The sequence below is a fragment of the Paraburkholderia sp. RL17-381-BIF-C genome (assembly GCF_046026435.1).
Taxonomy (GTDB): domain Bacteria; phylum Pseudomonadota; class Gammaproteobacteria; order Burkholderiales; family Burkholderiaceae; genus Paraburkholderia.
Genome location: NZ_JARESX010000027.1, coordinates 1 through 57,671 on the forward strand (window position 1 = coordinate 1; position 57,671 = coordinate 57,671).

General features: G+C 61.3%; 47 protein-coding genes and 1 pseudogene (1 of these 48 running past the window's edge). 29 read left to right on the top strand and 19 right to left on the bottom strand.

What is annotated here, in order from left to right:
• Both P0D70_RS18060 and P0D70_RS18065 read left to right on the top strand, forming a co-directional pair.
• Nucleotides 1-370: pseudogene (locus P0D70_RS18060) on the top strand (SMP-30/gluconolaconase/LRE-like region family protein); the annotation flags it as partial.
• 447 nt (nucleotides 371-817) lie between these two features.
• Entirely contained in the window at nucleotides 818-1,873 is a 1,056-nt protein-coding gene (locus P0D70_RS18065) for an AI-2E family transporter (RefSeq protein ID WP_408185487.1), read from the top strand.
• 10 nt (nucleotides 1,874-1,883) lie between these two features.
• On the opposite strand, the gene P0D70_RS18070 is transcribed toward P0D70_RS18065, so the two are convergent.
• The gene (locus tag P0D70_RS18070; RefSeq protein WP_408185488.1) at nucleotides 1,884-2,657 is read right to left on the bottom strand and encodes a TetR/AcrR family transcriptional regulator; all 774 of its coding nucleotides are present in this window, start codon (nucleotides 2,655-2,657) and stop codon (nucleotides 1,884-1,886) included.
• Nucleotides 2,658-3,016: 359 nt separating this feature from the next.
• Between P0D70_RS18070 and P0D70_RS18075 the strand changes: the two genes are divergently transcribed.
• Genes P0D70_RS18075 through P0D70_RS18100 form a run of 6 tightly spaced genes read left to right on the top strand, consistent with a single transcriptional unit; the run spans nucleotide 3,017 to nucleotide 12,498 of the window.
• Entirely contained in the window at nucleotides 3,017-4,153 is a 1,137-nt protein-coding gene (locus P0D70_RS18075; RefSeq protein WP_408185489.1) for an efflux RND transporter periplasmic adaptor subunit, read from the top strand.
• A complete protein-coding gene (locus P0D70_RS18080; RefSeq protein WP_408185490.1) occupies nucleotides 4,150-7,320 on the top strand; it encodes an efflux RND transporter permease subunit in 3,171 nt (1,056 codons plus the stop codon). The genes P0D70_RS18075 and P0D70_RS18080 overlap by 4 nt, the downstream gene beginning before the upstream one ends.
• Nucleotides 7,321-7,322: 2 nt before the next feature.
• Nucleotides 7,323-8,786 carry an efflux transporter outer membrane subunit gene (locus P0D70_RS18085; protein ID WP_408185491.1) on the top strand — a complete coding sequence of 488 codons (1,464 nt, stop codon included), beginning with the start codon at nucleotides 7,323-7,325 and terminating at the stop codon, nucleotides 8,784-8,786.
• Between the two features lie 11 nt (nucleotides 8,787-8,797).
• Nucleotides 8,798-10,177 (top strand): paraquat-inducible protein A, encoded by a 1,380-nt coding sequence (locus P0D70_RS18090; RefSeq protein WP_408185492.1) that lies wholly within the window; start codon nucleotides 8,798-8,800, stop codon nucleotides 10,175-10,177.
• A gap of 24 nt (nucleotides 10,178-10,201) precedes the next feature.
• Entirely contained in the window at nucleotides 10,202-11,797 is a 1,596-nt protein-coding gene (locus P0D70_RS18095) for a PqiB family protein (protein ID WP_408185493.1), read from the top strand.
• Nucleotides 11,794-12,498 carry a PqiC family protein gene (locus P0D70_RS18100; protein WP_408185494.1) on the top strand — a complete coding sequence of 235 codons (705 nt, stop codon included), beginning with the start codon at nucleotides 11,794-11,796 and terminating at the stop codon, nucleotides 12,496-12,498. The genes P0D70_RS18095 and P0D70_RS18100 overlap by 4 nt, the downstream gene beginning before the upstream one ends.
• A 21-nt stretch (nucleotides 12,499-12,519) precedes the next feature.
• Here the strand turns inward: P0D70_RS18100 and P0D70_RS18105 are convergent, their stop codons facing one another.
• The gene (locus tag P0D70_RS18105; RefSeq protein WP_091806870.1) at nucleotides 12,520-13,290 is read right to left on the bottom strand and encodes a TetR/AcrR family transcriptional regulator; all 771 of its coding nucleotides are present in this window, start codon (nucleotides 13,288-13,290) and stop codon (nucleotides 12,520-12,522) included.
• Nucleotides 13,291-13,640: 350 nt separating this feature from the next.
• Here P0D70_RS18105 and P0D70_RS18110 point away from each other — a divergent pair, with 350 nt between their 5' ends.
• The 6 genes from P0D70_RS18110 (at nucleotide 13,641) to P0D70_RS18135 (ending at nucleotide 22,578) form a co-directional block, all read left to right on the top strand.
• Nucleotides 13,641-14,711 (top strand): VOC family protein, encoded by a 1,071-nt coding sequence (locus P0D70_RS18110; RefSeq protein ID WP_408185553.1) that lies wholly within the window; start codon nucleotides 13,641-13,643, stop codon nucleotides 14,709-14,711.
• Nucleotides 14,712-14,745: 34 nt separating this feature from the next.
• A complete protein-coding gene (locus P0D70_RS18115; protein WP_408185495.1) occupies nucleotides 14,746-15,702 on the top strand; it encodes a fumarylacetoacetate hydrolase family protein in 957 nt (318 codons plus the stop codon).
• On the top strand, nucleotides 15,699-17,657 hold the full coding sequence (locus tag P0D70_RS18120) for an acyl-CoA synthetase (RefSeq protein WP_408185496.1): 1,959 nt from the start codon (nucleotides 15,699-15,701) through the stop codon (nucleotides 17,655-17,657). The genes P0D70_RS18115 and P0D70_RS18120 overlap by 4 nt, the downstream gene beginning before the upstream one ends.
• A gap of 200 nt (nucleotides 17,658-17,857) precedes the next feature.
• The gene (locus tag P0D70_RS18125) at nucleotides 17,858-18,598 is read left to right on the top strand and encodes an OmpW/AlkL family protein (RefSeq protein ID WP_408185497.1); all 741 of its coding nucleotides are present in this window, start codon (nucleotides 17,858-17,860) and stop codon (nucleotides 18,596-18,598) included.
• A gap of 127 nt (nucleotides 18,599-18,725) precedes the next feature.
• Nucleotides 18,726-21,704 (top strand): molybdopterin-dependent oxidoreductase, encoded by a 2,979-nt coding sequence (locus P0D70_RS18130; RefSeq protein WP_091806878.1) that lies wholly within the window; start codon nucleotides 18,726-18,728, stop codon nucleotides 21,702-21,704.
• Nucleotides 21,705-21,714: 10 nt separating this feature from the next.
• Complete coding sequence (locus tag P0D70_RS18135; RefSeq protein WP_408185554.1) at nucleotides 21,715-22,578, top strand: 4Fe-4S dicluster domain-containing protein; 864 nt, start codon at nucleotides 21,715-21,717, stop codon at nucleotides 22,576-22,578.
• A gap of 146 nt (nucleotides 22,579-22,724) precedes the next feature.
• On the opposite strand, the gene P0D70_RS18140 is transcribed toward P0D70_RS18135, so the two are convergent.
• Together P0D70_RS18140 and P0D70_RS18145 are read right to left on the bottom strand one after the other, a co-directional pair.
• Nucleotides 22,725-23,129, bottom strand: a complete 405-nt coding sequence (locus P0D70_RS18140) for an Hsp20/alpha crystallin family protein (RefSeq protein ID WP_408185498.1) — start codon at nucleotides 23,127-23,129, stop codon at nucleotides 22,725-22,727.
• 12 nt (nucleotides 23,130-23,141) lie between these two features.
• Nucleotides 23,142-23,582, bottom strand: coding sequence for an Hsp20/alpha crystallin family protein (locus P0D70_RS18145; RefSeq protein WP_408185499.1), 441 nt, complete (start codon nucleotides 23,580-23,582; stop codon nucleotides 23,142-23,144).
• 260 nt (nucleotides 23,583-23,842) lie between these two features.
• On the opposite strand from P0D70_RS18145, the gene P0D70_RS18150 reads away from it, so the two are divergent.
• Nucleotides 23,843-24,226, top strand: a complete 384-nt coding sequence (locus P0D70_RS18150; protein ID WP_091809126.1) for a hypothetical protein — start codon at nucleotides 23,843-23,845, stop codon at nucleotides 24,224-24,226.
• A 159-nt stretch (nucleotides 24,227-24,385) separates the two neighbouring features.
• Here the strand turns inward: P0D70_RS18150 and P0D70_RS18155 are convergent, their stop codons facing one another.
• The gene (locus P0D70_RS18155; RefSeq protein ID WP_091806886.1) at nucleotides 24,386-24,742 is read right to left on the bottom strand and encodes a response regulator; all 357 of its coding nucleotides are present in this window, start codon (nucleotides 24,740-24,742) and stop codon (nucleotides 24,386-24,388) included.
• 567 nt (nucleotides 24,743-25,309) lie between these two features.
• Between P0D70_RS18155 and P0D70_RS18160 the strand changes: the two genes are divergently transcribed.
• The 3 genes from P0D70_RS18160 (at nucleotide 25,310) to P0D70_RS18170 (ending at nucleotide 27,877) form a co-directional block, all read left to right on the top strand.
• Nucleotides 25,310-25,681, top strand: a complete 372-nt coding sequence (locus P0D70_RS18160; protein ID WP_408185500.1) for a phosphonate transporter — start codon at nucleotides 25,310-25,312, stop codon at nucleotides 25,679-25,681.
• Between the two features lie 5 nt (nucleotides 25,682-25,686).
• Nucleotides 25,687-27,018 carry a sensor domain-containing diguanylate cyclase gene (locus P0D70_RS18165; RefSeq protein ID WP_408185555.1) on the top strand — a complete coding sequence of 444 codons (1,332 nt, stop codon included), beginning with the start codon at nucleotides 25,687-25,689 and terminating at the stop codon, nucleotides 27,016-27,018.
• Nucleotides 27,019-27,097: 79 nt separating this feature from the next.
• Entirely contained in the window at nucleotides 27,098-27,877 is a 780-nt protein-coding gene (locus P0D70_RS18170) for an EAL domain-containing protein (RefSeq protein ID WP_408185501.1), read from the top strand.
• An 86-nt stretch (nucleotides 27,878-27,963) separates the two neighbouring features.
• On the opposite strand, the gene P0D70_RS18175 is transcribed toward P0D70_RS18170, so the two are convergent.
• Nucleotides 27,964-28,959 carry an NAD(P)/FAD-dependent oxidoreductase gene (locus tag P0D70_RS18175; RefSeq protein WP_408185502.1) on the bottom strand — a complete coding sequence of 332 codons (996 nt, stop codon included), beginning with the start codon at nucleotides 28,957-28,959 and terminating at the stop codon, nucleotides 27,964-27,966.
• 223 nt (nucleotides 28,960-29,182) lie between these two features.
• Between P0D70_RS18175 and P0D70_RS18180 the strand changes: the two genes are divergently transcribed.
• The 3 genes from P0D70_RS18180 to P0D70_RS18190 all read left to right on the top strand — a co-directional run bounded on the left by P0D70_RS18180 (nucleotide 29,183) and on the right by P0D70_RS18190 (nucleotide 31,836).
• Nucleotides 29,183-30,190, top strand: coding sequence for a MerR family transcriptional regulator (locus P0D70_RS18180; RefSeq protein WP_408185503.1), 1,008 nt, complete (start codon nucleotides 29,183-29,185; stop codon nucleotides 30,188-30,190).
• A gap of 93 nt (nucleotides 30,191-30,283) precedes the next feature.
• Nucleotides 30,284-31,009 (top strand): GTP cyclohydrolase I, encoded by a 726-nt coding sequence (folE, locus tag P0D70_RS18185; RefSeq protein ID WP_408185504.1) that lies wholly within the window; start codon nucleotides 30,284-30,286, stop codon nucleotides 31,007-31,009.
• Nucleotides 31,010-31,086: 77 nt separating this feature from the next.
• Nucleotides 31,087-31,836 (top strand): SDR family NAD(P)-dependent oxidoreductase, encoded by a 750-nt coding sequence (locus tag P0D70_RS18190; protein WP_408185505.1) that lies wholly within the window; start codon nucleotides 31,087-31,089, stop codon nucleotides 31,834-31,836.
• Between the two features lie 117 nt (nucleotides 31,837-31,953).
• On the opposite strand, the gene P0D70_RS18195 is transcribed toward P0D70_RS18190, so the two are convergent.
• On the bottom strand, nucleotides 31,954-33,369 hold the full coding sequence (locus P0D70_RS18195; RefSeq protein ID WP_408185506.1) for a cation:dicarboxylate symporter family transporter: 1,416 nt from the start codon (nucleotides 33,367-33,369) through the stop codon (nucleotides 31,954-31,956).
• A 26-nt stretch (nucleotides 33,370-33,395) separates the two neighbouring features.
• Nucleotides 33,396-34,766 (bottom strand): 3-carboxy-cis,cis-muconate cycloisomerase, encoded by a 1,371-nt coding sequence (gene pcaB / locus P0D70_RS18200; RefSeq protein WP_091806894.1) that lies wholly within the window; start codon nucleotides 34,764-34,766, stop codon nucleotides 33,396-33,398.
• Nucleotides 34,767-34,929: 163 nt separating this feature from the next.
• Between pcaB and P0D70_RS18205 the strand changes: the two genes are divergently transcribed.
• Complete coding sequence (locus tag P0D70_RS18205; protein WP_091806895.1) at nucleotides 34,930-35,661, top strand: GntR family transcriptional regulator; 732 nt, start codon at nucleotides 34,930-34,932, stop codon at nucleotides 35,659-35,661.
• Nucleotides 35,662-36,028: 367 nt separating this feature from the next.
• On the opposite strand, the gene P0D70_RS18210 is transcribed toward P0D70_RS18205, so the two are convergent.
• Nucleotides 36,029-36,946 (bottom strand): LysR family transcriptional regulator, encoded by a 918-nt coding sequence (locus P0D70_RS18210; RefSeq protein ID WP_091808500.1) that lies wholly within the window; start codon nucleotides 36,944-36,946, stop codon nucleotides 36,029-36,031.
• A gap of 85 nt (nucleotides 36,947-37,031) precedes the next feature.
• Between P0D70_RS18210 and P0D70_RS18215 the strand changes: the two genes are divergently transcribed.
• Nucleotides 37,032-38,093, top strand: coding sequence for a zinc-dependent alcohol dehydrogenase family protein (locus P0D70_RS18215; RefSeq protein ID WP_408185507.1), 1,062 nt, complete (start codon nucleotides 37,032-37,034; stop codon nucleotides 38,091-38,093).
• Nucleotides 38,094-38,331: 238 nt separating this feature from the next.
• Here P0D70_RS18215 and P0D70_RS18220 read toward each other — a convergent pair whose 3' ends face one another.
• From P0D70_RS18220 to P0D70_RS18235, 4 genes are all read right to left on the bottom strand, one after another.
• Complete coding sequence (locus tag P0D70_RS18220) at nucleotides 38,332-39,804, bottom strand: DEAD/DEAH box helicase (protein WP_408185556.1); 1,473 nt, start codon at nucleotides 39,802-39,804, stop codon at nucleotides 38,332-38,334.
• Between the two features lie 367 nt (nucleotides 39,805-40,171).
• Nucleotides 40,172-41,500 carry an NAD(P)/FAD-dependent oxidoreductase gene (locus P0D70_RS18225; RefSeq protein ID WP_408185508.1) on the bottom strand — a complete coding sequence of 443 codons (1,329 nt, stop codon included), beginning with the start codon at nucleotides 41,498-41,500 and terminating at the stop codon, nucleotides 40,172-40,174.
• A gap of 230 nt (nucleotides 41,501-41,730) precedes the next feature.
• Nucleotides 41,731-42,549, bottom strand: a complete 819-nt coding sequence (locus P0D70_RS18230) for a class I SAM-dependent methyltransferase (protein WP_408185509.1) — start codon at nucleotides 42,547-42,549, stop codon at nucleotides 41,731-41,733.
• Nucleotides 42,550-42,789: 240 nt separating this feature from the next.
• Nucleotides 42,790-44,091, bottom strand: coding sequence for an aspartate aminotransferase family protein (locus P0D70_RS18235; protein WP_408185510.1), 1,302 nt, complete (start codon nucleotides 44,089-44,091; stop codon nucleotides 42,790-42,792).
• A gap of 75 nt (nucleotides 44,092-44,166) precedes the next feature.
• On the opposite strand from P0D70_RS18235, the gene P0D70_RS18240 reads away from it, so the two are divergent.
• Entirely contained in the window at nucleotides 44,167-45,051 is an 885-nt protein-coding gene (locus tag P0D70_RS18240) for a LysR family transcriptional regulator (RefSeq protein WP_408185511.1), read from the top strand.
• Between the two features lie 117 nt (nucleotides 45,052-45,168).
• On the opposite strand, the gene P0D70_RS18245 is transcribed toward P0D70_RS18240, so the two are convergent.
• Entirely contained in the window at nucleotides 45,169-46,056 is an 888-nt protein-coding gene (locus P0D70_RS18245) for a LysR family transcriptional regulator (RefSeq protein ID WP_408185512.1), read from the bottom strand.
• A gap of 89 nt (nucleotides 46,057-46,145) precedes the next feature.
• Here P0D70_RS18245 and P0D70_RS18250 point away from each other — a divergent pair, with 89 nt between their 5' ends.
• Both P0D70_RS18250 and ilvD read left to right on the top strand, forming a co-directional pair.
• On the top strand, nucleotides 46,146-46,844 hold the full coding sequence (locus P0D70_RS18250) for an NADPH-dependent F420 reductase (RefSeq protein WP_408185513.1): 699 nt from the start codon (nucleotides 46,146-46,148) through the stop codon (nucleotides 46,842-46,844).
• A 346-nt stretch (nucleotides 46,845-47,190) separates the two neighbouring features.
• Nucleotides 47,191-49,053: a dihydroxy-acid dehydratase gene (gene ilvD / locus P0D70_RS18255; protein WP_408185514.1), complete on the top strand. Its 1,863-nt coding sequence runs from the start codon at nucleotides 47,191-47,193 to the stop codon at nucleotides 49,051-49,053.
• A 214-nt stretch (nucleotides 49,054-49,267) separates the two neighbouring features.
• Here ilvD and P0D70_RS18260 read toward each other — a convergent pair whose 3' ends face one another.
• On the bottom strand, nucleotides 49,268-49,915 hold the full coding sequence (locus tag P0D70_RS18260) for a TetR/AcrR family transcriptional regulator (protein ID WP_408185515.1): 648 nt from the start codon (nucleotides 49,913-49,915) through the stop codon (nucleotides 49,268-49,270).
• Nucleotides 49,916-50,004: 89 nt separating this feature from the next.
• Here P0D70_RS18260 and P0D70_RS18265 point away from each other — a divergent pair, with 89 nt between their 5' ends.
• The gene (locus P0D70_RS18265; protein WP_408185516.1) at nucleotides 50,005-50,886 is read left to right on the top strand and encodes an aldo/keto reductase family oxidoreductase; all 882 of its coding nucleotides are present in this window, start codon (nucleotides 50,005-50,007) and stop codon (nucleotides 50,884-50,886) included.
• A gap of 248 nt (nucleotides 50,887-51,134) precedes the next feature.
• Nucleotides 51,135-51,923, top strand: coding sequence for an alpha/beta fold hydrolase (locus tag P0D70_RS18270; RefSeq protein WP_408185517.1), 789 nt, complete (start codon nucleotides 51,135-51,137; stop codon nucleotides 51,921-51,923).
• Between the two features lie 65 nt (nucleotides 51,924-51,988).
• Here P0D70_RS18270 and P0D70_RS18275 read toward each other — a convergent pair whose 3' ends face one another.
• The 4 genes from P0D70_RS18275 to P0D70_RS18290 form a co-directional block, all read right to left on the bottom strand.
• Entirely contained in the window at nucleotides 51,989-52,957 is a 969-nt protein-coding gene (locus tag P0D70_RS18275; RefSeq protein WP_408185518.1) for a LysR family transcriptional regulator, read from the bottom strand.
• Between the two features lie 124 nt (nucleotides 52,958-53,081).
• Complete coding sequence (locus tag P0D70_RS18280) at nucleotides 53,082-53,885, bottom strand: sulfite exporter TauE/SafE family protein (protein WP_408185519.1); 804 nt, start codon at nucleotides 53,883-53,885, stop codon at nucleotides 53,082-53,084.
• 33 nt (nucleotides 53,886-53,918) lie between these two features.
• The gene (locus P0D70_RS18285; RefSeq protein WP_408185520.1) at nucleotides 53,919-55,238 is read right to left on the bottom strand and encodes an NAD(P)/FAD-dependent oxidoreductase; all 1,320 of its coding nucleotides are present in this window, start codon (nucleotides 55,236-55,238) and stop codon (nucleotides 53,919-53,921) included.
• A gap of 39 nt (nucleotides 55,239-55,277) precedes the next feature.
• Nucleotides 55,278-56,159, bottom strand: coding sequence for an MBL fold metallo-hydrolase (locus P0D70_RS18290; protein WP_408185521.1), 882 nt, complete (start codon nucleotides 56,157-56,159; stop codon nucleotides 55,278-55,280).
• 271 nt (nucleotides 56,160-56,430) lie between these two features.
• Between P0D70_RS18290 and P0D70_RS18295 the strand changes: the two genes are divergently transcribed.
• On the top strand, nucleotides 56,431-57,671 hold the 5' portion of the coding sequence (locus P0D70_RS18295) for a sigma-54 interaction domain-containing protein (protein WP_408185522.1). The gene runs 166 nt beyond the window's last position; the window shows 1,241 of its 1,407 coding nt (coding positions 1-1,241); it begins with the start codon at nucleotides 56,431-56,433; its stop codon lies beyond the right edge, outside the window.

Below are 57,671 nucleotides of genomic sequence, written 5' to 3' on the forward strand. Positions count from 1 at the left end.
CAACAGGACCACGCCGAACCCGGTGATCAACATTACTGGCGCAAATCCAAAATCAATTGTGGCCGCCGGCAATTATCTGTTTGTCGGCTACGTACATACCGTGCCTAACGTGGATGCGTTTAACCTCACGACCGGACAGCTCGACGTCACGCTCGTCAATAGTAATCCAAACATGGTCGACGTCGGCAACGACGCGGACTCGATGTATGGACTTCGTGCGTATCGGCGGTCGACGGGCGAATATGAAGTCACGAAGGACAACTACAACGACTCAAGCATCGTGGTGTATCGCTGGGTGCCGCCTGCTTCGACCGGGCCTGCGGCAAGCGCGGTGAGAACGGCGGTGGTGTCCCCATTCAGCGTCAACTGACGATGCACCCGAGTCGCCGCAATAGGGGCGATGGCTCAGCGCCAGGCGACGCCCGAGGTGATGATCCGGGGCGTGCTGACGGGCAATCCCGTCTAGCGGTTTCGGTTGCCCGCATTGGGGTCTGGATTGTTACACCATAGGAAATCCTGCAAAGAATTTAACTTGCGTCCCATGAACGGGTTGGGCGCCGCTGGCGGTCGGCGTGAAGCATCTATGGCGCCAAGATCATAATTGATAAAAATGTCAAATAAAGCGTGCCAAAACATCCGGAGTGCGCCACACGGGAGAAGCCGCCCAGCGACCTTCAGTGTAATTCGTTACAAATGTCAGTTGTGATCAATCACGCAATAGTGATAATATCGTCACCAATGGAGTGAGCCTGTCCGCCCGTTTCAGGCGACATCCCGATACTGGCACACCCGATTTATTCACCAACACGTTGCCCTTATGACTCTGCATCAACGCCACGCCTTGCTATGGGGCGCGGTCGCCTTGATGGCTGGCGTCCTGCTTTGGATCTTGCGTCCGGTCCTCACGCCGTTCCTGCTTGGCGGGCTCATCGCATATGTCCTTCAACCGGGAGTGGAATGGCTGGTGCGCCATCGCACGCCACGCGGACTCGCCGCGCTCGTGATGATGCTCCTGTTTGGTTTGATGGCCACGTTGCTCGTTCTGCTCGTGTTTGCCGTGATCCATAAAGAGGGGCCCGAACTGATCGTGCGGATTCCTTCTCTGGCAGCCACACTCAACGCGTGGTTACAACCCAAACTGGCCCTGCTGGGCCTGAGCTATTCATTGGATTTGAGCCATGTCCACGAGATGTTAAGGACGCACCTCAAGGCGAGCGAACAAACCATCGCAGTGGCTGCGTGGCAGTCACTGCGCACGAGCGGCAACATGATGATTACTGTCGTGGGCAACATCGTGTTGGTGCCGCTCGTTCTGTTCTATCTGCTTTATGACAGGCACGAGGCATTTGCTCGCCTTGAAAGCTTCGTGCCGCGACCGTGGCTGGGCAAAATGCGCAGGTTCCTGACAGACATGGACCAGATGCTGTCGCAATACCTGCGCGGCCAACTGCTCGTAATGGGGGCGCTCGCTACGTTTTATCCAATCGCTTTGACGGTCGCAGGCTTCGAGATCGCGCTGCCCATTGGTCTCTTTACCGGGCTCGCCGTGTTCATTCCGTACATCGGATTCGCGACCGGACTGGCGCTCGCGCTTCTTGCCGCGCTGCTGCAATTCGGCAGTTGGTATGGCGTTGCCGCGGTGGCGGTCGTGTACGGCATTGGCCAGATTCTCGAAAGTTTCATTCTTACGCCACGCCTCGTCGGCGAACGCATTGGCCTGCATCCGCTCGCGGTGATTTTCGCCTTGCTCGCATTCGACCAGCTTTTCGGTTTCTTTGGGGTTCTGCTCGCGCTTCCAGCCAGCGCAATTCTGGCCGTAGGCCTGCGCGAACTCCGCGGCCGTTATCTGGCGAGCGCGTTTTACGGGGGATAGCAGGGCTTGATCAGCGGACGCGCGATTTTGCTCTGCCACGCTTGGTATCCGGCCTGCCCGTGGGTAACGGCAGGCGCGCAACTCTTTCCGCCTCCGCGCGCTTGAGTCCAAGCACCTGCAACACGACCGCCGCTACCCGTTCCGCGAAGTTCTGCTCGCCGAATCCAGACGCTTTTTGCCGCCGGGCCGCCGGCGTAACCAATGCGGCAAAGTGCAACTCGGCGGCGATCGCCGCGAAGATGATGCCCGTGACCGACACAACGCACACCAAATGGTCAGGGACGACAAAGCGCTCCGCGGAAATGCCTCTTTGGCTATCGCGCAGCAATCGTTGGCCGAGGCCCCAGCCCAGCGCATGCACAGACAATCCCTCGCGGATCAGCAGCCGCCCCCATACCGGCTCACGGCGTGCGCGCATCAATGTGTGCCGCACTGAGACGGCGACTATTTCGGCCGGGTCGGACAGGTCGCAGGCCAGTTGGTCCAGTGTATCGGCGAATTCCTCGAACACCCATTCGACGAGTGCAGTGAAGATCCCTTCCTTCGACCCGAAGTGGTTGTAGAACGAGCCGAAACCGACGTCGGCGGCCTCGGTAATGTCGTTGATAGCCACCGAATCCATTCCTCTTTCCGCCATCAGCCTCAGTGCGGCGTCGAGCAAGCGGGTGCGGGTTTCGCGCTTGCGGCGGGTACTGCGCGGTTGGCGCCCTTCGACCGCTTGAGCCGGGCCGCTCAAGGTCTGCACGCGCTGCGGGTTTCCACAGGGGTTCGCGATATCAGGCATCTCGACTCCAGATCTTGGTATCGTCATATTTTAGAATTATACGTCATTATTGACAATATAATCAGTTATGGGTCTAATGTCACCTTAGCCAGAGAATCGGCAGCCGCGCAGACGAAATGAGAAGCGACGGTATCCACCCGCGTGCGATGACGAAGTATGAAGAGTTGCAAGCGGCTCGTATCAGAATGGGCGGATAGGAATGCCAAGTTAATGGCGTATGGAATCGTCCTTGACACATAGAGCAAAAGCATGTCGCCGGACGCGCCGTGTCTCCCTATGCCTCGCCTATTTTTCATTGCTGGACTATCACCTGCCTTGTGAACATCGTGAAACTATCCGGTCTTAACGCGCGGAATTTCGTGCGTCCCATCCTGTCTTCCATCGCCAGGCCACCGTTCAGAGGGCGTCTGCTCGTTGCGGCTTGTGGTGCAATTCTGCTCTCGGCTTGCCACCGCGGTGAAGTGGCGCCGCCGGTGCCCAAACCGGTTGTCGCGCTCGCGGTTCATCCCGACGCAAGCATTCCGACTGCCTCATTGCCCGCTCAAGTAGAGGCGCGCTACTCCACGCCACTGTCGTTCAGAGTTGGGGGCAAGGTTATCGAACGAAAGGTTCATCTCGGCGATACCGTCACGGCGGGGCAAATCGTTGCGCTGCTCGACCCCACCGATCTGCGCAATAACCTCGTCAATGCCCGCGCGCAACTGGACGCCGCCGAACATCGTCTCGTGTACGCCAGGCAACAGCGCGATCGCGATCAGGCTCAGATCCAGGCGCACCTGATTGCACCGGCGCAGATGGAACAGACCGAAGACGCGTACGCTACCGCGCTTGCGCAGCGCGATTCGGCCCTCGCGCAAATGGCGCTCGCCTCCGACCACCTGCGCTACGCCACGCTCACCGCGGATCACGACGGCGTCATTAAGTCGGAGGATGCGGACACCGGCCAGAACGTCCAGGCGGATCAGGCGGTTTATCACATCGACTGGACGGGCAGCGTGGACATCGTCTGCGACGCACCGGAGCGGGCGCTTGGCGCGATAGCCGTCGGCAGCAAGGCGCGCGTGAGCCTGTCCGCGCTGCCCGGCAAAAGCTTCGAGGCGACCGTGCGCGAGGTATCGCCCGCCGCCGACCCGCAAAGCCGCACGTGGCGCGTGAAACTCACGCTAGCCGCGCCGAGCGCGGAAGTCCGCGTCGGCATGACGGCCAATGTCACATTCGATGCCGCCAGCGGCGTGCCGGAGGCGGCGCCGTTCGCACTGCCTGTGACGGCGCTTTTCCACAAAGGCGAGAACCCCGCTGTATGGGTGGTGCGCGCGGGCAGCGACACTCTCGAACTGCGCGTCGTCAGCCTCGTGCGCTACGACGCGCGGACCGTCTCCGTCAGTGGCGGACTTCACGAAGGCGACCGCGTCGTGATGCAAGGCGTTCATGCGGTGAGCGCGAACCAGCACGTGCAGGTCGTGGCTCCGCTCCATCCGGAGGATTTTTCGTCATGAACGCCCGCGACCGTGAAACCGCGCGCGACAGCGCGCCCGTCATCCCGCCTGACGCCGAGGCACGCAGCGAAGGCGGTTTCAATCTGTCCGCGTGGGCGTTGCGCCATCAGCAGCTCGTGATATTTCTGATCGGGCTTGCGACGCTGTTCGGCGTGATCGGCTATACGAAGCTTGCCCAGTCGGAAGACCCGCCGTTCACGTTCCGTACCATGGTGGTCAAGACCTACTGGCCGGGCGCAACTGCCCGCGAGGTGCAGGAACAGATCACGGACCGGATCGGCCGGCAGTTGCAGGCCGCGCCGTACGTCGACAACATCAAGAGCTACTCGCGGCCCGGCGAGTCGATGATTTTCTTCGCAATGAAGGATTCGGCGCCGGTCAAGGAGGTGCCCGAGACCTGGTACCAGGTGCGCAAGAAAGTGGGCGACATTGCCGCGACACTGCCGAAGGGAACGGTTGGACCGTTCTTCAACGATGAGTTCGGCGACGTCTACACGAACATTTATGCGCTCGAAGGCGACGGCTATACGCCCGCGCAACTGCACGGCTACGCGGATCAGTTGCGCGCGGTCCTTCTGCGTGTGCCCGGTGTCGCCAAGGTCGACTACTTTGGCGATCCTGACCAGCACATCTTCGTCGAAATATCGAATGCGCAACTGACTCGGCTCTCAATCACGCCGCAGCAGCTCGCGCAGGCCATCGACGCACAGAACACGGTGACGCCGGTCGGCACCATCACGACGGCGGACGACCGGGTGTTCGTGCGCCCGAGCGGTGCGTTAAAGGACGTGCAGGCGCTTGCAGACACGCTCCTCACCGTGAACAAACGCGAGTTCCGGCTGGGCGACATCGCAAAGATCACGCGTGGCTACGACGATCCGCGCGTCACCGAGATGCGTGTCGGTGGGCAGGCGGTGCTCGGCATTGGCGTGACGATGCAAAAGGGCGGCGACGTGGTCAGCCTCGGCAAAGCGCTTGACGCGACAACCGCCGAACTGCAAGCCGCCATGCCGGCGGGACTCAAGCTGGCTCCCGTCTCGAGCATGCCTCACGCGGTTAAGCATTCAGTGGACGAGTTCGTCAGATCGGTCGCCGAAGCGGTAGCAATCGTGCTGGTCGTGAGCCTGGTTTCGCTCGGCCTGCGCACCGGCATGGTCGTCGTGATCTCGATTCCGATCGTGCTCGCCGTGACGGCGCTGTGCATGCATGTGTTCAACATCGGGCTGGACCAGGTATCCCTTGGCACACTCGTGCTCGCGCTGGGGCTGCTCGTCGACGACGCGATCATTGCCGTCGAAACGATGGCCGTGAAGCTGGAGCAGGGGTGGACTCGCACGCGCGCGGCGGCCTTTGCGTACACGAGTACGGCATTTCCCATGCTGACCGGCACGCTCGTGACGGTATCGGGCTTCCTGCCGATCGCACTCGCGAAATCGAGCACGGGAGAATACACGCGGTCGATTTTCGAAGTGTCCGCCATTGCGCTGATCGTGTCCTGGTTCGCGGCTGTCGTGCTGGTCCCATTGCTGGGCTTTCACATGCTGCCCGAGCGCAAGGGCCAAGGCGACGGCCAGCATCACGAGCACGACGTTTACAACACCGGCTTCTACCAGCGCCTTTCAGGCTGGGTATCGTGGTGCATCGACCGTCGTTGGGCCGTGCTTGGCGTTACCGGGGTGCTTTTTGTGATCGCGATGGCAGCGTTCACGCGCGTGCCGCAACAGTTCTTTCCGAACTCGGAACGCCCCGAGCTGCTCGTCGACCTGCGGCTGCCGGAAGGCGCTTCGTTCGAGGCGACGCTGCGTGAAACGAAGCGCCTCGAATCGGCGCTCAACGGCAAGCGCGAGATCGACCACTTCGTCGACTTCGTGGGCACCGGCGCGCCGCGCTTTTATTTGCCGCTCGATCAGCAGCTCCAGCAGCCCAACTTCGCGCAATTCGTGGTCACCGCGAAGAGCGTCGAAGATCGCGACGAGTTGATGCGCTGGCTCGATGCAAAACTCGAGAAGGATTTCTCCGGCGTGCGTGCGCGTGTGGCGCGGCTCGAGAATGGTCCGCCGGTGGGTTTCCCGATCAAGTTCCGGGTGAGCGGCAGCGATATCGCGACCGTGCGCTCCATTGCCGAAACGGTAGCCGACAAGGCCCGTGCCGATTTCCGCACGCGCAACGTCCAGTTCGATTGGGACGAGCCGGCAGAACGGTCGATCTCGTTCGAAGTCGATCAGATCCGGGCGCGCCAGCTCGGTGTGACGTCGGAGGACGTATCGAACTTCCTGGCCATGACGCTCTCGGGCTACACGGTCACGCAATTTCGCGAGCGGGACAAGCTGATCAACGTCGATCTGCGTGCGCCCAAGGGCGAGCGCGTCGATCCCTCGAAGCTCACCAGCCTCGCGGTGCCGACTCCGAACGGTCCGGTTCCGCTGGGTTCCCTCGGACACATCAAGGACACGCTCGAATACGGTGTGATCTGGCAGCGCGACCGGCAGCCGACGATCACGGTGCAGGCCGACATTCGGGGCGACGCGCAGGGTATCGACGTGACCCGCGATATCGAGCACGCACTTGCCGGCGAGCAAGCCAGATTGCCGGTGGGTTATCGCATCGAAGTGGGCGGTGCGGTTGAAGAAAGCGTGAAAGGCCAGACCTCGATCAACGCCGAGATGCCGCTCATGATCATCGCCGTTCTGACCTTGTTGATGATCCAGCTAAAAAGCTTCTCGCGGACCTTTATCGTCGTGTTGACCGCACCGCTCGGGCTGATCGGCGTCGTGGCTGCGCTGCTGCTGTTCGGCAAGCCCTTCGGCTTTGTCGCGTTGCTCGGCGTGATCGCCATGTTCGGCATCATCATGCGCAACTCCGTGATCCTGGTCGATCAGATCGATCAGGACATCGCGGCGGGGCATGGGCGCTTCGACGCGATTGTCGGTGCGACCGTGCGGCGCTTCCGCCCGATCATGCTGACGGCCGCCGCCGCCGTGCTCGCCTTGATTCCGCTGCTGCGCTCGGCGTTTTTCGGGCCCATGGCGACCGCGTTGATGGGCGGGATCACGATCGCCACCTTACTGACGGTGTTCTTCCTGCCGGCTCTCTACGCGACGTGCTTCAGGGTCCAGCGCGACGAGCGCGGGATGCAGCCGGTCGTCGTCGAGCACACGGAGATTTGAAGATGAAGTTTGCCCATAAGACATCCGTTGTCGCCGTCGCCATGGCGCTCGCGCTAACGGCCTGCTCGTTCGGCCCCGGCGGCGAACCGCCAGTGATGCCTTCGCCCACGCATTACGGCGCGCAAGCGCAGCCGTCCGGGACGGTCGTGGCAAATGGCGTCGCCCAGCAGTTCGATATCGGTTCGACGGCGGTGCCGCAATGGTGGCGGCTGTACCGGTCGGACGCGCTCGATGCGCTGGTCGAGGAAGGTCTGCGCAACAGCCCGACGCTTGCGGCGACGCAGCGCACGCTTTCGGCCGCACAAGAGGAATTGCGCGCGCAGGTCGGTTCGTCCACGCTGCCTTCGATCGACGCCGCCGCGCAGATCGAGCGGGCGCGTTCACCGGTCGTGCCCGGCATTGGTCCAACCGAGGTCCGGTACAACTTTTTCGCCGGGCAGATTCAGGCGCACTACACCTTCGACCTTTTCGGTGCGACGCGCTACGCCAACGCAGCGGCTGCCGCCCGTGTGAACGTGCAGGGCTATCAACTCGAAGCGGCCCGGCGTGCGCTCGCCGCGAACATCGTCGGCACGGCGATCGATGTGGCGGCGCTCGATCGTCAGATCGCTCTCACCGAGCGGCTCGTTGCCGTGGCGAGCGAAACGGCGAATGAGGACCAGCAACGCTACACGCTCGGATCGCTCTCGCACGTGCAGGCGCTGAACTCGAAGGACGACGCGGAGTCGATTGCGGCCAGTCTGCCGCCCTTGCGGCAGCAGCGCGCCACAGCCGTCCACGCGCTGGCGGTGCTGATGGGGCGTACGCCGGACGACGCACCGGCCGTTCCCGACCTCGACAGCCTGTCTTTGCCCGACCACGTGCCGGTCGCCGTGCCATCGGATCTTTTGCGTTCGCGCCCTGACATTCTGGCGGCCGACGCCGCGGTGAAAGCGGCCGCGGCCGACGTTGGCGCCGCGACCGCGCAGCTCTTTCCGAGCCTGTCATTGACAGCCGCGATGGGCCGCGGTGGCTTTAGCTGGCCGATGCTGCTCTCAGGCGCGGGCGGACTGTGGGCGATCGGGGCGGGTCTGTCGCAACCGATCTTTCATGGTGGGGCGTTGTTCGCGCAGCGCAGGGCCTCGATCGAGTCATACGACGCCGCGGTTCTCCACTACAAGTCGACGGTTCTGTCGGCATTCAAGGATGTCGCGGATTCGCTTGCCGCGCTGGATAACGACGCGCAGTCGCTGGCGTCTACCGAACGAGCGGCGCAGGCAGCCCGTGCGGCCTTCGACGAAACCGCGTCGCGCGCCCGCCTCGGTTCCTTGCCGTCCACGGCGCAGTATGCCAGCGAGCAGCGATTTCTCACTGCGCAGCTGGGCGCCGTGCGCGCCGGAAGCCAGCGCATGACCGATACCGTCACACTGTTCCAGGCGATGGGCGAATTGCCGTCTGCTCAGCGGCACGTGACGTCAAAAGAGTGACGCGTCCCAGCATGGAACATCGGAACCTGATTGCCTGCCACGAATGTGACCTCCTTTTCCGCAAGCCGCCGCGCCTGGGTGGGTTGGTTGCACGGTGTCAGCGGTGCGGTGCGGGTTTCAAAGGACTGCATCGCAGTGGTCCGTCGCTCGAGACGATCTGCGCTTTGACCGTCGCTGCGTTGATTACTTTTGTGATTGCGCAGGCGTTCCCGGTACTACGGCTGGAGACAAACGGGATCGGCTCGCAGACCACGCTGTTTGGTGCAGTGCAATCGCTGTGGGACGAACACATGCGTGTCGTCGCATGCATGGTGTTCTGTTCGTCGATGCTGTTTCCGCTGACGGAGTTGCTCGCCGTTCTTTACCTGCTGGTTCCCGTTCTGATGGGTAAACGGCCGTCCGGCTTCAATCGGGTCATTCGCCTCATTCAATTCGTTCGACCGTGGGGAATGATCGAGGTATTCATGCTCGGGGTGTTCATCACGATCGTGAAAATGGTAAGCATCGCGCAGGTGATTCCGGGGCCGGGCCTGTTTGCATTCGGCGCATTGACCGTGATGCTGGCTATCGTTGCCGCGTTCGACCCTGCCGTGTTGTGGGAGGTTTGCGACGAAATGAAAATTCGTCGGCGCGCCGACATTGCCCGGTCGAGCGTGAGTGACAGCCGCGTTGTGCCGGGTGACACCTCCGGCTCGCCGGAAACAGGAGCCACGGGTGATGTCTCGGCAAGACATGCAGGACTTCTCGCGTGTCATACCTGCGGCCTGGTTCAGACGGCAATCGCGCATCAGCCGCATCAGCACTGTTCGCGTTGTGACTCGCTGCTGCACGAGCGCCGTCCGCACAGTGTGACGCGTTCGCTGAGTCTGCTTGTCGCCGCAGCGATCGTCTATATTCCGGCGAATCTTTTGCCGATCATGCATGCCTCGTCGCTCGGCCGCTCAGAGGACGACACGATTCTCGGCGGCGTCGGCTACTTCTGGAGCTCGGGAGACTGGCCGCTCGCGGTCGTTATCTTCGTGGCGAGCGTCATGGTGCCAATGCTCAAACTCACGGTTCTCGCACTGCTGACCTTGACTGCTCGCCGGGGTTCGGACTGGCGCCCGCTCGAACGCGCGAAGCTGTTTCGTATTGTCGAGCGGGTTGGCCGGTGGTCGATGCTCGATGTCTTCGTTGTTGCACTCACGGTTGCCCTGGTGCACTTCGGCTCCTTTGCCTTCGTTACCGCGGGTCCGGGCGCGCTCGCTTTCGGGGCGGTCGTGATCCTCACCATGCTGGCATCGCATCAGTTCGACCCACGGCTCACCTGGGACAACGTCCGTCGCGCACAACCGCATTCCGAGGACGTCGAATCCGCACGGGTTCGTAGCTCCGTCGCCCCCATAAACTGAAATCAGCAACACTATTCTCTAGCGATGCATCTTCCTGATCTACCCCTTCCCGACATCAAACCACGAAAACGCTGGCTTCCCTCGTTGATCTGGTTGGTCCCCCTGATCTCGGCGTTGATCGGCATTGCGCTGGTAGCCCGATCCATTTCCGAAAAGGGGCCAGTGGTCACGGTTTCGTTCAATAACGCAGACGGAATGGAGGCAGGCAAAACGAAGGTCAAGTACAAGGATGTCGAAATCGGCTCCGTTCAGGCCATTACGCTGACGAAAAACCTCCAGCAAGTGATGGTAAAAATTCAACTCACCAGGGAGGCAGAAAAATTCGCGACACAAGGCACGCGTTTCTGGGTGGTCCGCCCGCGCGTGGGGGCCAACGGCATTTCGGGCCTCGGTACTTTGCTTTCCGGTGCGTACATCGGCGTCGACATCGGGCAATCGTCAGAGCGACGGACGGAGTTTGTCGGACTCGAGAATCCTCCCATCGTCACCAGCGGCCAACCGGGGCACCAGTACACGCTGCGAGGGGATTCGTTGGGGTCGGTCGATATTGGTGCACCTGTCTTTTACCGTCGTGTGCAGGTGGGCCAGGTGGTCGGCTTTTCACTCGACCCGCACGGCTCGGGCGTGATCGTGAACCTCTTCGTCAATGCGCCATTCGATCAGTATGTCGGGACGAACACTCGCTGGTGGCATGCGAGCGGTGTCGATCTTCGGCTCGACTCGAGCGGGCTCAAGATCAACACGCAGTCGCTGGCGACAGTGGTTGTGGGAGGTCTCGCGTTTCAGTCACCGCCGGGTCAGGACGCCGGACAACAGGCCGCCGACAAGGCGGTGTTTCGACTCGCGGCGGACGAGTCGGACGCGATGCGCGAGCCGGACGGACAACCACTCAATGTGGTGATGCGATTCAACCAGTCGCTGCGCGGATTGTCCGTTGGCGCACCTGTGGACCTGCGCGGCATTGCATTGGGTCAGGTGACGGAGATTGGTATTGAATACAGCGAAATGGACAAGAGTTTCAGCATGAAGGTCTCGATGGCACTTTATCCCGACCGGCTCAGCCGGCGCAGCAGGGAGGCGCTACCGGCCCCCAACACGCCAGGTGGGCATGAGCTGCTTCAGCACCTCGTGATGGAAGGGTTGCGTGGCCAGTTGCGAACCGGCAACCTTTTGACCGGGCAACTCTATGTGGCGCTGGACATGTTCCCGAAAGCCCCGCGTGCGACCGTGGATGTGCATCAGAACCCGATCGAACTGCCGACCGTGCCTAACACGCTTGACGAACTGCAGGTGCAGATCGCGGACATTGCCAGGAAACTGAACCGGGTGCCGTTCGACAAGATCGGCGCCAACCTGAATGGCGCGCTGGAAAATGCCAACAAGCTGTTCGGTCATCTGGATACGGAGGTTGTTCCACAGGCTCGGGATACGTTGGCGGCAGCGCAGCGGACGTTCGGAACCGCTGAGGCGACGCTTCAGCAGGCGGCGCCGTTGCAATCGGATGTGCAGGATGCGATGCAGGAACTGACCCGTACGCTGCAGTCTCTCAACGCACTCGCGGATTATCTGGAACGTCATCCCCAGGCGCTTCTGTTCGGCAAGAAAGGAGACCGGCCGTGACTCTGCTTCAGTCTTATTCGCTGCGCGCTTTCGTTCGTGTGGCGGCGGCAATCAGTCTCGCTGCTCTGGCGGCGTGTGGTTCTCCGCCCAGCCGGTTCTACACGCTTGACGCCGGCGGCGGTTTGCCCACGGCGGATCGCACGGCAAGCCCCGCCGTTCTGATCGATATGCGGCCCGTTACAGTGCCTTCCGCGCTGGCGAGGAGCCAATTTGTCGTTCAGGTGAATGCCACTCAGGTCAAGGTGCTGGAGGACGATCGCTGGGCGTCGCCGCTGCCGGATGAAATCCGCACCGCAGTGCTGGCAATGGTGACCCGGCAGTCGGGTGCGCTCGACGTGCACGGGATGGCGCGCACGGACGAGGTTCCGCTGTACCGCATTTCGGTGCAAGTGCAGCGCTTTGAGACGTGGCCTGGGTCGCACGTACTGATTGAAGCTGTATGGAGCATACAGCCGTCAAATGGTCAGGAAACGATGACCTGCCACAGCATAGCCAGCCAGCCGGTCTCAGCTGGCTATGATGCGATCGCAGATGGGCATCGGCAGGCGTTGCAACGAATCTCTACGCAGATTGCGCGGGGCCTCCGTGAGCTTGGCATGACGTCAGCATTGCACGGGAGCCGGCAAGCGGTGACACGCCCGGCATCCTGCCCGTTGATGGCCTATGCTGAAGCGGGGATCGGGGTGACCCGACGCCCCTGACAGTCCTTTTTCGCGTCCGCCTTATTCCGCCTCGACTTCCGCTTCGATGAGCGGCAGCGCCCGCGTCGAAATCTTCTCAGCCTCCGCGCGCTTGAGCCCGAGTGTTTGCAAAAGCGTTGCTGCCGTACGCTCGGCAAAGTGTTCCCCGCTGAAGCCGAGTTCGTCGAGCAGCGCTGCCGCCGGCGCGCCAGGCGCGACGAAATTCAACTCGGCTGCGATTGCGGCAAGCACCGTACCACCCACCGAAAGAAAGCCGATGAAGGGGTCAGCGACCACGAAGCGCTTGGCGGCGATGCCATTTCCAATGTCCCGCAATAGCCGCTGGCCCAACCCACGGCTCAGGATGTGCGCCGAAAAACCTTCGCGTATCAGGAAACGTCCCCAGACGGGATCGCGCCGCGCTCGCATCAAGGTGTGGCGCATGGAGACGGAGATCACTTCCGCCGGATCGGACAGGCCGCCGGTGAGGCGATCGAGCATGTCGCCGAACTCCTCGAACACGTTGTCGACGAGCGTCGCGTAGATGGCTTCTTTCGACTCGAAGTGGTTGTAGAACGAACCGAAGCCCACGTCGGCGGCCTCGGTGATTTCGTTGATTGCAACGCCCTCCATGCCCTTGTCCGACATGAGCCTGAGCGCTGCGTCGAGGAGGCGCGCGCGCGTCTCACGTTTGCGGCGCGCTCCGCGCGGTTCGCGCTCCTCGGGAACTGGAGCCGGGGAATCGGAAGCCGCGGAAACGCGGGTCACACGGCCGGCGCGCTTAGGTGCAGGCCGGTTCAAAGAGTTCGCCATGACGAGTTCCAGTCTTTGCTCATGTCCAAGTATAGATTGAAATGTCTCTATTGACAAAACTATCATCTATGACTTTAATGTCACAAAAGCGTGCGGCGACGCCAGATAAACAAATAGACAGACGGAGTGACAGTGGAGACAGGAGCAATCAACACTACCGGGCCGTTCGGCCCGCGCAACCCGGCTCAGCCGTCGGCGCATGAGGTCGACCGTGCTGGGCCTGTTCGGCAGCGTGAATTGGCTCGGCAGCCTGAATGCCGATCCGAAGTTCGTTACGTCGAGTCTCATCGGCACGCGCCGGCTTTCAAAGCCGAATACGGCCATTCAAACCGTTTGATTTCCGTCCTGCCATGAAACAGACCACCGTACAGCCGGCCCGTCATCCCAATCCCACGACGAAAGCCTCGGCATTGATCTACCTGATATTCGATCGGCCGGATCTTGTGAAAGCCGAGGCATTTCTCAGTGATTTCGGTCTACGAACCGTGTTGCGCAATGAAGAGCTTGTCCTGCTGAGAGGAACGGGCGCTTCGCATTTTTGCTATGTGATCCAAAGGGCGCCGAAATCCCGGTTCGTCGGCCTTGGGCTGCAGGTCGACACCAAGGCCGAGCTCGATGCACTTGCAAGGCTGCCTGGCGCATCTGCGGTCGAACGATCGCAGTTGCCGGGCGGCGGCTATACCGTGCGGCTGACTGACCCTTCCGGTTTTCGCGTCGATGCGATATGGGATCAGGCGCCGGCTTCAGTGCTATTTCATCGGCCACCGTTGCCGTTCAATTCCGTGGACGCGGCCGTGCGCATTAACGGAACACAGCGGCCACCCGAATGTGCGCCGGAAATCATCCGGCTTGGACATGTGGTGCTAGAACTCGTCGACTATCAGGAAACCTGCGCGTGGTACACGCAGCACTTCGGCTTCATTCCAAGCGACGTGCAGGTACTTCCCGATGGTTCCCCCGTCGTTGCGTTCATGCGGCTCGATCTTGGCGAACGGCCGGCCGATCACCATACGCTAGCGCTTGCACAAGGCTTTGTACCGACCTACAGCCATAGTGCGTACGAAGTCGTTGACGCTGACGCAATTGGCATGGGGCAGCGCGTGTTGCGCGACAAGGGCTGGACGCACGCGTGGGGGATCGGCCGGCATATCCTGGGTAGTCAGATTTTCGACTACTGGCAAGACCCGTGGGGCGACAAGCACGAACACTATTGCGACGGCGATCTTTTTACAGCCGACACGCCCGTGGGCGTGCATGCGGTGAGTCGCGAAGCGATGGCGCAGTGGGGACCGGCAATGCCACGCAGCTTCACCAAACCAAAATTCACGCCCACGAGCATCGTGGCGCTCGTCAAGAACCTGCGTCGCAGCCCCGACCTGACGCTCTCCAAACTTCGCAGGCTGGCAAAGATTTTCGCCTGAACCAATCCCTTCCATAAGATCCGGAGATCTAACCATGGCACTTCACGTTCTGCATTACAGGCATCATGGCCGTCCCCAATGGGGCGTCGTCGTCAACGGCGCGATCACGCCGATTCCGGGCGACTTCAAGACGACCGCTGAGTTTATCGAAGCCAATCCGGTTGAGCGGCTGTTCATGCTGAGCGGTCCGACGATTCCCGAATCGGAAGTGCAGTGGTTGTCGCCCGTGACAGCCAATCAGCAATTCATCTGTCAAGGCGCGAATTACCGCCAGCATATGATCGAGTCCGGACTGGATCCGGATGTGAAGAAATTCAACATGATCTTCACGAAGGCAACAAGCTGCATTGTTCCAGCCGACTCGCCCGTGGTTAAACCGAAAGAGGTGCGTTTCCTCGACTACGAGATCGAACTCGGGCTTGTGCTCAGACGCGACATCAACTCGCGCGAAACGGTCTCTGACGCAAACCTGCATGACTATATTGCCGGCGTCGTGATCGTCAACGACTACTCCGCGCGCGACATCCAGATTCCTCAGATGCAGTTCTACAAGGGCAAGAGCTATCGCACGTTCGGCCCGGTGGGTCCTTACCTTTGCCTGCTGGAGGAACAGGATATTCCAAAGCTGAAAGAGTTCGTGCTGACGCTCATGGTGAACGGAACGGTCCGGCAGAGCGATTCCACGGCGGGCCTTGTCTATGGTCCGGCCGAGACGCTAACCGAGCTTTCCGCCGTTCACGACCTGCACGCCGGCGACCTGCTCGCCACCGGCACACCTTCGGGCTGTGCGCTGAGCATTCCGTCGCCCGAAAAGCAGCGCGCCGCGGCGCAACTGCCCGAAGCAGAAAAGTGGCGTCTTTTTCTGAAGATGCAGGAGGACAGGCCGCAGTACCTGCAGGCGGGGGATCTCGTGGAGGCGCATATCGTCAGCAGCGACGGTTCCATCAATCTGGGCGTGCAGCGTAACTTCGTTGTTGACGAGGCAGCATGACAGGCGTCGCGAACATGGACGATGTCCAGGCTATCGAAACGCAGGCGCGGTTGGCGGACCTGCCGTCGAGTACCTACGAGATGATCTGTCGGGGCGCCGCCATCAATCCATCGGCACCCGCGCTCTCGTTCTTTGCAACGGCCGACGAGTACCGGAACGGCGAGTGCTGGACCTATGGCCAACTGGTGCGCGACATCACGCGAACCGCGAACCTGTTTTCGCGGCTGGGAGTACAGCGCGACTCAGTTGTCGCCTATGTACTGCCCAACCTTCCGGAGACGCACTTTGTGATCTGGGGCGGCGAGGCGGCGGGGATCGTGTGCGCGATCAACCCGCTGCTTGAAGGGGAGGCCATCGGCGACCTGCTTAATGCTTCGGGCGCCAGTGTGCTCGTCACACTGGCACCGTTTCCTGGGGTCGATCTCTGGCAAAAAGTGCAAACCGTGCTGCATACAGTGTCTTCCCTCAAGCATCTTGTGCTCGTCAATCTGGCCGACCGGATGCCGCGCGAAAAGCGTTCCGCGGCCCGAACGCTGCAGCGTGATGAGTCTTCAAGATTGCATGGACCTGGCGGCATTCATAGTGCCGTTCCTTCGCATATTTGCGTTCACGATTTCGGCACCGCGATAGCCAGTGAAGACGGCGATGTGCTCAGCAGCGTGGTTGAAATCGGTGTCGAGGATGTATCTTCGTTGTTCTGCACGGGCGGCACCACCGGACTGCCGAAGATTGCGATTCGACGGCACGGCAACGAGGTGGCCAATGCGTGGAGTGCGGGGCAATTCCTTGGCGAAAGCGTTGGTCCGGGAAAAACGATTTTTTGCGGATTGCCGCTCTTCCACGTCAATGCCGTGCTGGTGACGGGTCTGCTGGCGTTCTCGCGTGGTGCCCACGTCGTGCTCGGCACTCCGCAAGGCTATCGAGGCGACGGCGTTGTAAATCGCTTCTGGGAAATTTTCGAGCATTACCGCATCAACTTCTTTAGCGGGGTCCCGACACTTTATGGGTCTCTGCTGGACGTTCCCGTTGGCGCGCACGATATCAGTTCGCTCGAGTATGGACTGTGTGGCGCCGCCCCCATCCCGGTGGAACTGCTTCGCACGTTCCAGAATCGTACCGGCGTAAGAATCCTTGAAGGCTACGGCCTCACGGAGGGTACCTGCGTCAGCAGCGTCAACCCTCCGCTTGGCGAGCGCAGGGCCGGTTCGATTGGGCTTCGTTTGCCCGGTCAGGCAATGAAGGCAGTCGTGGTCGACGAAAACGGCCGCTACGTACGGGATTGCGTGGCGGATGAGGTCGGCCAGCTGATTATCTCCGGGCCAAACGTGTTCGCTGGCTATATGCGAACGGACCAGAACAGTGGCATCTGGATGGAAGGCGGTGACGGTGCGCACTGGCTCAACACCGGCGATCTCGGACGCTGCGATCCCGACGGGTACTTCTGGCTCACCGGCCGGAAGAAAGAACTGATTATCCGAGGGGGGCACAACATCGACCCCGCGGCAATCGAAGAACCACTGCATCGTCATCCCGCGGTACAGATCGCAGCAGCGATAGGGCGCCCGGACATGCACGCCGGCGAATTGCCGGTTGCCTATGTCCAGTTGAAGCCTGGCACCACCGCAACCGAAGCCGAATTGGCCGAGTTCCTGCGCCGCGAGATAAACGAACGTGCCGCACTGCCAAAGGGCATACGGATCGTGGATGCGATACCTCTGACGGGCGTTGGCAAGATATTCAAGCCCGCGCTGAAGCGGCGTGAAATGACGGACGCGATGCGGTCGGCCCTCGCGGAAGCGGGCGTCGAGGACGCAACCGTTAGTCTGATTGATGACACCTCACGCGGGATTTCACTGCACGTCGAACTTTCAGACCCGACGTTGGAAGTATTGGCGACTTCCGTGCTGGGGCGTTTTCCGTTCGCATTTTCGATCTCGGTCTCCGCACGGGATTAGAACTTAATCAGAGGGCCGCGTGGCGATGCCGCGATTCGATGGAATTACGGTGTTGGTAAGTTAGTAAACCTAATTTGTGATAGGGGCGATGATAAGGGCTGTATTAAACAGGGAAGGAGAAGAACCCGCCAATCAGGAAATTGCAAAGGTCACACCAATAATCCATAAAAATTTTTAGACAAAGGGACAGGAGAAGAGACATGGAAAATTGCAAGCGAGCCTTCAGATCGGTGGGCATGGCAGCATGCATCTGCTCGGCCGGCTTGATCGGCAACGCCAATGCGCAGTCGGCCGGAAGCGTGACACTGTCGACAGGATGGCTTCACATTGCACCGCAGGGCGATGCAACACCGCTGACCGTGGAAAGCGTCGGTGGCGTAGCGGTGAATCGTCAGTTGACCGGCAGCGGGGCGCATGCCAGCTCAACCAATACGGTGGGCATCACCACCGAGTACTACGTCACGGACAGCATCGGTGTCGCAGTGTTGTTCGGACTGCCATTGAAGGTAAATCTGATTGGCGACGGCACGCTGCAGAAGTATGGCAACCTGGGTTCCACGAGACCGATGCCGCCAGCGATCGAGCTTCGATACCACCTTTTCTCAGCCGAATCGAAATTCCGCCCATTCGCCGCATTAGGCGTGAACTACACGTGGTTCACCCAGGTTCGGACAACCAATAGCCAGTTCGTGACCGATAGCGTGGGTCCAGGCGGTTCGGCACACGCCACGCTCAGTTCATCGTGGAATCCGGTGTTCGAAATCGGGGCAAATTACGCGATTACGAAGCACTGGTCCGTCGGAACCACTGTCAACTATATGCCGGTGAAAACTAATCTGGTGTTGTACGGACAGACAGCGACTGGAACGCAGATCGTGTCCAGATCGACGCTTCGGCTCGATCCCCTTAGCGTCTTCGTGAACGTCGCCTATACGTTTTAACGAGTACAGACCTTTGACTCCCAGCGTGACATGACCGCGCCAGTCAGGGCCGCTCACATGTTCACGCAAGCTTGCCGCTCAGGCGTTCATGCCGCCGCTTGTGCAATAAGTTCTTTTTGGATCGAATATGAAACGACAGGTCCTCAAGACCATTCTTTTTGCGTTGCCCAAGCTCCTTGAGTTGACGGCACGCCGGTTTCCCGCCTATCGTGAACGCCTGAAGCAGCGCGATCTGGTCGTTTCGATCGGGCTCATGGACGGAAGCATCAATCGGCTCATCGAGTTCAAGAATGGCCACATTCGGTCGCGTGCCGGCAATCATCGGCGCTCCGACGTGCGCATGGCTTTCAAGGATGTCGCCACCGCGCTGAAGTTCTTTTCCCCCAAGCCGGACCAGGGCGAGATTATCCACGCCGCCAAGAACTTCAAAGTGGTGACCGAAGGCGAGGACGAACTGCTGGTTTGGGTTATGCAAACCCTGAGCATGATGCAGACCATCGGTTTGCCGATGGGCACGCGGATGCGCGACGGTACGCGCCGCTACACCACGTGCACAAACGGCGGCCCGCTGTTCGTCTACGTCAACCGTGGCCGCGTCGTCCGGGTCACGCCCATCGATCTCGACAGCACCGACGCGCCGAGCTGGGTAATCGAAGCGCGTGGACGCCGCTTCAGTCCGCCACGGCGTGGACTGGTCGCGCCCCACGCGTTGACGCTCAAGTCGCTCGTCTATTCGGACAAGCGCATCCTTCATCCCATGAAGCGAGTCGACTTCGATCCTGACGGCGAACGCAATCCGCAAAACCGCGGCAAGTCCGGCTATGTACGTATCAGTTGGGAGGAGGCGCTGGACATTGTCGCCAAAGAAATCAACCGGCAGAAGCGCGTTCATGGACCAGGTTCGATTACGTTCCCGCTGTCGTCCCACCACCAGTGGGGGAACGTGGGCTATTACCTCAGCGCGCTGACGCGTTTTGCCAACCTGATCGGTTTCACCCGGGTCGCCGCGAACCCCGACAGCTGGGAAGGCTGGTACTGGGGCGCGATGCATCATTTCGGCAATTCGATGCGGATCGGCGTTCCATCCGGCTATGGCGGTGTCGAGGATTGCCTGAAGGAAGCTGACATGATCGTCTTCTGGTCCTGCGATCCCGAAAGCACCAATGGCGCCTATGCGGGATTCGAGGGGACGCCGCGACGCCTGTGGGCCAAGGAACTCGGCATTGAGTTCGTGCATATCGACCCGCACTGCAATCCCACCGCGCAATTACTCGGCGGGCGATGGATTCCGGTCCGACCGCAAACCGACGCCGCACTCGCTACCGCCATCATGTACGTGTGGGCCGTGGAAAACCTGTACGACAAGGATTACGTCGCTACCCGCACGACCGGGTTTGACGAGTGGAAAGCCTACCTTCTCGGCGAAACCGACGGCGTTGCCAGAACGCCCGAGTGGCAGGAAAGCGAGACCGGCGTGCCCGCCAAGGACGTCCGCGCGCTTGCGCGCCGCTGGGGGAACAGGAAGGTCCATCTGGCTGTCGGGATGACCGGTGCGGGATTCGGTGGTGCGGGCCGAGGCGCGACGGGAGCCCAATGGGCACGCTGCATGATCATGATGATGGCGATGCAGGGCTGGGGTAAGCCGGGCGTGAATTTCGGCTGCCTTGAAGCGGGTGTTCCTCACGACCTCCATTTCTATTTCCCCGGCTACGCTGACGGCGGCATTTCCGGCGACCTGGCGTGGACCGCCAACGCGGTGAACAATTACCAGCGCATGCCGCATATCCTGACCATGAATCCCGTCAAGCAGATGGTGCCGCGGCAGCAACTTCCCGATGCCATCGTCAACGGTCATGCCACAGGCTACCTGTGGGACGGCATGTCGCAGGAAGCCCAGTTCGCGCCGTTTACCTATCCCATGCCCGGGTATTCGCCGATCCACATGATCTACCGTTACGGCGGATCCGCCTTCAGCACGGTGACGAATTCCGGACGCTGGGCCGACGCCTACCGACACTCGAGTATCGAGTTCGTGGTCAATCAGTCCATCTGGATGGAGGGTGAGGCTCAGTTTGCCGACATCATCCTGCCTGCCTGCACTTCTCTGGAGCGCTGGGACATCGGGGAATGGTCGAATTCCGGCGGCTACGCACATCATGGCTACAGCACGGTCAATCATCGCATCATGACGCTGCAGCACAAGTGCATCGAGCCTTTGGGCGAGTCGCGTTCCGACTACGACATCTTCACCGCGATCCTGACCCGGTTGGGCCTGGGCGCCGTGTTCACCGAGGGCTGCAGTGAGCTTGACTGGGTCAAGCGCGTCTTCGACTCGTCGGATCTGCCGGATCATATTTCGTGGCGCCAGTTCTGCCGCAAGGGTTATTTTGTCGTGCCGCCCGAGAAGCCCGAATTGCGCCATCCGGTGGACATGCGTTGGTTCGCGGAGGGCCGGCGCAAAGACCTGCAGGAACCCCACCCGTTGCCGTCGCAGTTCGCCGAAAAATTCGGCTCGGGTCTGCAAACGCCCAGCGGCAAACTGGAGTTCGTACCCGAGTTGCTCAAGCGGCACACGGCAGACAATCCCGAACGGCCGGCGCTCAATCGCTACATTCCGTCGTGGGAGGGAATGCGTTCCGAACTCGCCGACCGGTATCCACTCCAGTTGATTGCCACGCATAGTCGTTACAGCTTCCATACCCATTGCGACGGCAAAAATTCCTCGGTGAACAGCATTGATGACCATCGCGCACTGATCGGCGGCCACCGCTTCTGGCTGCTCAGGCTGAGTGTGGCGGACGCGGTGCTGCGAGGCATCGCCCATCGCGATCTGGTCAAGGTTTACAACAACAGGGGCGCTGTGATCTGTGCCGCCGACGTCTCGCCGCTGGTCAACGCGGGCGTTGTCAAGTCATACGAGGCGAGCGCCGAATTCAGACTGATCGAAATTGACGGCGAGCGCGTCGAGATCGGCGGCTGCATGAATATGCTGACCCCCGACCGGTCTCAAACCGCCGGCACGAGCAGCATGAGTCCCAACTCGTGTCTGGTGCAGGTCGAAAAGTGGAAATCCGCCGAGGCGTTCATGCTCGGTCGTGCAGCGTGAGGAGCATGAAATGAGCAAGTGGAATCTGATTGTCAAGGTCGGGCAGTGCGAGAACTGCCAGAACTGCGTCATCGCCGCCCGGGACGAGCATGTCGGAAACGACTTTCCCGGTTATGCCGCGCCCGCGTCGGCCAATGCAGAGAGCGTCGTGCGCATCCTGCGCCGTGTTCAGGGTGACGCCCATATGGTCGAGACCACGTATCTGCCGGTCATGTGCAACCACTGCGACGACGCGCCATGCATGCGGGTGGGCGGCGATGCGATTCGCAAGCGCGCCGACGGCATCGTCATCATTGACCCGGACAAGGCGCGGGGTCGCAAAGACATCGTGAAGTCGTGCCCGTACAAGGCAATCGTCTGGAACGAAGAGCTTCAATTGCCACAGACCTGGATCTTCGATGCGCATCTGCTCGATCAGGGCTGGTCCCGGCCGCGCTGTCAGCAGTCCTGCCCCACCGACGTATTTGAGACCGTCAAGCTGGATGACGCAACAATGGAGGAGAAGGCCCGGCGCGAGGGGCTGAAGGTGTTGCGGCCGAATCTCGGCACGAAGCCTCGCGTGTGGTATAGCGGCCTCGAGCGCTGGGAAACCTGCTTCATTGGAGGAAGCGTCAGCGTGCAGATGGAAGACGTGACGGAGTGCGTCGCGGATGCTGTCGTCACGTTGTACGTCGGTGACGAGAAGGTGGGCGAGACCGTTTCGGACTGCTTTGGCGATTTCCGCTTCGGTGGGCTTGCCAAGGGAAGTGGCCTCTATCGGGTCGAAATCCATCATGACGCCGGTAACGCCCGGCGTAATTGCGAACTGGACGAAAGCGCTTACCTGGGCGAGATCAGGCTCGCCCAGTCGACAACCGGCGTGGGAGTCGCGTGATCATGAGCACCGCAACATAGCTGCTTTGCCCAAGACCGGCGGATCCTATCTAGCTGGGATACGACGGAACGCGATGCCCCGACCGGGAAAAGGCGAGGATCTGGTCCGGCCTACGAGAGAGCTCCAGATAGGATCCGCTTTGGGGGTCAGCCCAAGCTGACATCAATGCGGCGTGGTTTTGCTTCCTCCCGACGCGGGATGGTCAGCCTCAGCACGCCATCTTTCAGGTTAGCCTCAATCCGCGACGTGTCGAAATCATCGCTAACGGCAAACTGTCGCGAAAAGTGGGGGGCGCGTATCTCGGCGTGGGAGAGACGCAGGTTTGCCGGGGTAGGCACTGCCGACTGAGCTTCGATGGTCAGGCTCCCGCCGTGGACGTTCACATCGAGCCGTTCCCTGGTGACGCCAGGCAAGTCAGCCAGTAGCGTCACACCATGACTGTCCTCGAAAATGTCGACCGCTGGTGTCAGCGTTAGCCGGCGGGTCTCGTCTGCGGCGCTGCGGCTTGCTGGATCGGTCTCGCGCTGTGCAATTTGCGTGGCGTCGCTCATCGTGTCACCTCATCACTCAACTGTAATTGCGCGGGGTTTGGACATCTCGCGCTTACCAACCGAAATCAACAGGCATCCGTTCACGTAACGCGCCTGTACCTTGTCGGGATCGGCATGCTGGGGCAGCTCGACCGCTCGCCGGAAAGAGCCGGCAAAGCGCTCGTGCGTGTAGGCCCGTCGGCCGTCGGCGGGATCGGGCAGTGAACTCGTCCGCTCGCCGGCGATGGTCAGCAGGCCCTTGTCGATGGAAATATCCAGCTTCGATGCATCAATACCGGGCGCAAACGCGACGATTTCAATCGTATCGTCGGTCGTCCCGATGTTGATGGGTGGAAAGGTCCCGACTCGGCTTGAGCGAAGGCTGGAAGGAAATCCGCCGAAAAGGTTAGACATCTGCCGCTGCAGACGGTCCAGTTCGCTGAAGAGTTCGGTGCCAAAGTAAAGGTCACTCATGGTCGCTTTCTCCTCTGGTGGTGGGGAGACGAACCGGTGAACGCGCTCCAGTCCGCTTGCCCCAGCCGCAAAACAAACAAGGTTGAAACACGCAGCGCCCGCGTCGACCCGCGAGCGACTGCCCGAGCGTTTTCAAAATAAGATGCAGGAAAAGATTTTCAAGCCCCTCATTTGAGGAATTTTTCTGGCTTGTTGTCGGGCTTGAAAAACCGATGACCGCCCTTATCATCCGCGCACCAGTGTCACCCCAGGAGAACTCCATGGAATTCGAAACAGAGTGGATAACTCTCGGAAAGCATCGGTTCAGGTTGCGCTCGACGAAAGGCTTTCCGACTGAAGTGATGCATCAGCTTGCCGGCGTCGTGAGACTGGCGGTCGATAACAACATGAGCGCGCGAGCCCGCATAGTCGAAATCGTGCAGCGGAAGGAGCAAAGTTATGACATATCCATAGGCACGACACTCGCCGAAGACCGCATTTGTGCGCCGCAACTTGAGGGCGCAATCTCAACAGTGATGGGACTGCTACCCGACCAGGTCAACGTTCTAGTCCAGACAGTTACGCAGGAAGAGGTAGACCTGCATTTCGGCGTCTATGAACGCATGCTGGCCGAAAAACTCGGTGTTGTGCCGCCTATCCAGTGATAAGGTTGCGTGGCCCGTTGCCGCTCTCGGCCGCGGGTCCACTTCGGCTTTCCGGTCCGTTTGCAATCACGTGGAGCAGGATTTTGTGATTGCAGTCGATACTGGCCGTAGCAGCAGCCGTGATGCGGTTGCGAGGCCAACCCCGAAGGTCTCGTCCGTCTATGCGCTGCCGCATAGCTTCGCCACGGTTGTGAGAACGACGTTGATAGGCGCCGGCTTTTGCAGGCAGACGTGGTAACAATTCGCTTCACGAGCGGCCGCTGGCGCTGCTGTATGAACAAGCACAGGAATGCGCGAAAGTTCGGGATTCGATTTGATATGACGGCATAGCTCCCGACCATCAACCAGCGGCATCATCCAGTCGGTGATGATAAGGTGCGGCCGCCAACCGTCCAGAATCCGGAGCGCCTCCGCGCCGTTCGCGGCGCATCGCACTTCGTACCCCTCTCCAATGAGAATCAGATGCCAGGCCGTCAAAATATCCGGCTCGTCATCGACAAGCAGAATCGAGTGCATGAGACGACTGCCTATATGTGTTGAGTAAGCGGATACGTGAGCGTGCAATTCGCGTTCCCGGTGTCTTCGCGCCGGTTACCCGTTTGCTGACGCTCGCTTATTTGGGGCAGCTGACCGGGGGGGCTGTTCAAACGAACTTGGGATGGCTCGGGCGTCGACGAATGAGGACAGAGTGCTCCCATCGCAGAACTTATGTTGCGCCTGAAACGCGCGAGCAATTCGTACCTCCAGTACGTCCTTCGTAAGCTCGCGGCAATTTGTGCAGGGCAACTCATGCGGATCCATAGAAAGGGCTGTTGTTTGGTTGGGCGGGTAGATCTTTCCTGGCCACGCTATGGCAACGCGGCGACAGTGCGCCCAATTGGACGTTATTACCGACAGGCTCTGGCAATCTCCAGCGCCGCTCTCGCGTTAAAGTTATTTCGTCGGAGGCCGTTATGCCGTCTATTGGGCGGTTTCTTTGGGGCAACAAGTTGTCGCTATTTTCACCAGAAGCAGCACTTGGAACTCTTTGGATAAATAGCCGGTACGAACGAACTTGGTGTTGTGGCGCCACACGGGATAAGCGTGAACGAAGAATTCGAGGCGGTGCGAATAGGGGAGCTGGCTGGATTGGATACTGCCCGGTTAGATGAAATGCAGTTTGGCGTCATCGGGTTAAGCCCGGATGCACTTGTCACGGTCTATAACGCGACCGAATCGAAGAACGCCGGATTGCGGGCGCAGCGAGTATTAGGGAAACATTTCTTCGAAGAGGTGGCCCCGTGCATGAATAATTTCATGGTGGCGCAGCGCTTCGAAGACGAGGAGGCAATTGACGATATTGTTCCCTACGTTTTGACCTTGCGCATGCGCCCGACCCCGGTGCGGCTCAGGCTGCTGAAAGCGCCGGACTGCGCGACGCGGTTTGTCCTGATTGAGCGAAAGGCGGCCCATTGAACGCGGTGAATCCAGACACGAACGACCTCGAGTCCGAATACGAGGCGTTACTCTCGTTCATGTACCTGTCCCCGGTCGGGATTATCCGCAGCGACCAGGCGGGTCTCGTGGACATGATGAACCCCCTTGCCGCGCAGCTTCTCATGCCTCTGGTAAAAGGCGGCGGTATCGAGAATATTTTCGATAGCCTGGCGTCAGTGGCGCCGGAGCTTCGCAACCTGGCGGCCAGCTTTGAGGGCGAGCGGGGGGCAGTGTGTGAAAACCACCGGGTGTTTGTGACGCCGGCCAAAGAGGGGGCGGTCGTGCTCGCCTGTTCCATCATCAAGGTGGGTGAGAATCTGCTGATGACGGTGCTGACGGACATTTCCCGGCAGGTTGCGGCCGAGAGAAGAGCGCGGCAAACAGAATCGTGGCTGGCCGGAATCTACACGAGCGTCAACGACTTTGCTTTCTTCTCGCTTGATGCGCAAGGGCGTATTGAAAGCTGGAATCCATCGGTTGAACGCCTGACGGGATTTGGCGAGACCGACGTCGTCGGGCACACACTCTCGTGCTTTTATGCCCGCGACGAGCACGTATCGCACCGTTCACCGGAGCATATCGCGCTAACGCGTGACGAGGGTTGGCACGTGGAGGAGTTCTGGTGTGAAACCAGGGGCGGTCGACGCTACTGGGGGCAGGTTCTCGTCGCGGTGCTGCGCGAAGAGGAAGGGGAGATAGCGGGGTATTCGGTCGTTCTGAGAGACGTGACGGAGCGCAAGGTGAGCAGCGACAACCTTGCGCGCCTGCTTACGACCGACCACCTGACAGGCGTATCCAGCCGGGCCCACTTCTTTGAAGTTGCCGAATCCGAGGTGGCGCGCGCCGAACGACATGGGCGGGCATTGTCGGTCGTTATGCTGGACGCGGATTACTTCAAGCGGATCAACGACACGGCCGGGCATCAGGCGGGTGACGAGGTTTTGAAACGGATCGCCGGCGAAGCGAAGGGGCTGTTACGCACGTCCGACACGGTCGCGAGACTCGGCGGCGAGGAATTCATTCTGATGCTCCCGTCTACGACGGCTGGAGAAGCGTTGGTGGTCGCTGAACGGCTGCGGGTTGCGGTCGAGCGGGCGCGAATCGAAACGGCGGTCGGGCAATTGAAAGCGACGATCAGTCTGGGCGTCGCGACATTGAGTCCTGCCAATCCGACGCTCCAGGGATTGCTGGCTGCCGCCGACCGCGCGCTCTACGAGGCGAAAAGAGCAGGGCGGAACTGCGTACGCGGTGAGGTTTTGGAGCCGGCGGGCGAAGCATGCTCCGCCTGCGAAGAAGCCAACACACCGGGAGAGTGACGGCCGCCCCGCAGCAGGACCAACGGCGTCAATCCTAATCAGCAAACAATCAGCGCGATAACAAGAGATGGACTCCTTCATGATTCGTAGCCCCGATGGGGTGGCGGGACAGCCGCAACGATGTTCCGGGTGCAAGGACATTACGCCCCTGCCGATAGAGATCGATTTCGCGTTTCAGCCCATCGTCGATGTGAGCGCCCAGGCTGTGTTTGCATGCGAGGCGCTCGTGCGTGGTGCGCACGGGGAATCCGCGCACTCGGTGCTGTCGCAGATCGACGATGCAAACAAATACCATTTTGACCAACGCTGCCGGCAGGTTGCGATCGCCAGTGCAGCCGCGTTAGGTCTCGACTCGTTTCTCTCCATCAATTTCATGCCCAACGCGGTCTATCGGCCGGAGGTATGCATCAGGAGCACTCTGGAAGCTGCGCAGACGCATGGTTTCCCGATTGAAAAAATCATATTCGAGACCGTTGAAGGTGAACATCTGGCCGACCGCACACATCTGGTCGAGATTTTCAGGGCATACAAGACATTTGGCTTCCTGACGGCAATTGATGATTTCGGAGCCGGTTATTCGGGGCTTGCTCTGCTGGTGGATTTCCAGCCCGACATCATCAAGCTCGACATGGGACTGCTCCGCGGTATCGACACTGACCCGGTGCGTCAGCGCATCGTGCGAGGCGTGATTTCAATTTGCGACGATCTTGGTATCCGTGTCGTGGCGGAAGGCATCGAAACCAGGGGCGAACGAGACTTCTTTGTTGCGCATGGAGTCAGCCTGATGCAGGGCTATTTTTTCGCAAAACCAGGTTTTAAAACGATTCCGGCAATCGATAAGCTAAAGTGCTTTACATAGCCATAAGCATGCTGGTCTGCTAGCAGTCCAGGTTACCTTGCACCTTTGATCTGGCTTGGTGACTGCTTTGTCGATGGGGCCGCGAGCTACCAGGTGGCGATTCGCTCGCCCAGCATCCGGCCGCTGTGCCACGCACCCTCGACTCTGCCGCCGTTGAGCCAATCGCCACACAATGCCAGGCCGCTGGCTTCATCCCACATGTATCCAGGCGCGGGCTCCTCGCTAGCCTCGGTGTCAGCAAATCGCCAGCGGTGCGCCGTCCATTCGGTGGACTTTTGGCCGCCGTGCAGCGCAAACGCTTCGAGCAGACAATCCGCGACACGTTCCGCGCTGGCGTCGATGTAGAGCTCGCTCCAGTCCGCGTTCGCGTGCAGCAACCATGTTTCGGGGCCGTTGCGGCCCGGCTTGCTGCTGTCGCGCGCTATCCAGCGCAGGGGCCCCTGATTGATGAAAGCGGCATCGAACGGCACTGGCACGCGAGCGGGCAGGCGCACCATGAGTGCCCAACATGGGCGCATCGCGGTCTCGCGTGCGAGCACCGCCAGTCCGGTCGCGGCTTCACGCAGCAAGTCCGCCGCCTGCGGGGCGGGCATGGCGAGGACCACGACGTCGAAGCGATCCGCAAGCATGCCCTGTTCGGCTGACACGAGACGCCACTGTCGCCCATCCCGATGCAATGCCGTGACAGTGCAACCCAAGGTCACCGACTGAGCGTCAGCCAGAAACTTCGCGGGCGAGTTCATTGACGGCGTACCGACGAAGCGGTCTTGCTTGCTCGCCCATGCGGTTTGTGCGGACCCATCGAGCACCGCGATCCGTGCAGGCCATATCGCGGCGACGCCCGCGTTCTGCCAACGCGCCACTTCCGCCTGGAAGAGCGGATCGCGAGCGGTGAAGTACTGCGCCCCATGGTCGCACTGCCAGTCGCCCTGGCGACGGGTGCTCATCCGCCCGGCAGGCCCGCGGCTTTTGTCGAACACGTTGACCTCGAACCCGGAGCGGCGCAGCACCGTCGCGCATGACAACCCGGCGATCCCCGCACCGACGACGGCTATTCGTGGGCCTTTCCGTTTTATAGGCATGACTTCTCTCTCCAGGGTTCGCGGACTCGCAGGGACCCGCCACCAAAGCCAATTTCGCATTGAGATGCGTCACGGTGACTCCGAGTATGGAGTCTTGATGTCCAAGTATGACACATTGACGATCTTTTTTAACTTTGAGGAGGCGACTCGACTCGCAATAATGATTCACATTGACTCGAAACAGGAATATTATCCCGAGTCATGCAACGCTAAAGGAATGGCCATGCCGTCGCCCTCCGTCGAAGACACGTCGCCCGCTCGCAATTACAGGAGCGGGGAGGCCGCCCGGCTTGCGCGGATGCCGGTCACGAGGCTCAGGCTTTGGGAGCGGCGCTACGAAGTGGTGGGCCCGGCCAAAAGTGAGGCCGGACAGCGCCTGTATTCCGAGGACGACGTGCGCCGGCTGGTTCTGATCAACGCGCTGGTGCAGCGCGGCCACGCGATTGGAGCGATTGCGCGGCTCGAGCGCGAGCAACTCGAGTTTCTTGCCGCAGGGGAGGCGTCCAGCGGCAGATCGCGCCCCACCAATGCCAGTCATGAGGTCAGGTTCCGGCTCACGCTAGTGGGGGAGAATCTGGCCCGGCGCCTGGCTGAAACGGGTATCGATCTGCGGCGCTACGGCGTTGGCAAGCTCGCGGAGTATGCGGATCTCGCGGCGGCGCGCGAAGGCGCGTCATCTGAAGGGGAAGAGGCGAACCTTCTGCTACTGCGTGTTCCTGCGCTGCATGAGGACGCCGCTTCGGACGTTCTCGCGCTCAGCGACGCCTGCGGCGCGGCGGCGGTTGCCGTGGTGTACGGCTTCGGTACGGGGCGCGCGGCAGAAGCGTTGCGCCTCGCGGGTGTGCGGCTGTATCGGGAGCCCGACAGCAGGACCGAGCTTCGCCAGATGCTCGGCGATCTGTGCCACAGCGCTCGGGTGGCGCATGAGGCCGGCGAAGCCCCCTCCTGGTCGCGCTCGCCACGTCGGTACGACGACGCCGAGCTCGAAGCCATCGCTGCCCGCTCGTCGACGATTGCCTGCGAATGTCCGCGGCACCTTGCTGAACTGGTGATGCAACTGTCGACGTTCGAATCCTATAGCGACGAATGTACATCGCGCTCGGCGCACGACGTTGCGTTACACCGGCATCTCGGCGACGTCGCCAATCGCGCGCGCGTGCTGATCGAGTCGGCGCTCGAGCGTGTGGTGCGCGAAGAAGGCTGGTCGCCTCAACCGCATCAGGCGGAGTGAGACGGGTCTTCGCGAGTCGGGGGCATACGGCGCAAGGTTTACAGCGCACGTTACGCGTACGGATTGACACATTGACGTTGGGAGAAAAGTCTCATGGAATCAGTCGCGCAGGACATACGCCACGGCCTGGAGCTGGGCGAGGGCGTGCCGCTTTCGCAGCGGATCAGATGTCGGCTTCTCAGTGCGGGAGCCCGATTCCACGCGAACGACAACATCGCCGACTACCTTCGCGAGGGAGAACTGGAACTGCTGCAAAAGGAGGTCGCGGACAAGCTACAGGGCGTTTTGCGCTCGCTCGTCATCGATGTCGACAACGATCACAACACGCACGAAACCGCGCAACGCGTGGCGAAAATGTTCGTTCGCGAAGTCTTTGCGGGACGATACGACACCGCGCCGGCTGTCACCGAATTTCCGAATGTCGAACGGCTCAATGAATTGATGATCGTGGGCCCGCTGCGTGTGCGCAGCGCCTGCTCCCATCACCTGTGTCCGATCATGGGCCGGGTCTGGATTGGAGTGATGCCCAATGAGAGTTCAAACCTCATTGGCCTGTCCAAGTACGGCCGTCTGATCAACTGGATCATGACCCGGCCGCAGATCCAGGAAGAGGCCGTCAAGCAGATCGCGGATCTGCTCGAGGAACGCATCCAGCCCGACGGGCTTGCGGTGGTGCTGGAGGCCGACCACTTCTGCATGCATTGGCGCGGCACGAAAGACGACGACGCAAAAATGGTCAACAGCGTCATGCGCGGTTCGTTTCTTCGGGATCCCGCATTGCGTCGCGAGTTTCTGGATCTTCTACCGGGTCGGAATTGACTGGCGGGGCAGAAAGTGAGCCTTGGTGGTCGGTATTGAGTGGCTGAACGTAGCGGGTACTTGTCGGGAGTGAGGCAATGGCGGCGATCTGGATTACTGGCGCGAGCGGTGCAGTCGGATCTGCACTGGCCCGGAGACTGTCAGCGCGCGGTCTAAGCGTTGTTCTTACATCTCGCGACGGAACGAGGCTCACCGAACTCGCCGACGAACTTGGAGAGCGCGCACTCGCTGCACCCGCCGACGCAACCGATGCAGCGCAGGTGCAATGTGCAATTCAGGCAGGTATTGAGCGCTTTGGGGAAGTGACAGGTGTCGCCCATTGCGTTGGATCGATTCTGATCAGACCGCTGCACCTGACCAGCGAAGCGGATATGCGAGCGACTCTTGCCGATAACTACATCAGTGCGTGGCACGTGCTTCGGGCTTTCGTTACCGCTGCGCTCGCCCATCGCAAGCCCTCGAGCGCCGTACTGGTGGGCACGGTTGCGGCGCAGTCTGGATTTCCGAATCACGAGGCCATTGCCGGTGCAAAGGCCGCGGTGGCGGCGCTCGCCGTCACGGCAGCCGCGACCTACGCTGAGCGGGGTATTCGGGTGAATTGCGTTCATCCAGGATTAACTGTCTCGAACATGTCGTCGAAGCTGACGGGCTCACCTGAGTCGATCGCCCGGATGTCAAAGCTCAATCCGATGAGGCGTCTGGGTCAAGGCGAGGACGCGGCGGCGTTGATCGACTTTCTGCTAGGCGATGATGCTGGCTGGATCACTGGCCAGCAGATCGGGGTGGACGGCGGCCATGGCATCCTTCATTCGATGGCGGGCGCGTGATGCCATATCGTTACGTGTCAGTCAGCGTGGAGTTTCCCCGAATCGCTTCGGGCTCCAGTTGCCTGCGCGTGGAATCGGCAGGCCTCCGATGGGGCGCCCACGGCCCAACGGAACAGATCATCGCGCTGTGCCCGCACTTTTCATAGAGATGCCGCCAGAGTGCGGATTCGCGTCGCTCGTGTCCTCGGGCAGCAAGTTACCGTCATCAAGACTTTCGTCGGCATGCGCGGTGGCCGGGTAGCGCTCCGGATAGAAATGACGCTCGGCGACCTGCGCGTCGAACGTATGCGACCACTTTGCAATCACGACCGTGGCAACGCTGTTACCGATCGTGTTGCAGGCGGCGATCGCCATTGACATGAAGCGGTAGACCCCGAAAATCACCGCAACCCCTTCAACAGGCAGGATGCCGGTCGACGCCACCGTCGCAGCAAACACCACAAACGATCCGCCTGACACCGTGGCCGCACCTTTGGAGGTCAACAGCATCAATAGGAGCAGGCCGACCTGATGCTGCAGCGTAATTGGCACGCCATACGCATGAGCGATGAACAGCACGCCCATCGACATGAAAAGCGATGTGCCGTCGAGATTGAACGCATAGCCGGTAGGCAACACGAGACCGACTGTCTGCTTCGCGCAACCGAGCCGTTCGAGCTTGATTAAAAGGCGCGGCAGCGCGCTCTCGGACGACGCGGTACCCAGCACGATAAAAATTTCGTCCTTGATATAGCGGAGGAAGCGCCACAGACTAAAGCCTGCCAGTTTCGCGATGATTCCCATGACCACGACGATGAACAGGATCACAACCGCGTAGAAACTGAGAACGAGTTGGGCAAGTGCAATGAGCACGGCGGTGCCGTTGCTGCCCACCGCGTAAGCGACGGCGCCGAAGGTGCCGAGCGGCGCCAGCTTCATCACCAGGTTGATGAACGAGAACAGGACTTCGGAAACAAGATCGAGTCCCTCGTTGATCCGGACGCGGCGGCGTTCAGGAATCGCGAGTATCCCGATACCGACCATCACAGCCAGCACCACCACCTGCAGCAGTTCTCCTTTCACGAAGGCGCCGATGAAGTTATCCGGCACGAGGTGCATGACAAACGCGACGAAGCCTTGTGATTCCATTTTTGCAACCGCCGGCGGCGCTGCTCCGACGGCGATGGCCGTCATGCCCTTTCCGGTTTGCAGCAGGTTGCCAGCCAGCAGGCCGACCATCAAGGCAATGGTCGATACCACTTCAAAGTAGACAATCGAGCGCCATCCTACGCGGCCCGCGCTCTTGACGTCACCGGCCGACGCGATGCCATGCACGATGGTGAGAAACACGAGCGGCGCGACACCGGCCTTGATAAGCGACAGGAAGATGTCGCCCAGTACCTTCAGCTGCCCACCCACCTTCGGGAAAATCAGACCCACGGCAATCCCGAGGATCAGCCCGGCCAGAACCTGCATTCCCAGCCTGCGGTACCACGGCAGCCTTCTGGGCGGCGGAACGTCCGGCGATGCGTTTGATGCGTTATGGTTGTTCATGATGTGCGCTCCTCCACGTCTTTCAATCAAATGCCGCTGGACAATTCGACGGCGCGATCGACCATTTGTGGCGCGAGGCCGAGATAGTTGGCTGGATCGGTCATTCGATCGATAGCCGCGCGGTCGAAGTGCCTGGTAACTTCAGGCAGCGCCGCGAGCGCTTCGGCGAGCGTGCCGCCTTTCTCGTTCACGGTACGGCACGCGTCGTAGACGATATCGTGAGCCTGCTGGCGGCCGGTGAACGGCGCCATTCCCATCATGACTGCCTCCGCGACGATCAACCCCCGGGTGATACCCAGGTTGTGCTTCATGCGTTCGGTGTCGACGATCAATCCCCCTAGCGCAAACTTGGCCTGATGCAGCGCGCCAGCCGAGAGGATGAAGCTTTCGGGAATGGCGATCCATTCCGCGTGCCATGGGCCCGTGGCGCGCTCGAAGTCCTGGATCATCGCGTCGACCATTAGACCCGCTTGCTGCCGCACTGCTTTCGCTGCGGCAAGCATCAGTTCGCTGGAAATCGGATTGCGTTTTTGCGGCATGGTGCTGCTTGCACCGCGCCCCTTGACGAAAGGCTCGTACACTTCGGCGAACTCCGTCGACGCCATGATCATGATGTCGAGCGCGATTTTGCCGAGAGAACCCGTCACGAGCGTCAGCAGGTTGACGGCTTCGGCGAGACCGTCGCGTGCTACGTGCCACGTGGTTGCGGGTACGCCGAGCTTCAGTTCATCGGCGAGCGCCTTCTGAACCTCGAAACCCTTGTCGCCGAGCGAGGCCAGCGTTCCCGCAGCCCCTGCGAATCCGACGACGGCCACCCTCGGCCGCAACTCTGCGAGGCGTTGTTGATGCCGGTCGAACATCGCGAGCCAGATGGCGACCTTGTAGCCAAACGTGATGGGCAGCGCCTGCTGCAAGTGTGTGCGGCCCGCCATCGGCGTATCGCGGTGTTTCTTTGCAAGACCGACCAGAATCGTGCGCAGATCGCGTATGTCGCTGTCGATTAGATCGAGCGCATCGCGCACCTGCAGCGAGACCGCCGTATCCATGATGTCTTGTGTCGTCGCGCCCCAATGGACGTAACGGCCCGCTTCGCCGCACATGCCGACGAGTTGGTGAACGAGCGGCAGAATCGGATAACCCACAATGTCTGTCTCCTCGCGCATGTGATCGAAATCGATCCGCTCGATCGTCGATTCACGGGCGATCACTTCAGCCGCATCGGCCGGAATCACGCCAACGCGCGCTTCAGCCCTGGCCAGCGCCACTTCCACGTCGATATAGCGCTGCACGAGCGCGTAATCGGAGAACAGCGCACGCATCTTCGGTGTGCCGAAGGCGTCGCGAAACAGGATTGAATCGACCACAGTGCTGGCCATAGGGACAGTGCGACTCGTCATGAAGACCTCTCGGAAGTGCAGGAAACCGGTTTAAAAAGGGCCGGGACGATTCGCGGAAAACCATCGATATGTCCGGACATAATTAAATTAATATGTTCGGACATGTTGAACAAGCTATGATTTACCCTAGCCCCTGATAAATTGGCTCCATCGCCACCCAAAAATGAATCGACCGCACTTCGCCGACATCGCTCGCGACTTGACTGAGAGCATTGCGTCCGGCCGCTATCCGGTCGGCTCGTATCTGCCCACCGAACTTGAACTGCGCGACCACTATCAGACGAGCCGGCATACGGTTCGCGCAGCGCTGCATGAATTGCAGCAGTTGGGGCTCGTGTCGCGACGCAAGAACGCGGGAACGCGCGTTGAATCGACGCAGCCGAAGAACGAGTTTCGGCCTTCGCTCGCATCGGTGGACGATCTCGTTCAGTTCGGCTCCGAGCACTTGCGTCTGGTGCAATCGACGGAGGAGATCTTCGCTAGCGGCAAGCTCGCCAAAACGCTGAAGTGTGCTGACGGTGCGCGATGGCTGCGCGTTTCGAGCCTGCGCATCGACGGCGACAGGGAGAGTGCGCCGGTCGGTTGGACCGACGTATATATCGATCCGGCTTACACGGAAGTCGCAGATGCTGCGCGATCTCAACCGGATGCGCTTATCAGCTCGTTAATCGAAGCGCGTTATGGTCGCTGCATCGCGGAGATCCAGCAGGACGTGCACGCCGCGTTGATTTCGCAGGAGATGGCGGAAAGGCTGAAAGTCGATAAGGGCACTGCGGCGCTTGAGATTGTGCGGCGCTACCTTGACTCCGCGGGGGAAACCTTTGAAGTGTCGATAAGCGTCCATCCGGCTGAACGCTTCTCGGTTTCGATGCGACTGAAGCGCTCCGACGCTTAGCCGTTGCAGGGGTTGCAAGCGGACCAATCGACCGCAGTTTGCGGGCAATTGGCTGTTCCGTTTCAACCCCGATCGACCGCAATGCTTAAGGCAATTGCCGCTCCAGCCGGTGACCGCTTTTTGAATGCCATTGTCGACTGTGGAGGCATCTTCATGGAGGGCAGTTCAGGGTCGCGTGCTGCCGATCGCGACCGTTCTGGATTCCGAAGTTCATGCCGTTTGCATGAGGCAGAGGTCGACCAACAAGCGACATGGGTGGTGCGCTTGCGTCAGACATCCGGACGGCAGCTTGAGCCCGCGAACGGAGATTCGCCTCCGGCACGTCCGCCTCGCTCGCCGATGCTCGCAAGCGAGAGTGCCCCGACTATCAAGGTTGGAACACCGACGCTTCGAACGCAGCGAGTTGCACCAATTCATCAACAGCGACTTTGACTTTCGGCTGAAGGTGTCGTGTCTTCTGCCAGATCGCATGAATCGGTGTTGTCGTCGACAGGCTCGGCAGCACTTCTCGCAGCGCGCCCGTGCGCAAAGCATCTCGCGCCAGCCATCCGGGAAGCTGGGCAAGGCCGCAGCCCGTTACGCACGCGTTCAGCAAGGTGTCGCCGTCCGTTAACTCGTGACGCGCTCGCACATCAAAGTAAGCGGCTCCGCTGTCGTTCGCCGCATCTGCCAATAGCCAGCCGGACCGTACGTTGCTACGCCATCCGATCAAGCAATCGTGTGTGAGCAGATCGTCGCGTTGCACCGGTTCGCCGGTTCGTGCCAGGTAATCGGGCGCGGCGCAAATAACGAGCCTCTGCTCGCCAAGCTTACGCGCGACGAGATCCGGAAATGCATCGAGTGTGCCGATACGCACCGCCAGATCGACTCCCTCGCTGACGAGATCCACCGCCCGATCCTGCAACGTGACGGCGAGATCCAGCCGCGGAAATCGCCGGGTCAGATTCAACAGTGCAGGCACGATGTGCCGGCGGCCAAAAGTCGTCGGAAGATCGACGCGCAGGCGGCCAATAGGTTGTTCGTGGCCCGTCGACAGAAAGGCTTCTGTTTGGTCCAGATCTTCAAGGATGCGTCGGCACGTGAGCAGGAAAGTCTCGCCCGCGGTCGTCAGGTCAATGCGGCGCGTCGTCCGGTGCAGCAGTTGCACACCGAGCCGCACCTCCAGCCGCGAGATGTTCTTGCCGACCGCGGAACCGGTAAGGCCCAGCAACTCACCGGCGGCGGTAAAGCTGCCGTGATCGACGGCGGCAACAAACTCGCGAATGCCAGCAAAACGATCGTCCATACTTAATTCTGGAATCACTGGATGGAATGTATGGAATTTTACCCTCTAACTCAACCGGATCGCCGAAATTACACTGTTTAGCACGATGGCATCCGCCGTTGCAGCGAACATGAGGTGTGAAATGAAAGCATGGCTTCTCCACGATTTTGGTCTCCCTAACCTACGCGCTGGTGAGGTGCAGACGCCCACGCCACAGCCGGGCGAGCTTCTGGTAAAGGTCGGCGCGGTATCGCTGAACTTCCGTGACAAGGCTATCGTTGATGGTATTTATGAGCCCGCGAGCGTACCCAAACCGCTAATTCCCGTGTCGGACGCAGCCGGCACGGTGGTCGCCATCGGTGACGGTGTAACCCGCTTCAAAGTCGGTGACCGCGTGAACTCGACGCTGTACTCGCACTGGATCGATGGTGCGCCCGGTCCCGACGAACCGGCATATTGCCTGGGTATGCCGTTGCCGGGAGGACTCGCCGAATTCATGATCATCCACGAAGACAGCGCGGTGCCAGCGCCCGCGTCGATGAGCGACGAGGAAGCATCGACCCTGCCGATCGCTGCATTGACCGCCTGGTACGCGCTGACCGACGTCGGCCACCTGGAATCAGGGCAAACGGTACTCGTGCAAGGAACGGGAGGTGTTTCGATCTTCGCGGCGCAGATCGCCATTGCCCATGGCGCACGTGTGATCGTCACGTCGAGCAAGGACGAGAACCTCGCGAAAGTGAAGGCGCTGCTCAATAGCGACAAGGTTGAAGGGATCAACTACAGGACGCATCCGAACTGGTCGGCGAAGGTGCTCGAACTAACCGGCGGTTTGGGGGCGGACGTGACGATCGACGTCGCGGGTGGGAACGGGATCAACCAGTCTGTTGCGGCCACCAAGGTGCAAGGCGTGATAGCGCAGGTTGGTTTCCTGACGGGACAGACGAGCGCTCTCGATCTGATGCCGCTGATCTTCCGGCAAACGACGATTCGCGGGATCGCGGTCGCGCCGCGCACGTCCTTTGAGCGCATGAACGTGTTCCTCAATGCACACAAGATCAAGCCCGTCATCGATCGCGTTTATCGCTTCGACGAGACCGTGCAGGCATTTGAACATCTTGCTCGCGGCCCCTTCGGCAAAGTCGTGATCAGCATCGGCGACGCTTGATAAGCGTGGGGTCCGGGCGGCTGAGCTGTCAACGACTCCTCCAGGTTCGAGCCCCTCGGATTCAGCGCGCCGTGGTCGCTGAGTCCGCGGAAGGACCACCTCCGGACTTAGCGACCAGTGCTGCCTAAGATCGCGCTGCCGCCAGCGCGCGGCGCTGGCGCTTTACCAAAGTCTGTTTGTGAACTCAAAGCTGCCGTCGCCCTGCGACGCGTTGAGCGTCCTTTCGGGGCGAACCAGGTCAATGACCGCGGCCACCCGCGGGTTTGCCAGCCGGCTTGCGTGAACCCGCGGCTGGCTTGCCGGCGGGTTTGCTGCGTGGCTTTTGCACGCTGAATGGGCTGCTGCCGGACAAGCTTGTGCCGCTTGTGCCGCTTGTTCCGCTTGTGCCGCTTGTGCCTTTTCCCGCGGCCGCAGCGCGTTGCGCCGCGGGCTTGCGTTTGTTTTCGCCACCTTGCGGGCGCGGTTTCTTGCTGAGCACCTGTATGGCGCCCGCCGCGGCATGCGGGACTTTGGGCTTCTTAGGCTTCTTGGGTTTCTTGATGATCTGGCCCGTCGCGCTGGTTTCCGGCACGCGGTGTTCGGCTTCAAAACCCGGCTCTTCTTCACGGGGCAGTGTTTGCCGGATCAGTGCTTCAATCGCGGCCAGTTGCGGCGCTTCATCGGCACACACGAGAGACACCGCCACGCCGCTGGCGCCGGCGCGTCCGGTACGGCCAATACGGTGTACGTAGTCTTGCGCCACGATCGGCAGGTCAACGTTGATCACCAGCGGCAGGTCGTCGATATCCAGCCCGCGCGCAGCCACATCGGTGGCTACCAGCATATGTACTTCGCGCGTCTTGAAGCGCTCCAGCGCACGCAGACGCGCGGGTTGCGGTTTGTCGCCGTGGATGGTGTCGACCGCATAGCCCGCTTCATCCAGCATGGCCGCCAGGTAATCCACGCCATTGCGGGTTTTGACGAACACCAGCGCGTGTTGCCAGTTGTTCTCGGCCACGAGATGCATGAAGAGGTCTGGCTTGTTCCTCTTATCCACCGGCACTACCCATTGCTTGATCTTGCTGGCCGTCGCATTGGGCGGGCTGACGCTGATATTGACCGGGCCGCGCAGAATGCCCGCCGCCATGGCGCGGATATCATCGGTAAACGTGGCGGAGAACAGCAGGGTCTGGCGCTGAGCGGGCAACGCAGCAAAGACGGCGTTGAGTTCGCGCGCAAAGCCCAGATCCAGCATGCGGTCTGCTTCATCCAGCACCAGCGTTTGTACTTGATCAAACTGCACCGCATTTTGGCGATTGAGATCCAGCAAACGGCCCGGCGTCGCAACGAGCACATCCACGCCTTTGCGCAACTTCATCATCTGCGGGTTGATACTCACACCGCCGTAGGCGGCCAGAAATCGTAAGTCGAGGCCCTTGCCGTAATCGACAAAGCTTTGCAGCACCTGTTCGGCCAGTTCACGCGTGGGCACCAGCACAAGAACACGCGCGCGGTTGCTGGACACCGCCGGGCCGTGTTGCACTAGCCGTTGCAGCAGCGGCAGCGCAAAACCCGCCGTTTTGCCCGTGCCGGTTTGTGCCGCTGCCATGACGTCCTTGCCACTGAGCACAGCAGGAATCGCCTTGGCCTGAATTGGCGTAGGCGTCTGATAATTGAGATCCTGCAGATTACGCAGCAAGGGATCGATCAGGCCAAGCGAGGCAAAAGACATTGGCGTATTCCGGGCTAAAGCCGCGATTTTAGCTGTTGCCGCCTGATTTCGGCGCAGATCATGGTCAAGCACATCGACGTTGATCGCCACTGAAAAACGTAGCTTGCCGGGCACCGCGTCCGCACGCTGTATTCGGTTAGCAATGACGTAATCGTGCACCGAAATCGGCGTTTGGCCCGTTATCTGCTCGACCAGATCTTTAGTGCCAGCGAACTCGCCTGCCTGATAGCCGCAATACACCGCCGTAATGTGCTGGATGAAATACCGCGGCAATCCAAATTGGTTATGCGCTCGCCAGTATGGTGAATCGTACTGGCGGTTCACTCTCCGAAGCGGGCTGCCGCGATAGCTCGTTCGCCGCCTCCACTCACATCATCTCGGGGCGGCTCAGTTTCGTTCCGTCGGAAAAGCGGGCAAGTTGGTAGGGTTTAATGTCGAACTGCAGCGCCTCGTCCATTACCAGCCGGCTCACGAGCACCCCTGCGCCTGGCCCAAGTCCAAAGCCGTGTCCACTGAACCCGGACGCGATCACGAGACCGGGTTTCGCATTAACCTTCGAGATGACGGGAACGAGGTCCGGCGTCGTGTCGATCGCGCCCGCCCATGCGTGAGCGATCCGCAAGCCCGCGAGCTCGGGAAACACGCTGGCCACGTTTTGCAGGGCGCGTCCGAGCCATTCGGTATCGGGCCGGGGATCCAGCACCCGCGTTGCTTCGAACGGCGAGACGTCATCGTCGCGCCAGTTCGCGCTTGCCTCCGGTCCGTGGAAGAAGCTGGCACCGACGCGAACCTTCAGTTTTTTCTTCAGCTTGCTGCGGAACATGGTGCGAAACTTCACCGAGTGCCGCAGGTTTTGCGGCGCGAGTTCCACGCGTCCATAGCCGGGGACAGCGATCGTATAGCCGCCGTCCAACCGTCTCCTCAGCGCGAAGTTAGGCCCTGAGAAACAGCCTTCGATGACCGTCGGCGCCTCAGCAGTTCGCAACGCCGTTCCCATCACGTTGATGGAGGGTAGATCGATGCCGTGATGCTGGCAGAACAACGCGCTCCAGGCGCCTCCCGCGAGAACGACGGTATCGGCCGCGAGCCGGCCGCGTTCTGTCCAGATGCCGGAAACACGCCCCGCACTCGTGTCGAGACTTCGTACCGCGCAGTTCTGAAATACCTTCGCGCCGAGACCTTGCGCGCCGCGAGCAATCGCAGGCGCGGCTTTCGACGGCTCGGCGCGGCCGTCCGTGACCGACCACAGCCCGCCAGCCCATTTCGCGCGTCCGGACGGAATGCGCGCGGCCAACTCGCGCGCACTGAGGATTTCGCTGTCAAAGCCGACTTCCCGGGCGCGGGCCAGCCATAATTCCCATTGCGCGATGTCAGACTGATGCTCCGTGCCGTACAGGATGCCCGCCTGACGAAACCCAATGTCCTCGCCCAGTTCCTCGCTCAGTTCGCTCCAGCGCTTGAGGCTCTGCATCGCGAGGGGCAACTCATGGAGGTCGCGATTCTGCTGACGCACCCAGCCCCAATTGCGCCCCGACTGCTCGCAGCCGATGACGCCCTTTTCGAGCAGTGCCACCTGGACGCCGCGACGTGCCAGTTCATACGCAGTGCTGACGCCAATAATGCCGCCGCCTATTACCGCGACATCACATCGCTCGGGGAAACCTTCGCTGTCCGTGACTTCGTCGATCCTTAGCATTTCACCGCCGTTGGTTGCCGCTTACCGGTAGGTTACGGCTGTCGAGACCGTCGGAGATGCGCAAATGAAGGACGATTTCATCTTCCGAAGGTCATGGCCACGATTTTGGTGTCTTCGACCGCTTCGCCGATAGGACGATCCTGTTGTATCCCAAAGGGATACAACGATAGGCCACCAGGCACTGAGGCAAATCGTGAATCGTCTACCGAAGAAGGCAGCGGTTCGCTCTGTCAGCGCCGGACGAGGACCACGTGCGCCTGGGTCTTTGCGTCGACAGATCCCGTGCCGAATCGCTCAATGATCGCGGTCTCACACGCTGTCGTAGCCTCGTCAATACCCGCACCATGACGGGCCTCGATCTCGTTGCGCAACGGCGTCCCTTGGCAATAGGCGACGGCCGCCACGCGAGCCGATGCCGCGCGGCTGCGCGCCGCAATCGTCTCGAACTGCGGCGCCGCACTGAAGCCCGCATCCGCGAGGTCGCGCGAAATGACTTGCGTGTCGAAATAGCCGTGCGGTGTGCGCACCATGAAGAGCGGCGGGTCCAGGGGGAAGAGGCTGGCGAGCGCCGCCGTGACGGTATCGGCTAACTCGTTTTCCTCGATACGATCCCAGACGTTGAACAGAAACACGCCGCCGCGCCGAAGTACGCGCCGAGCTTCGGAAAACGCGCGCGCTTTGTCCGGAAAGAACATGGCCCCGAACTGGCAGACGACAACATCGAAACTCGCGTCGTCGAACGGTAGCCGGGTCGCGTCTGCCTGTTGCCATATTACCGGCGTTGGAGTGCCGATTGCCGCGGCGCGATCGAGCATCGGCTGATTCAGGTCGGTTGCAACGAGGTCGACATGCGCGGGCAATGCATACGCCATCGCGCGGGTCACTACGCCAGTGCCGGCTGCGGTCTCAAGCACGTGGGACGGATGGTGCGCAGCTACCCGCTGCGCGAGATCCATCGCGTAGGGTTCGAAGATCAGCGGAACAAGGTGGCTTTCGTAGAGCTCGGGGATTGAGCCAGCGAAGCGGCTGTCGGTACCAATGCTGTCCATAGCGCCTCCTTCATGCTCTTGCGGAAATTATAGGCCCGGTGAGACATTTGACGGCTTTCCCCACGAACGCGTGGCGTTACCCTTGAAGCAGTGATGTGGTCCAACCGTTGCGTCTAGATTCGGGAGAGGCGCTTTCTACCGGGATCGACGCACATACTCGAACATGCATCGAACTTCATCGCCGTAGTCACCCTCACCCGAGAACAAGTTCGAAGCAGTCGAATCCAACCGGTTAGTTCATCAAAGCGAACGCTCGATTGCCTGCCCGAGCAGCGCCAGCCCCAGGTCGATCTCATCCTCGCGCACGGTCAACGGCGGCGCGATCCGGAAGACACCGCCCATACCAGGCAATTGCACGATATTCATGCTGAGCCCCAGGTTCATGCACTCGCGGGTGATTTTGGCGCCCAGCCCATCCGCCGGCTCCTTGGTGCGGCGGTCTTTGACGATCTCCATGCCGAGGAGCAGCCCTCGTCCGCGAATGTCGCCGATGCACTCGAAGCGTTCCATCAGATCCAGCAGCCCGCGTTTGAGTCGCGCGCCCATCACGTTCGCACGCGCAACCAGCCCTTCACGCTCGACCACATCGAGCACCCGCAGACCAACGGCCGCAGGAAGCGGGTCGGACACATGGGTCGTATAGAACAGATAACCCAGTTCGTGGGCGCGCTCTTCGATCTGGGCTGAGGTCACGACGGCCGCGAGCGGAAGACCGGCGCCCAGCGTCTTTGAGAGGGTGAGAATATCGGGCGTGACGCCGTCGCGCTGACAGGCGAACATCGTGCCAGTGCGCCCGATGCCGGTTTGCGCTTCATCGAGAATCAGCAGCATGCCGCGCTCTTCACATTTGCGCTTCAGTGCGGCCATGTAGCCTTCCGGCAGTTCGATGATGCCGCCGGAACTGAGAATCGGCTCGGCAATAAAGGCGGCGAGATTGCCACTCGACTGACGATCGATGAGATCGAACGCGTAGTCCAGCTCCGCCAGATAATCGTATTCACCATGGCGCTCGAAACGCGGCCGGTACGGGAACGGAGCAGGGATTGCAAACGAGCCGACGGCGGCGGGGCCGACGCCTTTGCGACCGGCACTGTAGGTCGCGGATGCCGCACCGCCCGTCATGCCGTGCCACGACTGCGCGAAGCCGACGATTTCATATTTGCCGGTGACCAGCTTCGCCATGCGAATGGCGGCTTCATTCGACTCAGCACCCGTACTGAGCAACAGAGCCCGGTCGAGTCCGTCAGGCGTGATCTCGGCCAACCGGGTCGCCAGGTCGACAACCGGACGCGAAAGCATCCCGCTAAAAAGGTGATCGAGCTTGCCGGCGTATTCATTGATGACCGCCACGATGTCCGGATGGCTGTGCCCAAGCACCGCGCTCATTTGCCCCGAGGTGAAATCAAGAATCGCGCGGCCGTCCGCGTCATAGACGAAACTGCCCTGCGCGCGCTCGATGATCATCGGCTCGAAGGTGCCGCCGTAGCGAATCAGGTGCTGCCTGGCGTTGCGCCAGAAAGTTGCATCGTTGTTCCGGGACACTTTGCTTCTCCTTGGCTTGGGCGGGATGCTTGCAGTCTAAATGGCTCTCTGGTTTCATAGAACCTAATAGTTCTTATGGAAGATAGAAGTGGGCCTAATATCTTGAGTCTTTCACTCGAAATCGATCTGCTGCGTTCGTTCATCGTCGTGGCCGAAGTCCGGTCGCTCAGCCGCGCGGCGAACCGGATCGGCCGGACCCAGTCCGCGCTGAGTCAGCAGATGAAGCGCCTCGAAGAAATCATCGACCAGCCGCTGTTCCAGCGCACGGGGCGCGGCGTGGTGCTGACGAATCCCGGCGAACGCCTGTTGATCCACGCGCAACGTATTCTGCGACTGCACGACGAAGCGATCGCCGATCTGTCGGGCAAGGGGCTGTCGGGCACGATCCGCTTCGGCTGCCCGGACGACTACGCCGCTGTTTTCCTGCCGCATTTACTGCGTCAGTTTTCGAGCCTGCATCCTCATGCGCTGGTGGAAGTCGTCTGCGCGCCAACGCCGCGCCTGCTCGAACAACTGGAAATGCATGCACTCGACCTTGCGATGATCTCGTTGCCGGAAGACGCGGCCAACGAGGAAATCATTCGTCGCGAACCGTTAGTCTGGGTCGGCTGCCCGGGGCTGGATTCCGCGCACTTCGACCCGTTGCCGCTGGCGCTCTCCGATCCCGACACACTCGACCATGTGGCAGCGTGCGAAGCGCTGAGACGCGCGGGCAGGGATTACCGCATCGCCTATGCGAGCAGCAGTCTCGCCGGTCTCACGGCGCTGGTCCGTTCGGGGCAGGCGTTCGCTGTCATCACGCAGACTGCCGTCGCCGCCGATCTCCATGTACTCAATGGCGATCCGACGCTTCCGCCGTTGCCCACTATCGGCATTTCCCTGAAGTTCGAGCGGAAGCGTCCCGCTCATCTGATCACGGTATTCGCGGAACACATCAGGCTGACACTGCCGTTGCTGTGATCGATCGGACTCGGAAGAGGGCGGTGGTCCAGCGATGGGCGGCGCTCAGTTCAGTCGCCTGTCGCGTGCCGGTGGTTTGCGCGAGATGCAGCAGTGATCGGCCGTAAGTGCGCGACCTCACGGTCCGAATTCCTCGACCATCAAATCGATGAAAGCGCGCAATTTCGGCGTAGCGCGCCTCGCGGTAAAGAGCGCGTGCATTGGACGCTCCGGCGCCTCGTACTTGCGCAGAAGACGTACGAGCCGGCCTGCGGCAATGTCGTCCCTGACCGCGATCTCCGGCGCGAGCGCGATACCAAAGCCGTCAATCGCAGCGGCAATCAATGCTTTCGTATCGTTGGCCTGAAAGCGCCCGCTGACTGTTACCGCATGTTTGCCGCGCGCGCTGCCGAAGACCCATTCGTTGTATGGAGGTAGCGACGTGAAGGAAAATCCAAGGCATTCATGCCTGGCCAGTGCTTCCGGCGTTTTAGGTTCACCACGCTCTTCCAGATAAGCCGGCGACGCACAGGCGAGCAGTCGGTACGGCATGAGTGGTTTCGCGATCATCGACGAATCCGACAGCGCGCCGAGCCGGATCGCCACCTCATACCCTTCATCCACGAGATCCACAAAACGATCGGTCAACGTGAGATCGACCTGGACTTCGGGATGCTCGCGAAGATAACGGGTAATCAACGGCGCGAGGCAACACGATCCAAATGTGACCGGAGCAGTGACACGCAGGCGTCCGCGCGGCGAGGCTGAGAAATCCATCGCTACCGATTCCGCCGCCTCAGCGTCCGCCAAGAGGGCCTTGCAGCGCTCATAGAAAATCTGGCCGATTTCAGTGAGGCTCTGGCGCCGGGTTGTCCGGGCAAGGAGCGGCGCGCCGACGCGCTCTTCGAGTGCGATCACATGTCGTCCAGCCATTTGCGACGAGATACCGAAGGCGAGAGCGGCCGCCGCAAACGAGCCGCTTTCGGCGGCTTTCACGAAGATAGCCATGCTGGTCAGGCGGTCCATGATTCCCCACTTATAGTTTCTACAGGCGAACCAGAATCATCGTTTATCTCGGTTAGGTTTTCAATCATAGTGATTGCACGGTGCGGGCGGTGAATGGCGCCGCCCGCAGGTCCAACAGGAGATTGAAAATGAAGATGGGTATTCTGGGTGCGGGATTTCTTGGCAGGGCGCTCGCGACGCTGGCAAAGCAGAACGGCTACGAGGTAATGATCAGCAATTCGCGAGGCCCGGAAACGCTGATGAGCACGGCTGCGGCGACAGGTTGCCGCGTCGGAACCGCGCGTGAGGCGGCGGTATTCGGCGACATTGTCGTGATCTCGGTGCCGCTGCGCAGCTATCTCACGCTGCCGGTTGCGGAACTGGAAGGGAAGATAGTGATCGACACCTGCAACTATTATCCCGAACGCGATGGCCATATCGATGCGTTGGACCAGTACACCCTGACCACCAGCGAACTGATGGCGCGCCACTTGCCCGGAGCTAGGCTCGTGAAGGCGTTCAGCGCGATTCTCGCCAAGGATCTCGAAACCGACGGCGTCGCGCCCGGAAGACCCAATAGACGCGCGCTGCCAATCGCGGGGGACGACGTTGCGGCAAAGCAGGCGGTCGCCGGCATTCTCGATCAATTCGGCTTCGATGCGGTCGATGCGGGCTCGCTGTCCGCGAGTTGGCGCTTTGAACGGGCGAAGCCCGCCTATTGCGTTCGGCTGGATCGTGCCGGGCTTCTGAAGAAGTTGGCGCAAGCCGAGCGAAATGTGGAGTTGCCGCATGGTTCGTGGCGGCACTAGGCATCTCATTGCTTTGGGCAAGCGGCGGCGCGGATGTGCCGCTGGGGAGGGCTGCTTTTGACCGGCACGATGCGAGCGATCGTCGGGGAAGAATGGGCGGCGCGGTTTTACGCCTCCGAACAGACTGAATTAATATCTTTTCCGACCTAATAACGCCAGAAAAATATATTGGACGTCTTACTCGCTCTCTCGCATCATTCGTCCATTCTCGTCGCACACCGTCCGCGCTATCGCACGCCACCGCTCACAGGGGCAGTGGTAAGCCATCGCCGCCCTTTAAGGCACGACTGGCCGGGCTGCGCCGAGGCAAGTCAAATTTAAACGACCCCAATATCTGAGGATACAGATGCCTGAATATCGTTCACGAACTTCGACTCATGGTCGCAACATGGCCGGCGCGCGCGCCTTGTGGCGCGCTACCGGCATGAAGGACGGTGATTTCGGCAAGCCCATTATTGCGGTGGTGAATTCGTTCACCCAGTTCGTGCCGGGCCATGTGCATTTGCGCGACCTCGGCGCGCTGGTCGCGAAGCAAATCGAAGCGGCCGGCGGCGTCGCCAAGGAATTCAACACCATCGCAGTGGACGACGGCATCGCCATGGGCCACGGCGGCATGCTGTACTCGTTGCCCTCGCGCGAACTGATCGCAGACTCGGTGGAATACATGGTCAACGCGCACTGCGCCGACGCCATGGTCTGCATCTCCAATTGCGACAAGATCACGCCGGGCATGCTGATGGCCGCCATGCGCCTGAATATCCCGGTGGTCTTCGTCTCCGGCGGTCCGATGGAAGCCGGCAAGGTCAAATCGCCGAAAGACGGCCAGGTGATCGCCAAGATCGACCTGATCGACGCGATGATCAAGGCGGCCGACTCGAGCGTCAGCGACGCGGAAGTCGCGGAAATCGAGCGCAATGCCTGCCCGACGTGCGGTTCCTGCTCGGGCATGTTCACGGCGAACTCGATGAACTGCCTGACCGAAGCGATCGGTCTGGCGCTGCCCGGCAACGGCACGATCGTCGCCACGCACGCATGGCGCAAGGGTCTGTTCGAGCAGGCGGGCCGTCTGGTGGTGGACTTGTGCCGTCGCTACTACCAGGAAGAAGACGCGTCGGTCCTGCCGCGCAGCATCGCCACCAAGCAGGCATTCGAGAACGCCATGGCGCTCGACGTGGCCATGGGCGGTTCGACCAATACCGTGCTTCACCTGTTGGCGGCGGCGCAGGAAGCCGGTGTCGATTTCACCATGTCCGACATCGATCGTATCTCGCGCAAAGTGCCGTGCCTGTGCAAAGCCGCGCCCGCTACCGACAAATACCATATCGAAGACGTGCACCGTGCCGGCGGCATCCTCGGCATTCTCGGCGAACTGGCTCGCGCGGACCTGCTCGACCTGTCGTGCGGCAACGTGCATAGCGGCACGCTGGGCGATGCGATCGCCAAATGGGACATCGCGGGCGGTGCGGGCGAAGAAGCGCAGAAGTTCTTCCGCGCGGCTCCGGGCGGGATTCCGACCACCGTCGCGTTCAGCCAGGAAGCCACGTTCACCTCGCTGGATACCGATCGCAAGACCGGCTGTATCCGCAGCAAGGAGAGTGCGTATTCGAAAGACGGCGGTCTCGCGGTGCTGTACGGCAACCTCGCGGACAAGGGTTGTATCGTCAAGACCGCGGGTGTCGACGAATCGCAGTGGATTTTCTCGGGGCGTGCGCGCGTTTTCGAGAGCCAGGACGATGCCGTCGAAGCCATTCTGGGCGACAAGGTCGTGGCCGGCGATGTGGTCGTGATCCGCTACGAAGGCCCCAAGGGCGGTCCCGGCATGCAGGAAATGCTTTACCCGACGTCGTATCTGAAATCGAAGGGCTTGGGCAAGACCTGCGCGCTCTTCACCGACGGCCGTTTTTCCGGCGGTTCGTCCGGGCTGGTGATCGGGCATGCGTCGCCGGAAGCGGCCGAAGGCGGCACGATCGGCCTGGTGGAAGACGGCGATGTGATCGAGATCGACATTCCCAAGCGCAAGATGCACCTGGTGGTGTCGGACGAGGAACTGGCGAACCGTCGTGCAGCCATGGAAGCACGCGGCGACAAGGCGTGGATGCCGGTTGCTCGCGAGCGCGTGGTGTCGCAGGCGTTGCAGGCCTATGCGGCGCTGGCCACCTCCGCCGACCGCGGTGCGGTGCGGGATATCTCGCAACTGAAGCGCAAGTGAAGTGCCAAGGTCCTGTCGCGGTCAGGCGATCAGGACCAGGAGTCGACACGCCGGGTAATGCCCGGCGGTCGCGTTGCTGCTCGACCTGAAAAGCGTCGGGCAGCAACTGTCCCTGACGGCCGCGCCCTTGCAACGACGGCAGGCCGCCGGGACTTTCCGCGCGCAGATTTCACTGCGTGTGGCGTCGGCAGATCAGCACCTGCCGCGTATGAGGCTACGCAGCCGAATACTTCGGACCCGCTTCGCGTTCCAGATACCCCAGACAGAGCGACTCGAGTTGGCCGCGAAGCTTGCGGATCATGGATTGCGGCGGCTTCCCTTCGAGCAGCGAACGTACAGGGCCAGCCAATGCGCCCATGAACATGAAAGTGGTCGTGGGAATGTCGTCAAAATGCGCGTCGGACGCCGTCTTCAGCATCGCTTCGAGCGCCACGCGGTGACGTGACTGCACTTCGCGAACGTAGTCGCGCGAGTCGAGTTCGAGCGCCACCGCGTATAGAGCACGCGATTCGTCCAGATTCTCAGTCTTTGCCTTGACGAATGCCGCGACGACAGCCTTCACCATCGTCGACAAAGACGCGCTGTGCGCTGACAAGGCCGCGGCCTCCATTGCGCTCACCACCTTTTCCAGATGCCGTTGCAGCACGGCGAAGAGAAGCGCCTGCTTTTGCGGGAAGTACTGGTAAAGCGTGCCGACCGAAACGCCGGCTCTCTCCGCCACCCGGATCGTGGTGAGCCGCTGCAACCCCTCGGCCAGCAAAACCTGAATAGTCGCGTCGAAAATCGCGTCCACGGTCGCTTGGGAACGCGCCTGTTGCGGCTGTTTGCGGGCGCTCAGCCCCTGTCCGTTATCCGTGCGCATATGCGAATTCACAATCTGAATGATTATTCGTATTCTAGTCGAACGTGTTGCGGCTACTGCAACAACAATCCGAACGAAGGAGTGGATCGATGACCGAAGTTACGCGGGCAGGTACTTTTCAACTTGGCGAGCGGCCGGTGACGCGCATGGGTTACGGTGCGATGCAGCTAGCGGGGCCGCACGTTTTCGGGCCACCGAAAGACCGCACCGCGGCGATAGCGGTGCTTCGTGCTGCAATCGAAAGCGGAATCACCCACATCGACACAAGCGATTTTTACGGCCCCCATGTGACGAATCAGCTCATTCGTGAGGCGCTTCATCCTTATCCCGATGCGCTAACGATCGTCACGAAGGTGGGCGCCAGCCGAGGGAGCGATGCCTCGTGGAACCTTGCGTCGTCGGCGGCCGAACTGGAATCGGCGGTGCATGACAACCTTCGCCATCTCGGTCTCGATGCGCTCGACGTCGTGAACTTTCGCGTGATGTTCGACGTGGGTGCACCGGCCGAGGGCGATATCGAGGCGCCGCTAACCGCGCTTGCGGAACTTCAGGCGAAAGGCTTGATTCGTCACATCGGGTTGAGCAATGTGACCGCAAAGCAGATCGTGCAGGGACGCACGATCACGAAGATTGCGTGCGTGCAGAACATGTACAACCTGGCTCATCGTAACGATGACGCGCTGATCGACAGTCTTGCCGAAGACGGTATCGCGTATGTTCCGTTTTTCCCGCTCGGCGGCTTCTCTCCGTTGCAGGCCGAAGCGTTGAGCGCTGCTGCAGACCAATGCGACGCGACACCGATGCAGGTGGCGCTTGCCTGGTTGTTGCAGCGCTCGCCGAACATCCTGCTGATACCGGGCACCTCGTCGGTCGAGCATCTGAAGCAGAACATCGCAAGCGTGAACCTTCGTTTGCCAGAGGATGTCTTGTCGTCGTTGGACACCATCGGTTCCGGGAATACGAAAGACTAAGGTGCTCGTCTGCCACGAGGTGTGGTCGCGCGTGAAAACGTGGACGAACGTCCTGAACATGCTGGCGCGTTGCCATAAACCTTCACAAAGCGACCATGCTGCATTTCGATCGTCCCACGATCGACTGCCGATAAAAAGACGGTAATTATCAAACGGAGCGGCCAAACCTAAGATGCCTCCATGATTCGGGTCGGACCTGATCCGATCCGCCACCGTGCCATCGGCACACCAGATCAGGGAGCATCGCAATGGATATCCGGACGAGCGGCGCGAGAATTCGCGTCAGGGAGCAGGGGGAGGGAGAACGGGCACTCGTGTTCCTTCACTACTGGGGCGGATCGTCCCGCACTTGGGACGGCGTCGTCGGCCGCTTGTCGACGCCATGCCGAACCGTTGCCACCGATCATCGCGGATGGGGTGACTCGGACGCGCCGGAGCGCGGCTACACGATTGCCGATCTCGCGAACGATGCACAAGAGGTCATCGAAACACTGGGACTGCGGCGCTACACTCTGGTCGGTCATTCAATGGGCGGAAAAGTAGCGCAGTTGCTTGCGTCCCGGCGACCAGCGGGATTGCAGGGCCTGGTGCTCGTGGCGCCGTCGCCGCCTTCGCCCATGGCTCTTCCTGAAGAGCAGCGCGCGGCGATGGCAGCAGCCTATGATTCGCGCGAGTCGATCGAGTGGGTGCTGGACAACGTACTCACGGCGAATCCGCTCACGCCGGCCTGTCGTGAGCAAGTCATCGCCGACAGCCTGCGCGGTGCGCCGCAAGCCAAAGCTGCGTGGCCACGCACCGCCATGCTCGAAGACATTACTGACGATGTGAGGTCCATCAATGTCCCCGTGCTGGTGATTGCCGGCGAGTTGGACAAAGTTGATCGTGTGGAGACATTACAGAAGGAGTTGCTGCCCCGGATTGCAGGCGCGCGCTTGCAGGTATTGCCGGGCATCGGCCATCTGTCGCCGCTCGAGGCACCCGAGGCGGTCGCGGCGGCGATCGAGAAGTTCGTGGCCGCCGAAAACGCCGCCGCATAGCTCGTGCATAGACGACGTGTCACGCGCATGCGGCGCCACGCTGAGCGGCACGCCGCTTCTGCCGCCTAGGACTTCACCCGTTTTGGCTTGTCGGAGGAACGACGCGGGCTGGCGCTACGCCGCGTCGGAATGCGATCCCACGGCGGATCGTCTCCGAATGCCGCCACCAGATGCTCGAGGAACCGGCGCACTTTGAGTGGCATGTGACGCGCGCTCGGATAGACCGCCTGGATCGTCAATTCCGAGGTGTGGTACTCCGGCAGCAGTTCGACGAGTTTTCCAAGCGCGATCTGCTCTGCAAACACGAACGTGGGTCCATAAACGATACCGGCTCCGGCGAGTGCCGCGGCAAGCAGCATCTGGGTGTTGTTGGCCGAGATCCGGCTCGGCCCGTCGATCACATGCGAACGGCGTTTCGCATCGACCAGCGTCCAGTCTCCTACCGACACCGCTTCACTGAACGTGAGCCGCGGCGCCTGCCGCAGGTCGTCCGGATTGCGCGGCGCTCCGTGACGCCTGAGATAGTCTGGGGACGCGCAGATCACCATTCGGCACGGTGCGAGCCGGCGCGCGATCAACCCCGAATCGGGCAAACGCCCAATTCGAATCGCAATATCGACACCGGCTTCGAGCAGGTCGACATAGCGGTCACTCAACGACACTTCGATTTTGACCTGCGGATTGTCTTCCACAAAGCTCGCGAGCACGTCGCCGAGATGCATGGCGCCGAAAGTGACCGGAGCGGAAATGCGCAGCACGCCACCGGGGGCTCCGTGTGCATCGCCCGCCTCGCGATTGGCCTCGTCGTAGGCTTCGAGGATCTGTTTGCAGCGTTGGTAATAGTTTTGACCGATATCGGTCAGGCTCAGACGGCGCGTCGTGCGCTGGAGCAGTCTTACATTCAGTTCGGCTTCGATCGCACTCACGTATTTGCCGGCCATCGCGGCGGATAACCCGAAGCGTCGCGCGGCGGCTGCAAGACTGCCTTCATCGACCGCCGCCACGAACACGCCCATGCCAGTCAACCGGTCCATTTGCTCCTCGATTCGATAGCTGGATTATCGGATGGGTCAGCATAAACGAAAATACCCAACTTCCAGCCAACTCCAGGAAACGGGAACGCAGCAACTTTGCTGCGACAGGCGAAGTCATGCGAAGTCAGGCGATCGCGGCCTTCGCCATCAGCCCCAATGCGACGCATATCAGGATCGTCGCGAAACCGAGTTGAACCTGGTGCGCCGGGAGACGGTGCGACGCGGCGCGTCCTGCGAGCATGCCCGCGCCAGTGGCGAGGCTGAACCACAGCACCACTTCGAGCGGCAGCGGCGCGCCGTGGCGCATCGTGGCGATGACACCGCCGCCGCCGACCAGTGTGATGACCAGAAGCGAGGTAGCCACGACACCGTGCATCGGCACATTGGTCAGCTTGCGCATCATCGGCACGATGATGAATCCTCCGCCGACGCCGAGCATGCCGGTCATCAGTCCGGTAACCGCACCCGTTGCCGCGAGCGCCGCGCCCGTCGCCCACGACCAGACGAGCCGGCCGGTCGCGGGGTTGACGCGCGCCACGCACAGCGCCGATTCGGGCTGCGGTGCCGCACCGCTGCGGAGTGTCTGGCGTAGCAGCCGGACCGCGACGATCAGCATCACGCTCGCAAAGAGCGCAAGCAGCAGGCGTTGTGGCAACGCGTGGGCGAGACGGGCGCCCACGGCGGTCGCTGGAATGCCGGCGATCGCCATGAACAGCGCGGCACGATATCGGACCAGCCGCTTGCGGAAGGCTTCAAGTGCGCCGACCGCGGCACTGCTCGATACGGCGACGAGCGCGACCGGCGTGGCCTGCTGCATTGGCCAGCCCATCCCGAACACCAGCGCGGGCACCGCGAGAATGCCGCCGCCCGCGCCCGTCAGACCAAGCAACGCGCCGACGATCGCGCCGAGAAGAAGTGAGATCAGCATCGATAGCCTTGAGGGTTGATGACAAGCCGCCGCTCATTCGGCGAGACGGGGGTGGGCGAGCCACTCCTTGCCTTTGAGCATGCCGCGCCAATAGAGCGGCGGCAGGATGCGCTCCTTCAGCAGCCAGGCGAGCCGCGATGGATGCTTGCCGTCGATCAGCCAGCCGGGGAACGTCGGTGCGACCTTGCCGCCGTAGAGAAACTCGGCGAGCACGATCTTGCCGCGTTCGACCGTGAGCGGACACGATCCGTATCCGTCGTAGGTTGCGACACCCGACATAGCGCCGAGCGCCGCGAGCACGTTGTGCGCGACGACGGGCGCCTGCTTGCGAGCGGCGGCCGCTGTCTTTGCGTTGGGCGTGTTCGTCACGTCGCCGAGCCCGTAGACGTTATCGAAGCGCTTGTGGCGCAGCGTGCTCTGGTCGACGTCGACCCAGCCCGCCGCGTCGGCAAGCGGACTGACGGCGATGAAGTCGGGCGCGGTCTGCGGCGGCACCACGTGGATCATGTCGAATTCCGTTTCGACACGTTCGGGCGCGCCGCCCGCCACCGTACGCGTGAAAGTGGCGCGCTTCGCCTCGCCGTCGATCGCGCTCAGGTTGAATCCGAAATTCAGCTTGATGCCGTAACTCTCGACGTATTTCATCAGCGCGGGCACGTAGTCGGCCACGCCGAACAGCACCGCTCCCGCGTTATAAAACTCGACGTCGATCCCGCCGAGCCTCCCGGTGCGCTGCCAGTGATCGGAGGACAGATACATGGCCTTTTGCGGCGCGCCGGCGCATTTGATCGGCATCGGCGGCTGTGTGAAGAGCGCGCGTCCGCCCTTTAGCCCCTGTACGAGGCGCCACGTGTACGGGGCGAGGTCGTAGCGATAGTTCGAGGTGACGCCATTGCGGCCGAGGGTCTGCGCCAACCCTTCGACGGCGTTCCAGTTGAGCTTGAGCCCTGCGCAGACGATGAGCTGGCTATACCTGATAACGCGGCAACCCTCGAGCACCAGCGCATTGTTCTCCGGCTCGAACGCCGCTACGGCGGCCTTGATCCGGTGCACCCTGGCCGGCAGCACATCGTCCATGGTGCGCGCCGTCGTCTCGGGCCGGAACACACCGGCGCCGACCATCGTCCAGCCCGGCTGGTAGTAGTGCGTGTCGGCCGGATCGATCACGGCGATATCCAGACCCGGCGCGCGCGCGAGCAGGCTCGACGCTGTCGCGATGCCCGCGGCGCCGCCCCCCACGATGACGACGTCATGCCGCTCCTGTGAGACGACGAGGGGCGACGCGATCCGCCCGGCAAGGCCGGTCAGGTCGTGGCCGGCCGCTTGCGGGTTCGTGTGCTTTCTGATTTCCATTGCTTCTCCTAACTATTGTGCCGACGCTCAACGCACCCGTCAGAGCGCATTCACCGGAATCTTGATGTACGAAACACCGTTACTCTCGGGCTCGGGCAGATGGCCGGCGCGCATGTTCACCTGAACGGAAGGAAGAATCAGAACAGGCATATCGAGCGTCGCATCGCGGGCCTTGCGCATTTCGACGAAGGCCTGCTCGGGTGTTCCTTCGCGTACGTGAATGTTGTGCTCGCGTTCGTCCGCGACCGAGCTTTCGTACTGCACCGGACGACCACCCGGCTGATAGTCGTGGCACATGTAAAGGCGTGTTTGCGAAGGCAGGCTCAGGACACGGCGGATCGAGCGGTACAGGGTGGATGCGTCGCCGCCCGGAAAGTCGCAGCGGGCGGTGCCGTAATCGGGCATGAAGAGCGTGTCGCCCACGAATGCCGCGTGATCGTCGCCGTCGCTCACGACATAGGTGACGCACGCCGGCGTGTGGCCGGGCGTGTGCATCACGCGCACTTGCAACTGTCCCAGGGCGAAGGTTTCGCCGTCGGCGAAGAGGTGATCGAACTGCGAGCCGTCCGTGGCAAACCCATGCCCGGCATTGAAGAGCTTGCCGAACACCTGCTGCACGCGCGTGACCTGATCGCCGATCGCGATTCGCCCGCCTAGCCGTTCCTTGAGATACGGCGCGGCGGACAGATGGTCCGCGTGCACATGCGTCTCCAGCAACCATTGCACGCTTGCGCCTAGTGCTTCGACGCGGGCGGCTAGCCGGTCGGCCGACACGGTTCGCGTCCGGCCCGACTTCGGGTCGTAATCGAGCACGCTGTCGATCAGCGCGCATTGCTGCGAGCGCGGATCCAACAGCAGATAGCTGATGGTCCACGTGGCGGGGTCGAAGAATCCTTCGACGATAAATTGGCTGGCTGTCATTGCAGTCGGTCCTCGTGCCGGACGGGCTGTCCAGCAACATTCGGAGGCGACTTCAATCAAGTATCGTGCCAATCGCGCCTTAGTTTCGCGCGGAGGTTCTAAATCCATGATCTACATCGATTTTTATGCGCCCCCGCGCCGCCCTGAAGCGGCGCGCGCCAAAGAGAGCGTCAGGCGACGGACTGCCACTGTCTGCCATATGGCAGTCGTGGCAGAAATGGCAGTCGGCGCGTATAGTGCTCGTTCCTCGACGAATTTCCGGTCTGCGACCATGATCCTGCCCGAGCCTTCATCCGTCCCGAGCGCTTCGTCTGATGCGGTGCCCGCGCAGCCTGGCGCCCCCGAGATTGCCGCTCTCGTGTCCTATCTGGAATACGACCCGCAGCCTTCGATCGTGCTCGACCCGGACTACCGCATTCTTGCGGCCAACACCGCGTACCGGCGGCAGTTCGGCGTCGCGGGGCAGCCGCACGTTGGGCGACGCTGCTACCAGGTATCGCACCACTACGACGTACCATGCGACCAGGCCGGCGAGCATTGCCCGATGAAGCGGGCGTCCGAACTCCGCAGCGCGGATCGCGTGCTGCACATCCATCACACGCCGCGCGGCCCCGAACATGTGGACGTGGAATTGCGGCCAATCTTCGACACGCGGCGCGAGATCGTCGCGTATGTCGAGCGGCTCTCGACGGTGCGCGGCGCCTCCGCGCGGCCAAGCGTGGACGGGTTGGTGGGACGCGCACCTGCGTTCAACGAAGCGATCGCGGCATTGCAGCGTGTCGCGCCCTCGATGTTGCCTGTCCTCCTGCTCGGCGAGTCCGGCACGGGCAAGGAACTGTTCGCCCATGCGCTGCACGAGGCGAGCGATCGGGCACAACGGCCGTTCGTGGTGGTCGACTGCTCTGGCATCACGGAGACGCTGTTCGAAAGCGAATTGTTCGGCTACGAGAAAGGCTCGTTCACCGGTGCCGTCAACCGCAAGCCTGGGCTCGTCGAGACGGCCCAAGGCGGGACTCTGTTTCTCGACGAAATAGGCGATGTGCCATTGTCGATGCAGGTCAAGCTGCTGCGTCTCATCGAGACGGGCGCATTTCGCCGCGTCGGCAGCGTGGAGACGCAGCGCGCGGACTTCCGGCTCGTCGCCGCGACGCACAAGCCCCTTGAGCAGATGCTGGCGGCCGGACAGTTCCGCTCGGATCTGTATTTCCGGATCAGCGCGTTCCCGATTCGTTTGCCCGCGTTGCGCGACCGAGCCGACGACATTCCATTGCTGGTGGATTCAACGCTGCAACGCATCGCCTCGGGGCGCGACACCGCGCCGCGCAAGACTTCGGTCGCACCAGAGGCGCTCGCACTGCTACGCGCGTATCGCTGGCCGGGCAATATTCGCGAGCTGCGCAATGTGCTCGAGCGCGCGAGCCTGCTGGCCGACGATGGCGTGATCCGGCCGGAACACCTGCCGGAGATGGTCAGGGGCGAGGTGCCGTCGGCGAGGCCAGAGCATGCCGCCTT

What these genes read in the sequence shown, in the direction of transcription:
- P0D70_RS18065 (WP_408185487.1), top strand. Translation starts at nt 818, where the DNA reads ATGACTCTGCATCAACGCCACGCCTTGCTATGGGGCGCGGTCGCCTTG.
- P0D70_RS18070 (WP_408185488.1), bottom strand. Translation starts at nt 2,657, where the DNA reads ATGCCTGATATCGCGAACCCCTGTGGAAACCCGCAGCGCGTGCAGACC.
- P0D70_RS18080 (WP_408185490.1), top strand. Translation starts at nt 4,150, where the DNA reads ATGAACGCCCGCGACCGTGAAACCGCGCGCGACAGCGCGCCCGTCATC.
- P0D70_RS18085 (WP_408185491.1), top strand. Translation starts at nt 7,323, where the DNA reads ATGAAGTTTGCCCATAAGACATCCGTTGTCGCCGTCGCCATGGCGCTC.
- P0D70_RS18090 (WP_408185492.1), top strand. Translation starts at nt 8,798, where the DNA reads ATGGAACATCGGAACCTGATTGCCTGCCACGAATGTGACCTCCTTTTC.
- P0D70_RS18095 (WP_408185493.1), top strand. Translation starts at nt 10,202, where the DNA reads ATGCATCTTCCTGATCTACCCCTTCCCGACATCAAACCACGAAAACGC.
- P0D70_RS18105 (WP_091806870.1), bottom strand. Translation starts at nt 13,290, where the DNA reads ATGGCGAACTCTTTGAACCGGCCTGCACCTAAGCGCGCCGGCCGTGTG.
- P0D70_RS18110 (WP_408185553.1), top strand. Translation starts at nt 13,641, where the DNA reads ATGAAACAGACCACCGTACAGCCGGCCCGTCATCCCAATCCCACGACG.
- P0D70_RS18115 (WP_408185495.1), top strand. Translation starts at nt 14,746, where the DNA reads ATGGCACTTCACGTTCTGCATTACAGGCATCATGGCCGTCCCCAATGG.
- P0D70_RS18120 (WP_408185496.1), top strand. Translation starts at nt 15,699, where the DNA reads ATGACAGGCGTCGCGAACATGGACGATGTCCAGGCTATCGAAACGCAG.
- P0D70_RS18125 (WP_408185497.1), top strand. Translation starts at nt 17,858, where the DNA reads ATGGAAAATTGCAAGCGAGCCTTCAGATCGGTGGGCATGGCAGCATGC.
- P0D70_RS18130 (WP_091806878.1), top strand. Translation starts at nt 18,726, where the DNA reads ATGAAACGACAGGTCCTCAAGACCATTCTTTTTGCGTTGCCCAAGCTC.
- P0D70_RS18135 (WP_408185554.1), top strand. Translation starts at nt 21,715, where the DNA reads ATGAGCAAGTGGAATCTGATTGTCAAGGTCGGGCAGTGCGAGAACTGC.
- P0D70_RS18140 (WP_408185498.1), bottom strand. Translation starts at nt 23,129, where the DNA reads ATGAGCGACGCCACGCAAATTGCACAGCGCGAGACCGATCCAGCAAGC.
- P0D70_RS18145 (WP_408185499.1), bottom strand. Translation starts at nt 23,582, where the DNA reads ATGAGTGACCTTTACTTTGGCACCGAACTCTTCAGCGAACTGGACCGT.
- P0D70_RS18150 (WP_091809126.1), top strand. Translation starts at nt 23,843, where the DNA reads ATGGAATTCGAAACAGAGTGGATAACTCTCGGAAAGCATCGGTTCAGG.
- P0D70_RS18155 (WP_091806886.1), bottom strand. Translation starts at nt 24,742, where the DNA reads ATGCACTCGATTCTGCTTGTCGATGACGAGCCGGATATTTTGACGGCC.
- P0D70_RS18170 (WP_408185501.1), top strand. Translation starts at nt 27,098, where the DNA reads ATGATTCGTAGCCCCGATGGGGTGGCGGGACAGCCGCAACGATGTTCC.
- P0D70_RS18175 (WP_408185502.1), bottom strand. Translation starts at nt 28,959, where the DNA reads ATGCCTATAAAACGGAAAGGCCCACGAATAGCCGTCGTCGGTGCGGGG.
- P0D70_RS18180 (WP_408185503.1), top strand. Translation starts at nt 29,183, where the DNA reads ATGCCGTCGCCCTCCGTCGAAGACACGTCGCCCGCTCGCAATTACAGG.
- folE (WP_408185504.1), top strand. Translation starts at nt 30,284, where the DNA reads ATGGAATCAGTCGCGCAGGACATACGCCACGGCCTGGAGCTGGGCGAG.
- P0D70_RS18190 (WP_408185505.1), top strand. Translation starts at nt 31,087, where the DNA reads ATGGCGGCGATCTGGATTACTGGCGCGAGCGGTGCAGTCGGATCTGCA.
- P0D70_RS18195 (WP_408185506.1), bottom strand. Translation starts at nt 33,369, where the DNA reads ATGAACAACCATAACGCATCAAACGCATCGCCGGACGTTCCGCCGCCC.
- pcaB (WP_091806894.1), bottom strand. Translation starts at nt 34,766, where the DNA reads ATGACGAGTCGCACTGTCCCTATGGCCAGCACTGTGGTCGATTCAATC.
- P0D70_RS18205 (WP_091806895.1), top strand. Translation starts at nt 34,930, where the DNA reads ATGAATCGACCGCACTTCGCCGACATCGCTCGCGACTTGACTGAGAGC.
- P0D70_RS18210 (WP_091808500.1), bottom strand. Translation starts at nt 36,946, where the DNA reads ATGGACGATCGTTTTGCTGGCATTCGCGAGTTTGTTGCCGCCGTCGAT.
- P0D70_RS18215 (WP_408185507.1), top strand. Translation starts at nt 37,032, where the DNA reads ATGGCATCCGCCGTTGCAGCGAACATGAGGTGTGAAATGAAAGCATGG.
- P0D70_RS18220 (WP_408185556.1), bottom strand. Translation starts at nt 39,804, where the DNA reads ATGTCTTTTGCCTCGCTTGGCCTGATCGATCCCTTGCTGCGTAATCTG.
- P0D70_RS18225 (WP_408185508.1), bottom strand. Translation starts at nt 41,500, where the DNA reads ATGCTAAGGATCGACGAAGTCACGGACAGCGAAGGTTTCCCCGAGCGA.
- P0D70_RS18230 (WP_408185509.1), bottom strand. Translation starts at nt 42,549, where the DNA reads ATGGACAGCATTGGTACCGACAGCCGCTTCGCTGGCTCAATCCCCGAG.
- P0D70_RS18240 (WP_408185511.1), top strand. Translation starts at nt 44,167, where the DNA reads ATGGAAGATAGAAGTGGGCCTAATATCTTGAGTCTTTCACTCGAAATC.
- P0D70_RS18245 (WP_408185512.1), bottom strand. Translation starts at nt 46,056, where the DNA reads ATGGACCGCCTGACCAGCATGGCTATCTTCGTGAAAGCCGCCGAAAGC.
- ilvD (WP_408185514.1), top strand. Translation starts at nt 47,191, where the DNA reads ATGCCTGAATATCGTTCACGAACTTCGACTCATGGTCGCAACATGGCC.
- P0D70_RS18260 (WP_408185515.1), bottom strand. Translation starts at nt 49,915, where the DNA reads ATGCGCACGGATAACGGACAGGGGCTGAGCGCCCGCAAACAGCCGCAA.
- P0D70_RS18265 (WP_408185516.1), top strand. Translation starts at nt 50,005, where the DNA reads ATGACCGAAGTTACGCGGGCAGGTACTTTTCAACTTGGCGAGCGGCCG.
- P0D70_RS18270 (WP_408185517.1), top strand. Translation starts at nt 51,135, where the DNA reads ATGGATATCCGGACGAGCGGCGCGAGAATTCGCGTCAGGGAGCAGGGG.
- P0D70_RS18275 (WP_408185518.1), bottom strand. Translation starts at nt 52,957, where the DNA reads ATGGACCGGTTGACTGGCATGGGCGTGTTCGTGGCGGCGGTCGATGAA.
- P0D70_RS18280 (WP_408185519.1), bottom strand. Translation starts at nt 53,885, where the DNA reads ATGCTGATCTCACTTCTTCTCGGCGCGATCGTCGGCGCGTTGCTTGGT.
- P0D70_RS18285 (WP_408185520.1), bottom strand. Translation starts at nt 55,238, where the DNA reads ATGGAAATCAGAAAGCACACGAACCCGCAAGCGGCCGGCCACGACCTG.
- P0D70_RS18290 (WP_408185521.1), bottom strand. Translation starts at nt 56,159, where the DNA reads ATGACAGCCAGCCAATTTATCGTCGAAGGATTCTTCGACCCCGCCACG.